Origin of the sequence: Hominiventricola filiformis (assembly GCF_020686965.1) — a bacterium.
In the GTDB taxonomy this organism is placed as follows: domain Bacteria; phylum Bacillota; class Clostridia; order Lachnospirales; family Lachnospiraceae; genus Hominiventricola; species Hominiventricola filiformis.
Window position 1 is genome coordinate 1 of record NZ_JAJEPS010000001.1, and the last position, 57,671, is coordinate 57,671.

Genomic DNA, 57,671 nt, shown 5'->3' on the forward strand with positions numbered 1-57,671 from the left:
GTGACCGTGCTGCTGTCTCCAGATGCTGTATTGCTGTCTTCTGTGACCGTGCTGCTGTCTCCAGATGCTGTATTGCTGTCTTCTGTGACCGTGCTGCTATCCTCAGATGCTGTATTGCTGTCTTCAGATGCTGTACTGCTATCCTCAGATGCTGCGCTGTCGGATCCAGTCTGATCTTCAGATGTGGTCTGCGTATCCGCTGCCCCCGCATCCGGCGTCGGTGCTGCCGGGGTGACCTCATCCGGTGCCTCCTCAGGCAGATTCTCCTGATATTGCTTCAGATCGTCAATTGAGTCAATCCATCCCTGAATTTTCTCTTCATATTGTTTGAACAGCCCATCCAGTTTTGCATTTCCCTGATCCACATAGGGCTTCAACTGTTCCATGATCTTTTCCATCTGGGCAATATCATTGGAAATCTGCTCGATTGCCGTATTCAGCTGTTTGATCTTCACATCATACTGCATGCCATCGATCGTCTTCTTCATGGATTTTACATTGTCGTGGATGGCATCTTTTCCGTCACTTGCCATATCACTGTAATCATCCATATAACCACGAAGAGAATTTCGAAGGGTTTTCAGCTGATCGGACAGAAGATCTGCATTGTCGGACAGGTTATCTCCCAGTTTTTCACCCTGATTGGACACATCATCGATGAGATCGCCCAGACGGTCCAGCTCATCAGAAAGCTCCTGGCGATAATCTCTGTCATAGGAAGATTCCTCATAAGGTTCCAGTACACCGGAAATACCGCCGACATTTTTGTGCCCATAAACCACACCCTTATTAGCGCAGTAACTAAGACTGCCAAGCTGTCTTCCTACGATACCACCGGTAGAGCTTCCCAGACGCTCGAATCCAATGGTAGCTGTATTGGTACAATAGGAGATATCTCCGGATGAATTTCCGGCAATTCCTCCGGTCTCATTGGCTCTTTCATCTGCCGTAAGACCTGTCACTGCATTGGGAATGGAAATATTGACACTGCTTCCGTCTCCCTCTGCCTGTTTCTTTATTTTCTGGTTGGTATTAATTTTACCGCTGTTGACACAGTCGCTGATGCTTCCTTCGTTTAATCCGGCAATCCCTCCGGTCTGCATTTTACCGTCAATCGCCGCCTCATTTTCAGAACGGGAAACAGATCCTGTCTCCTCATTTTTTCCCGCAATACCGCCAACGGCTGTCTCTGCGTTCAAAGTACCGCGTGTGATACAATTTTCAATAGTTCCGGCATTGCTTCCTGCCAGGATTCCGATATTTTCCTGCTCGTCTCCGCCAAGAATTTCTCCTTCTACGGTCAAGTTCTTAACCACTCCGTTTTCCGTTATGTAACGGAACAGTCCATAGTCGGACATTTCCTCACTCAGTGTCACCCCAATAATCTGATGACCATTTCCATCAAAAGTACCGTCCATTACCGGAAGAAACAGATTTTCGTAATTGGACAAATCAAGATCTGCATCCAGCCGGAACGTCTTCCCGGTAGAGAAGGATTCTGTCTTACAGTTCTCTGTCAACAGGACAAAATCATCTTCACTGGTAATAGAAACGATACCAGGATCAGATCCTTCTGCCGCATATGCGGCAACATTCGGCTGAGCAGCCAGCAGGGATACAATAAGGCAGGAATCGATGATACGCCATGGTAAATTTCTGTTTCTTCTCATTATTCTGCCCCTCCATTCGTCTGTGTTTCTCCACCGCCGATATTAATTCTTCTCTTGCGATAGGTCTTATTAATAACTCCGTCAAATACATACAGAAGCTGCGGCAGAATCAGCATAACCAGTATAATCGAAGTCAGAGTACCAGTTCCCAGTGTCGTTCCAAGAGAAGCAATAACCGGATTGGATGTAATCTGTCCGATCACAAATCCGGCAGAGGTCATGATTGTTCCGGACGTAATAATCGTCGGGAAACTTTCATTCAAGGTTTTAATAATTGCCGTTCTCTTATCTACATTTTCTTTCCGGTATGCTGTGTAACGACTGGTAATAACAATCGCGTAGTCAATGGTCGCGCCCATCTGAATGGAGCTGACAATCAGATAGCTCAAGAAAAACATACCCGTTCCGGTCACTGCCGGTATAGAGAAGTTAATCCAGATACTGGTCTGGATCGTTGCTACCAGAATCAGCGGAATACTGTAGTTGGTAAAGGTAAATAACAGGATGATTGCCACAAAGACCGCTGTCATAATACTTACCATCAGGTTATCCTGGGTAAAGGATTTGCTTAAGTCGTAATCACTGGTAGAATCACCTACCACATAGACTTCATGATAGTACTGATATGCAATATCACGGATCTGATCAATCGTATGAAATATTTCGTCTCCCTCAATGGGTCCGGTGGTCATGACCAGCATACGGGAGTATTCGTCTCCCTCCAGCTGCTCTCTGGCATCCGATACGGTCTTATGCATATCCTGGATATCCTGGGAGAAATCCGCAGAGAAATCAAAGGTCTCATTTTCTTCCTCTCCATAAATAAAATCAATCATGGAGAGCAGCGGAATTTCAAAATCATCAATGGAATTGAGGAACGCGCCGTATTTTTCCTCTTTCCATGCATAAAAACGATACAGCAGACGGATCGTATCAATGTCCATGTCCGTAATATCTGCCAGTTCCTGGGGTGTCAGAGAATCAGTTAATACATACTGTTCATCATCATCCACCGTTACGTTGGCAAGTCCCAGTGTCGAATCCACCATGGGAAGGCTTTCTACTTCTTCCATAATCCGTGCTTCACTGTCGTAGTCACCCTTTGGAACAACAACCGCCAGCGTATTATCAAGGTCAAAGACTTTGGAAATTTCCCTCTTGGCCGTCATGTATTCGTTCATCTTCGCTGATTCTACAGAGCTATTATCATAAACATAATTACAGTTAACAGAAAGGAAACATGCCACTACCATGACAACCGCAAAAACAGGCAGCGTTACATGCCGTATGGCCAGAACGATTTTTCCCCAGAATTCAATGTTTGGTACAAAGCTTTTATGTAACGTTCTGTCAATCTGTTTCTCCCACAGCATAATCAGACCCGGCATGAAACCAAATACAGAAAGCATACTCAAAAGAATTGCCTTAATCATGACACGTCCCAGATCAAGACCGATACCAAACTGCATAAACATCAGGGCCACCATACCTGCCATGGTGGTCAGGGAGCTGGAAGAGATCTCCGGAATACCTTTTTCCAGAGCACGTACCAGTGCCTCTCTGGTGTTTACCTTTCCTTTTTCTTCCATAAAACGGTGAAACAGAATAATCGCATAGTCAATGGCCATAGCCAGCTGCAGCACCGTTGCCACCGCATTCGTCACGAAAGAAATATTATAGAAAATAAAGTTTGTTCCCATATTCAGGAGTGCTGCCATACCAAATACCAGCATGAAAATGGCAATCTCCATATAAGTACCGGACGTAAACAACAAAACACCTACAATAATGATGACCGCAATCACCAAAATGACTTTCATGTCATCCTGCAGATCCGCTGCATCATCTTTATCGACTGTTGTATAGAACCAGGCATCATAATCTTTCAACGCAGTTCTTACATCTGCGATCGCTGCCTGGGCCAGACTGTCATCTTCCGGTGTCTCAAAGGAAATAGAATATAAAGCTGCCAGATCCTGATAGGAGTCTCTCATATCCTCACTGTTTGTGAACTCTTTTTCCTCGGTATCGTTATTCTCATCATCCTCGTCTTCTTCATAAAAGTCCACAGCAGATACACCCTTGATGTCTTTCAGCTGATCTGCAATCGCTTTTGCCTGATCATAGGTAACATTCTGTACCATCACCTTCGCTGTGCCAAAGGTGGTGAACTGTTCATCCATCACATCCAGACCAATACTCGTCTCGGTATCATCCGGAAGGTAATCCGTCAGTTCCTGAATGACGTTAATATGACTGGACATAATCACACTGCCAATCGCTGCAGCAATGAAAATGATCAGCAGAAACTTTCTTTTGTCTACGATAAATTCTGCCAGTTTTCTCAAGTTTCTTCCTCCTTATTTAAATGTTACACATGTAACTTCATTTTATGCTGTATCGTATCATAATATAGGAATTCGAAAATCACAAGAATTCTCATATTTAATGTGACAATTTTGTTTTTTCTGTTCTCAGTCCGTTTTCCAGTACCCTGGATTCCGTATAACGCAATGGGTTTTCAAACAGAATATGCGCCATCTCCTCCGGCGATTCCTTCAGATCCCGTTCAATCCAGCAGACCAGCAAAAGACTGAACCGCCCTGCCTCCTCATAGACCCAATACTCTGTTCGCTTGTCGCTCATATCCATCTGTACAATATGTTCTGCCAGATAATAGCAGAACTTAATGAGCCGGCGAAGTAGCAGTTCATAAAGCTGTGCTTTCAACACTGCCTTCAGGAGACGATCATTTTCCTTGGTTGTCTGGAAAATCATCAGTCCAAACTGATATCGGGTAATACTGCCTATCGCTTTTGCCCGTTCCAGCAATTCTTCAAAGACTTCATTAAAATATTGGATAAGAATATCATCCTTCGATTTATATAACCGATAATAGGACATCCTGGATACGCCCGCTTTTTTTGCAATATCTGTAATGGTAATTTCCTCATAAGGTTTCTTTTCCATCAGGATCAGAAGCGCTGTAAAAATACACTCTTTCGTCATGGTATTTTTTTTCAGTGTTTTTTCTGTTTCTCCCATGTTACATTCTCCTGTTCTGCAATCGTATGTCTTAGATTTCCAGTCATTCAAGACTAACAATAATATACCTTTATTGGGATGTCAAGAAGCCGAAAAAGTTATCATAAAACTCTTGCGCTTTCTTAACTTGTATGCTATAGTCTTCATATGAGCAAATGTTCATACGTTTAAATGAACCAAATAATCACTACCATGATTTCTGGAGGTTATAAAGTTATGAAAAAAGAATTCCTGATGTTATTAGAACACCAGCACGACGATGAGTGCGGCTGCGGATGTAGTCACGATCACGATCATGAAGAACATGTACAGGAGCATAGCCACGAAGAGCATGAGCATCATCATCACGAACATGGCGACAGCTGCGGATGCGATCATGACCACGGACATGATCACGAGCACGAGCATCACCATCACGAACACGGCGATGAGTGTGGATGCGGACATCATCACGAAGGTGGCAATGCCCATGGAAAACGTGTGTACATTCTGGAAAACCTGGGATGCGCAAACTGTGCAGCAAAGATGGAGAAGCGTATCAATGAACTGCCGGGTGTTGCAGAGGCAACCATCACCTACGCCACCAAACAGCTTCGTATTACCGCTGAGAACTACGATGCACTCCTTCCGCAGATTCAGGATATCTGTTCTTCCATTGAATCTGAAGTAAAAGTTGTTCCGAAAGAAACTTCCAACGGATTGAAGACCAAAGTCTATATCGTGGAAAATCTGGACTGTGCCAACTGTGCCGCAAAGATCGAACGTAAGATCAATGAGCTGGATGAAGTAAGTGAAGCAGTTCTTACCTATACAACGCAGCAGCTTCGTATTACCGCCGCCAACCCGGACCGCATTCTTCCGAAGATTAAAGAAGTCTGCGCCATTGTAGAGCCGGATGCAGTGATTAAAGAGATGGAACGCAAACCTTCCGTCAAAAAAGAGGAAGAGAAGAAATTCGGCATGACCGCGGAACAGCGTACCGTTGTCAGCATTGCTGTCGGTGCCATTCTCTTCATCCTGATGGAAGTTCTGGAACATGTGAACATGGATATGACAGTTCTGCTTCCGTTCTATGTCATCGCTTACGCAGTTCTTGGATGGAAAGTTGTTCTGACCGCTGTCCGCAACATGGGAAAAGGTCAGATCTTTGACGAGAACTTCCTTATGAGTATTGCAACCCTTGGTGCTTTCGCAATTAAGTCCTATCCGGAAGCGGTCGGCGTTATGCTGTTCTACCGGATCGGTGAGTTCTTCGAAGAAAAAGCCGTTGAGAGAAGCCGCGGACAGATCATGGAGGCCGTTGACCTTCGTCCGGAGACGGTAAACCTTGTAGAAAATGGCGAAACAAAAGTGATTCCTGCAGAAGATGCTGTTCCTGGCGACATCATCCTGGTTCGTCCTGGTGACCGTATCCCGCTGGATGGCATTGTCATCGACGGTGACAGCCGTATCGACACTTCACCGATCACCGGCGAGCCGGTACCGGTCCATGTAGCCACAAACGACGAAGTCACTTCCGGCTGTGTCAATACTTCCGGTCAGCTGACCGTTCGTGTCGCAAAACCCCTTGGCGAGTCCATGGTTACCAGAATTCTGGATTCCGTAGAAAATGCAGCAGCAAGCAAGCCGAAGGTAGACCGTTTTATTACCAAATTCTCCAGAGTATACACCCCGATTGTTGTATTTCTGGCACTTGGTACTGCCCTGCTTCCTCCGCTGGTTGGCGGCGGTGACTGGCATTACTGGATTTACACCGCACTGTCCTTCCTGGTTATGAGCTGCCCGTGTGCTCTGGTATTAAGTGTACCGCTGGCATTCTTCTCCGGTATCGGTGCAGGTTCCAAGAAAGGTATCCTGTTCAAAGGCGGCGTTGCTCTGGAAGCACTTGCTGATGTCAAAGCAGTCGTTATGGATAAGACTGGAACCATCACCGAAGGAAACTTCGTTCTTCAGAAAACCGTATCCGCAGGAAAACTTTCCGAGGATGAACTTCTTCAGATCACTGCAAGCTGTGAACAGAACTCTACTCACCCGATTGCAGTCAGCATTGTAACCGCAGCAAAAGAAAAAGGCCTGCAGTTAAGCAAACCTTCTACTTTAAAAGAAATCGCCGGCGAGGGAATTCTGGCCATCATCGATGGAAATGTGGTTCTCTGTGGCAACAGAAAGCTCATGGAACATCACAGTGTCAACCTTTCTGCTTACGAAAATGATGTATTCGGAACCGAGGTTCTGGTTGCAGTAGAAGGTGACTACGCCGGATACCTGACCATCTCCGATACGATCAAAGCAGATGCAAAATCCGCTATCGCAGCACTGAAGAAACAGGGTATCACCACCGCTATGCTGACCGGTGACGCTCAGAACAGTGCAGAGGCCGTTGCAAAAGAAACCGGCATCGACGAAGTACATGCAAAACTGCTTCCGCAGGATAAATTAAGCGAGCTTCAGAAGATTCGTTCCCAGCATGAGCATGTGATGTTCGTCGGCGATGGTATCAACGATGCTCCTGTACTGGCAGGCGCTGATGTCGGTGCTGCTATGGGAAGCGGCGCTGATGCAGCCATTGAAGCAGCTGACGTTGTCTACATGACTTCCAGCATGACTGCAATTCCGGATTCCATGCGTATCGCAAAATCTGCTGTCAGCATCTCCTGGCAGAACATCGTATTTGCACTTGCTATCAAGATTCTGGTCATGATTCTCGGTCTGTGCGGATTCGCTTCCATGTGGATGGCTGTGTTCGCAGACACCGGTGTGGCTATGCTGTGCGTACTGAACTCCATCCGGGTATTATATAAGAAATAAACTATAAATGAGCGTTAAAAACGGCAGATCGAACTGATCTGCCGTTTTTATGTGCTGTCTTGTTTTAAAGATTCTTCTCACCGCCTATTTTAAAGACTCCGATCATCTCTCTGGTCAGGCTGACACCGTCATCCTCTACCGGAATGTTGTCACGGTCAAACCATTCTCCCACAGCAAGTTCCTCTGTATCCAGCGTGATATCCGTATCCCCATCCACTTCACAGAAAAATCCGCAGAGCAGAGTAGAGGAGAAGGACCAGGGCTGGCTCTTGTAATAACGGATATTTTTAACTTTGAGACCAACTTCTTCCATAACTTCCCGCTGTACGGTCTCTTCCAGTGTCTCACCAATCTCCGTAAATCCTGCAACCAGTGCATAATTTGTATTTCGTCCTGGTGCAGGCGCATATTTTGTAAGAAGAAGTTTATCCCCATTAGTCACGGCAACGATAATCCCCGGACATATCTTCGGATATACCATATTACCGCAGCACTCACAGTGAACCATTCTTTCTTTATGATCCGGAACCATCGATTTACCGCAGCGGCCACAGAACTTATTGGAACGATACCAGTCAAAAAGCTGCATGCCTGTAATTCCTGCAAATCCACGATATTGAGGTCTGGCATTTCTGAAAATCACCGGTTTCTCCCAGCCATAGCCTTCCAGCTCCCCGTCAAGTCCATTTTTCAGAAGGAAGAAACGCTCGTCACTGATGGTGAAAAGATAGGTCACATCCTGCTCTTCCTGGGTAATTTCTTTTACTTTTGGGAAATACATTTTCTCATTGTCAAACCGACAGAGCACTTTGCCGTCCCGGTACACCAGCATCCAGTCCTCTGCTGTCGGACTCTGTTCTTCATAGTGATTGACATATTTTTTTGGTGCAATATCCTGAATCATTTCTTTTCTCCTTTGTTTTCTATTCATTATTATACGCATATTTTCCGGGCAGGCAACAAAAATCCGATGATTGGCTATATATTTTATTCCTCTGGCATTTATCCGTGGAATCTGATAAAATATGGTTAATGTATATCAAAAATCAATCATAATATGGGACGGTAAAAGTAATGGAAAAAAAGAAAAAAAGAAAAAAGAAAAGACATGGACGCCGCAGAATTACCCCGATGCAGTCCCTGCTTCAGGGACTTTTCCTCGGATTCTGTATCTGCCTGCTTGTCTTCAGCCTGTGGAAACTCGCTTCTATCTTTATGGGATATCATTCCGGCGAGAAAGAGTACGATGACCTGAGACAATATGTTCTTTCAGAACCCGCAGATGCAGAAAATACAACTGCTGCTAATCATACCGAAGAGGACTCAGAAAACGAAGGAGATGCCACTGCATCCACTTCACAAAGAATGGAGCGGATCGACTTTGCCTCCTTAGAAGAGATTAATGACGAGGCGGTCGGCTGGATCGAAATTCCGGGTACGGATATCAGCTATCCGATGGTTCATACCAGTGACAATACTTATTATCTGACTCATACCTTTAAACGCCAGGAGAACAAATCCGGAAGTATTTTTATCGAGACATCCAACGCTCCGAATTTCAGTGACCTTCATACCATCATCTATGGCCATAATATGAAGGACGGTTCCATGTTCGCAGGTCTCAAGAACTATGAAAAGAAGACTTATTATGAGGCTCATCCTTCCATTTATATTGACCTGGCAGATGGAACTCACTGCTATCAGATCTTCTCCTGCCATGAGGCGGATATCACTGATATCTCCTATACCATCGGCTATGCTGCGGATGATACGTATGCCTCCTTCCTTGATTCACTGACTGCCTCCTCCCTCTATGATACCGGTGTCAGTGTTGGAACTGATGATTCCATTATCACACTTTCTACCTGTACCAACAAAGGTGAGAAACGTTTTGTGGTTCACGCAAAAAAAGTATATTAAAGAAATGTAAAAGACCGCTGTCCTTTATGGACGGTGGTCTTTTTTTCTGTCCCTGATATAATCCCGCATACGTCTGCCGTCTTCCTGCAAACGCATGGTAATCTGCCTTAATTGTTCATACTGTTCTTTTGCACAGATAATCTGCTCCTCCAGCTCCCGGATCTTTTCCTCATATCCAGATGAATCTTCCTCCTTCCACAGAATCAGTTTTTCTCCTTCCCAACGGTAGATCTTCTCTTCTCCCTTCGCTCCGTACACCAGTACCTGACTGGAACCAAGCTGTACCGGCTGTAGCACCGGCCGGGAACTATACGTCTCCGGAAGTTCCCTCACTTCTCCCTCCTCTGCCTCCAGCTTCTGCATATAACCATGAAAGCGGCTGTCCGCTGGTTCCTTTCCGGTATAGAAAATCCACAGCTCCTCTTCTCTGGCAAAAAGCTTCAGTCCTCCATACAGCCGGGCATTTACCGGATCACTTAAAATTACCCTGTCACTTACTTTCTCCGTCCCCGACAGAATAATGTGATGTTCCAGTGAATGCCAGACAAACCGGATGTTTCCCCGATACTGCACTGCAGACAAATTTGACAAACAGCCAGTCCGAAGCAGAAATTCTCCGCCTCTTCTCACCGGGAGCCTGATTCCCACAATTTCATTTCCTTCCGTATACAGAATCATCTGCTGGTGATGCTCCAGTTCAAAAATATATCCCATACTCCGGTTCCCGCTCTTTTTTCTATATATATGAACCACAAAGATCAAAAATGAATCCATCACATATTCTATAAAGAGACCTTATTATAAGAAAGGAGTCCACTTCATGTCAAAATGTTGTCCCAAAGGCCAGCACTGCACCCCGGAAGAACCCTGTACCGATGTCTGCACATCTCCTCTGTGCGGAGATCCCACGCTTCTTCCTGTCTATGCACCTGTCATCTATGACGAGCTTGGCGTCAATATCTGTCAAACCCTCACGATCGACGATAACACCTTTTCCACACTGACGACTGCCGAAAAAGCATTTGTACAGATACTGGATATTGATTTCGGAACCACTGAAATAAGTCCGCTTAACGGACGGCCAAACTGCACTGAAATCACTCTGCAGAATCTCGCCATCACCATGCTGATCCGACTCTACAGCTGTTCAGACCAGCTGCTTGGCACCTTCACGGGAACTTACACCTATCTTCCACCCACAACAGATCCCGGATATGATGAAGATACCAATCCAAGTTCCGTGACCATAGAGCTTTTCACTCCTTACGGCATCTCCTACGAGATCGCCGCAGGTCCGCCGGTCACAGCCGTACCTTCCATCTCTTATCTTGGATTTACTACTGAAAACCGCACCCTCACTCAGGGGCTGAACGTCACAGCACAGCCAAAGGTTTTAAACCTCAGCATTCCTGACAGTCAGATCACGGTAGGGCTCACTCTCATTGTCAGCAACGTCGTCTACTCCCAGTATCTCATTCCTCATCAGGGCAAAGTCCATGTGCCCAAAGGAAGCCTGGAGCCGGAAGATGACAGCCTGTGCCTGAATTTCGTCAACGGTGACCTGCTGGAGCTGGATATCAAGCCGTTGGAACTTGGCAAACCGGCCTGTGAAGAACGTCTGAAAAATGACTGCGGCTGTTCCGGCAGCGGATGCTGCTGCAAGAACCGCGGACCGCAGAATACGCCCGGAAACGGAACCTGATATGCAGAGGGGAGTTTTCTCCTCTGCCCTTCCCAATTGCCTGGGACTGTGATAAAATAATCCTAGAATTACGTGACATGAAGGAAGGAAAACTGCCATGTTAAATATTTTAAAAGAACAGATTAAAGATAAAAATGTCCTGATCCTCGGCTATGGACGGGAAGGACATTCCACTCTGCACCGGGTTCTGGAAGTGGGCGGATTTTCCTCCGTCACTGTAGCTGACAAGAATCAGGTACAGCTTCCTGCTCCTGCAAAGGCCCTTTGCGGTGAGCATTATATGGACACGCTCGATGACTATGACCTGGTCTTCAAAAGTCCTGGCGTAGTACTTTCCAAAGACCCGGAACAGTATAACTGCCGCTTCACTTCCCAGATGGAGGTCTTCTTCGAAGCCTACCGGGACCGTATCATCGGCATCACCGGAACCAAAGGAAAAAGTACGACCACGACGCTTCTTTATCATATTTTGAAAAAATCCGGGCTCGATACCGTCCTGTCCGGCAATATCGGCATTCCTGCCTTTGATATTCTGGAGGAAATCCATCCTGATACCCAGTTGGTCTGTGAGTTGTCCTGCCATCAGCTGGAATACATCCATGTATCCCCCCATATCGGTGTGCTGCTAAACATTCATGAAGAACACCTGGATCATTATGGCACCATGGAAAAATATATTCATGCCAAACAACAGATTTATCTCCATCAGCTTCCGCAGGATCTCCTGTTCTGTGGAATGGATGTGACTCCCGCGGACGGTACCTGCCGTTCCCGGATTTTCACCGTATCTGATCAGAATTTTGATGCAGATGTCCTGCTCGGCGGCACCAAAATTCATTTTGACGGCCACAGCTATCAGATTCCCTCCGATCGGATTCCGCTGCTTGGGCATCATAATCACATTGATATTGCATTCGTATACGCTATCTGCCGCACGCTGGGACTCAATGATACGCAGATTGAAAATGGGCTTATCAGCTATGAACCGTTGCCGCACCGTCTGCGCCTAGTCGGTGAGAAGAACAGTATCCGCTTTTATGATGACTCTATCTCCACTATTTGTGATACGACCATTCAGGCATTAAAAAGCGTCTCTTCCGTCGGCTCCGTCCTCATCGGCGGCATGGACCGGGGCATCGATTATCAGGATCTGATCTCCTACCTGTCCATTGACCCGGTACCCCATATTATTCTTATGGCTGCCACCGGAAAAAGGATTTATGAAGAGATTCATGCTTCCTACCCGGATTTTCATCAGCCGGAACGGCTTCATCTGGTGGATACGCTGGAAGAAGCGGTTGCATTTGCAAAAGAAGTGACTCCTGCAGGTTACGCGTGCGTCCTGTCACCGGCCGCTGCCAGCTATGGTATTTTTAAGAATTTTGAAGAACGTGGAGACGTATTTACAAAACTGGCGTTAGAAAAGTAATTCATTTATTCCTCTTTCGCCCAGCCACAGGCGTATTTCACAGCTTTCTTCCAGCCGGACAATTTTTTCTTACGGTCTTCCATGCTCATCTGCGGGTAGAAGGTCTGATCAATAGCCCAGTTTTTGCGAACTTCGTCCACATCTTTCCAGTAGCGGACTGCCAGTCCTGCCAGATAAGCTGCACCCATAGCCGTAGATTCTACACAGCATGGACGGTTGACCGGCGCATCAATGAGATCCGCCTGAGTCTGCATAAGAAAATTATTGGCACTGGCGCCGCCGTCTACTTTCAGTGCAGACAGCTGGATGCCGGAATCTGCTTCCATGGCTTCCAACACATCGTGCACCTGGCAGGCAATGGATTCCAGCGTTGCCCGGATGATATGACATTTGTTTACACCACGGGTAAGTCCTACGATGGTACCGCGGGCATACTGATCCCAGTAGGGTGCTCCCAGTCCGGTAAAGGCCGGTACTACGTAGCATCCATTGGTGTCTTTGACTTTCTGTGCCATATATTCGGAATCCGCAGAAGAATCAATGATCTTCAATTCATCTCTTAACCACTGGATAGCGGCTCCTGCCACGAAGATGGAGCCCTCCAGTGCATAGTTTACTTTTCCATCAAGTCCCCAGGCAATGGTAGTGACCAGTCCATTTTCCGAAAAGACAGGCTTTTTCCCTGTATTCATAAGAAGGAAACAGCCGGTTCCATAAGTATTTTTTGCCTCACCCGCCTCAAAACATGTCTGTCCGAACAGTGCCGCCTGCTGGTCACCAGCCGCACCCGCAATGGGAATCGCTCCGCCAAGATAGCTGGGATCCGTCATTCCGCAGACACCGCTTGATGGAACAGGCAAGGGCAGCATGGAAGCCGGAATCTGAAGAAGTTCCAGAATGTCCGGATCCCACTGTAATGTCTGAATATCAAAAAGCATGGTGCGGGATGCATTGGAATAGTCCGTCACATGGACTGCTCCTTTGGTCAGTTTCCAGATGAGCCAGGTCTCAATGGTTCCAAAGAGAAGTTCTCCCCTTTCTGCCCGTGTTCTCGCACCTTCTACATGATCCAGAATCCACTTTAATTTAGTACCCGAGAAATAAGCATCCACCATAAGACCTGTCTTCTCCCGGATCATTCCCGCCAGCCCCTGTCTTTTCAGTTCATCACAATAGGCAGAAGTTCTGCGGCACTGCCAGACAATGGCATGATACACCGGTTCTCCAGTCTTCTTATCCCACACTACCACCGTTTCTCTTTGATTGGTAATTCCGATGGCCGCAATATCTGCCGCGGAAGCCCCTGCCTTCTGCATGGCTTCCACCGCAACTCCCAGCTGAGTGGACCAGATCTCATTGGCATCATGCTCCACCCAGCCTGGCTTCGGGAAATACTGGGTAAATTCCTTCTGAGCCATACTTATGATATGGCCCTGTTTGTCAAAAAGGATACAGCGGTTACTGGTGGTACCGGCATCCAATGCCATTATATACTTCGCCATGGTTTTTCTAAAACTCCTTCAAGTCCATTTTATTTTGCCAGATCCGCAATGAGATCTGCGCAGCCCTCAATTCCAAATTCTCCGCTGTCCAGGCAGAGATGATAATTCTGTGCTGCTCCCCATTCCCGGTCTGTATAATACCGATAATTTACACGACGCTTCTTATCCTTATCTGCCAGACGCTTTTCCGGTTTGTCTGCAGTCTCTCCATAGAGTTTCACGATTCGCTCTACTTTCTTTTCCGTGGATGCATGGATAAATACATTCAGACAGTCTGTCCGGTTACGTAAGATATAGTCTGCACACCGTCCGACAATCACGCAGGGCTCTTTTTCTGCCAGATCCAGAATCAGCTTTCTCTGCTGCATCCAGATCTTATCCTGCATGGAAATTCCATTGGCATCCCTTCCAAGAAAAGAATAAGAAAATACGTTGGTTCCCGGTGCATGCTCGCCGTATTCCTCAATAAACTTTTGGGAAAATCCAGTCTCCTCCGCGATCTTCTCAATCAGTTCCTTGTCATAGAAAGCGATCCCGAGTTTCTCTGCCACCATCTTACCAATGGTTCTTCCACCGCTTCCAAACTCACGGCTAATTGTGATAATACGTTTACTCATAGAAACACCTCCATTTCTTTTGTATATTATATCATATTTTTTCCAACTTTGTAAAATAAGTTTTGTGCATAATGTCTCCTTTTTATCGCTTTTCTTTTTTCTCCGGCTGTGCTAAGATAGATCGTATGTTCGAAAACTACAATGACAGACTGGAGACATTTTATGAGCAGAAAGAAACATTATTACCGCAAAAAACGAAGAAAACGGACTGTCCCGGTGCTCCTCGCACTGGTTGTGCTGATCCTTGGTATTGCCGGATATGGAAATGGGCAGGCTGATTCCATATCATCCGCACTGAACACCATCCTTACCGCCGCTTCTGACCTTGCCTCCGGTGCAGAGATACAGACTGCCTACGCACCTTCGGACGTTACAGAAGATCTGACCGTTCATTTTCTCGACATTGGTCAGGGTGACTGTACCCTTCTGACCCAGGGCGGACACGCCATGCTGATCGACGCCGGAGACAATGACCAGGGTACAAAAGTACAGTCCTATCTGGAATATCTTGGTATTTCTTCCCTTGACTATCTGGTGCTGACCCATCCTGACGCTGATCATATCGGTGGTGCAGATGTGGTAATCTATAAATTTGACTGCAATACCATTCTCATGCCGGAACGAAAAGCCGATACCAGAACTTACGACGATGTCATTCAGGCTATGAAATCCAAGGATTACACAGCTATTCACCCGGAAGTGGGTGACAATTATGCCTTTGGAGAATCTTCCTTTACGATTCTCTCTCCTGCAAGAAATTATGAAGACAGCAATGACTGTTCTATTGTCCTGCGCCTGACCCACGGCAGCAATACCTTCCTCTTTACAGGAGATGCTGAGGAAGAAGCCGAAAATGATATGCTCGCTTCCGGCATGGATCTGTCTGCGGATGTGCTGAAAGTCGGTCATCACGGAAGCCACACTTCCACCAGTGATGCATTTCTTGATGCAGTCTCTCCCACCTATGCCGTCATCAGCTGTGAAACCGGCAATTCCTACGGACATCCCCATGCAGAGACTCTGAACAAACTTCGCGCGGCAGGTGTGCAGCTTTTCCGTACCGACGACCAGGGTACCATTACCGTCACCTCCGATGGTTCCACCCTCACCTGGAATACCAGCCCCTCCGATGACTGGGTATCCGGTTCCGGAGGGACGAAGTAAACCGCCGACTAAAAATTTTTCTGTTTTTTCCACGCGGACTATTGTATTTACTCCAGAGATATGATATAGTCTTCTACGTCTTGTCGGGCCGGACACCCGACAGGCACTCTGGAGAGTCTCGATGGACGAGCGCCGAAGGTGTACAGCGGAAACGTATCTTCCGCCAATCTCTCAGGCAAAAGGACAGGGCATATTTTACATGCAGATTGTTCTACTCTTTGGAGGGCTGATAGTTTATCAGCTCTTATTTTTATGTTCAAGCATATAACGAGTAGGAGGAACTAAAAAATGGAATCACTGTTACAACTGGTGGACAACGCAAATGGATTTTTATGGAATGTGGTACTGATCGTACTATTATGTGGTACGGGTATCTTCTACACCATAAAACTCAAGTTCATTCAGGTAAGAAAATTTGGAGAGGGCTTCAAGCTTCTCTTTGGTAACCTTGGTCACAAGGGTGAGAAGAAAGCGGGCGAAATGACCCCCTTCCAGTCTGTTGCAACCGCAATTGCCGCTCAGGTAGGTACCGGTAATCTGGCCGGTGCTGCAACTGCACTTTTCGGCGGCGGCCCCGGAGCCATCTTCTGGATGTGGCTCAGCGCGTTCTTCGGAATGGCTACTATCTATGCCGAGGCTACCCTTGCACAGGAATATAAAGTTGTAAAACACGGAGAGGTAACCGGAGGTCCGGTTTACTATATCCACGCAGCATTTAAAGGAACCTTTGGTAAAGTTCTGGGAGGCCTGTTCTCTGTATTTATCATCCTGGCCCTTGGCTTTATGGGAAATATGGTGCAGTCCAATTCCATCGGCGCTGCCTTCTCTGAAGTATTCGCGTCCAGAAATATTAACGTACCGCCGGTAGCTGTGGGCGTTATCCTTGCCGTGTTTGCAGCCTTCATTTTCATCGGCGGAACCGATCGTCTGGCAGCTGTTGTTGAAAAACTGGTACCCTTCATGGCCTGCATCTATATCATCGGCAGCCTGATTGTAATCGGATGCAACTTCACCATGATCCCGGAAGCATTCCGCCAGATTCTGGTAGGCGCATTCCAGCCGTCTGCTATCATGGGTGGTGCTGCAGGTATCACTGTAAGAGAAGCGATCCGCTATGGTGTTGCAAGAGGACTCTTCTCCAATGAAGCGGGTATGGGTTCCACCCCCCATGCACATGCACGTGCAACCGCTGAGAATCCGCATCAGCAAGGTCTGACTGCTATGATCAGCGTTTTCATTGATACTTTTATTATTCTGAACCTTACCGTCTTCTCTGTTCTGACCACCGGCGCTATGAGCAGCGGAAAGAACGGCACCGCACTGACCCAGTATGCATTTTCTACCGTATTCGGAAGCTTCGGTGATATTTTCATTGCTGTCTGCCTTCTGTTTTTTGCTTTCTCCACCATTCTGGGCTGGCATTTCTTCGGTTCTATCAATGTAAAGCATCTCTTCGGTGTAAAAGCGACAAAAATCTATTCACTGATTGTTGTCATCTTCATCATCGTTGGTTCTACACTGAAAGTAGACCTGGTATGGTCCCTTGCTGATTTCTTCAACGGACTGATGGTTATCCCGAATGCACTGGCACTGCTTGCTTTGAGCGGAGTTGTTGCAAAGATCTGTAAAACCTACAGTAAATAATTGATTTTACCGACGAATTCCCATATAATAAGGACATATGGACTTAAATCTTTACGGGAGGTATTTACACAATGGAAGAAGAAAAGAAAACCATGGATGACTTTGCAGAGGAGCTGGAAGCATCCTACAAAGCTGCTGAGGAGGCTGCTCCGGAAGCAGACGACGAAGCAGATCCGGTATGGGCAGAGTTAAAACAGCAGATGGATGACAAAACCGTCCTGACTGTTAAAATCGGCGGTGTGGTAAACGGTGGTGTTATCGCATATGTAGAGGGTATCCGCGGATTTATCCCGGCATCCCGTCTTTCTCTGGAGCATGTAGACGACCTGAACGAGTGGCTGAACAAAAAAGTACGCGTTCGCGTCATCACAGTAGATCCTGAGAAAAAACGTCTGGTTCTCTCCGCAAGAGAGATTTTGAGAGCAGAAGCAAGAGCCGCAGAAGACGAGAAAAAGAAAGCTGCTTTTGAGCAGGTACATGTAGGTGACGTCATGGACGGCACCGTAGAGACTTTGAAAGATTATGGCGCATTTGTCCGCCTGTCCAACGGTCTCTCCGGTCTGGTTCACGTATCCCAGATCTCTGACAAACGCGTGGTAAGCCCTGACAAAGTACTCAAAGAAGGTCAGGAAGTAAAAGTGAAAGTTACCGCTATCAAAGACGGTAAGCTTTCCCTCAGTATGAAAGCACTTCTGGAAAGTGCCCAGGAAGAGGAAGCTAACGAGCATTATGAGATTCCGAAGTCTGAGAATATTGCTACCAGTCTTGGTTCTCTTCTGAAAAATATTAAGCTGTAAGCCATTCTACGGCATAAAACCGACAACCGGCAAACTGTGAGAGGAACCGCTCACAGGTTGTCGGTTGTCTTTTTTACGTAACGGCTAAAATTCTATTTCTAGATCATGCCGTCTTTCAGAACACCATGATCGCGTAATAATTTCCCGATAATAGTTTTATCTGCTTTCTTTAATAATGGTTTTTTCAGCATTTCCAATGGTTTGGGCAGCGGCATCTCCAATGGGGATTTGCCATCCATGAGTTTTACGGTGCTGTCCAACAGTTCCCTTACGTCATAGACACTACCCCATACCTCCGGAACACCACGATCCACACCACAGAGACCATAGACCGCCTCCATAGCTGTCCGCACAGAATATTCCGTGGTGAAAATGGTATCTCGCGGGGTTTCAGCAAACTGTCCTAAGAACGCTGCGTTGACACAGCCATCCGGAATGACATCCGGCCGGTCTCCGGCGCTTCTCGGCATAAAGAATGCCGTAATATAAGGCATCATGGTCGGTGTACAGTTCGCATGATGTTCTGCCAGTTCCGGGATTTCTTCTACCGGGATGCCCAGATGATAGAGCCATTCTTCCGTAATTTCCTTACCCGTACACTCTTTCATAGGTTTCTTCACATAATTACCCGGTACGTCTGTAAAGAGGCTGTAAACCCATACACAGATCTCATCTTTCTTCTGCCCTTTGAACTGTCCCTGCCGGTTGATCGTCCAGCTTAAGAGCCAGCTGGAATCTCTGCAGCTGACAATACCACCGGTCACGACTTTTCCTGTTCTCGGATCACGTTTGCAGATCTTTGTGATATAGGAAATGATTTTCTCATTGGAAGTGGTCACTGTGGCGGATTCCCAGTTGGTCTTTTCAATATTCGAGCAGAATTTCTCCGGATGTCCAAATGCCGGATCCTGACGGGCAATATTTTTCCAGAGAGACCAGCATCCGCTGTTTCTAACTTCCGCATCTCCTGTCGGGGCATGATTCTGATCGCCGTAAATCGTTCCTTCTGTACAGCTTCCATTGGTAATAAATACAAAATCATCTTCTGTCAAAGGGATTTCCTGTACCTCGCCATGCACCTTGCATTCAATGGCTCTGGCTGTCTTTTTCTCTCCCTCCATCTCAAAACGGACATTGGTCACTTCCGTTCCGAACTGGAACTGCACACCTGCCCCTTCCAGATATTTCTGCATAGGAAGAATGAGAGATTCATACTGATTATACCTGGTAAATTTCAATGCAGAAAAATCCGGCAGTCCACCGATATGGTGAATAAATCTCTGGAAATATCGCTTCATCTCTAAGGCACTGTGCCAGTTTTCAAATGCAAACATCGTACGCCAATAGAGCCAGAAATCCGAACGAAATACTTCGTCATCAAAGACATCCTCAATCGTCTTATCATAGAGATCTTCGTCTTTCATAAAGAACAGTTTCATGATCTCCATGCTGCCCTTCTGACTCAGACGGAATTTGCCATCGGTATGGGCATCCTCTCCACGGTTCACTGTTGCACGGCACAGAGAATAGTTAGGATCATGTTTGTTCAGCCAATAATATTCATCCAGCACCGATGCATCCGGTACTTCCAGAGACGGAATACTTCGGAACAGGTCCCACAGACATTCAAAATGATCCTCCATCTCGCGGCCGCCACGCATGACATAGCCTCTGGAGGGATCGTTAATACCATCGCATGCACCTCCTGCAACGTCCATAGCCTCCAGAATATGAATATTCTCTCCCGGCATTCTGGCATCTCTTACCAGAAAACAGGCTGCTGCTAATGAAGCCAAACCACTTCCAACCAGGTATGCAGATTTTCCTTCAATACCTTCTGGCTTCTCCGGCCGCGCAAAAGCCTCATAGTTTCCGCTGGAATAATAGATCCCCTTGCTGTTCTTCGCCTGTTTTCCGCGCTCCGTATTCCGATAATTGCTCTCTTTATGCGTCTTAGACTTCTTCTTTCTGCCTGCCACGACAGCCGCAGCTCCTGCCCCTACAGCCAGCGCAGATGCCATTCCCACTTTCCACTTTGATTTTCCCATATTTTCTTCACCTTTCTTTTCATTACCATTTAACATAGTATCAAATACTACATGTTATATGTTTCGATAATAAAACTATTATTCTGATTTGTCAATGCTTTTATTATTTCCGAAAGGTAAAAAGTTTATAAAAAAAGAGACACGAAAACCAATCGTTTCCATGTCCCTTTATCTGCGTTATTTACAAACGACTTATTTACCAAGCTGAGCTGCAACCTCTGCTGCGAAATCCTCGTTCTTTTTCTCCATACCTTCACCGGTCTCGAAACGAACAAATCCTTTAACAGTAACGTTAGCGCCGTTAGCTTTTGCAACCTGAGCTACATAAGCTGCTACGCTCTGTTTTCCATCCTCTGCTTTTACATATACCTGATCAAGCAGGCAGATCTCTTTGAGCTGTTTGTTCAGACGTCCCATGATAGCGCCGTTGATAACTTTCTCCGGCTTTCCTGCCATCTTCGGATCGTTCTCGATCTGAGATTTGATGATCTCAAGCTCATGAGCCTTGTACTCCTCATCAACTTCGCTGTCGTTGGTGTATACCGGTTTCATAGCGGTGATCTGCATAGCGATGTTCTTAGCCATCTCTTTGATCTCATCGTTTACTACGTCGGTCTCAACGTCAACGAGAACACCGATCTTTCCTTCTGCATGGATGTAAGAAGATACGAATCCGTTCTGCTCCTCAACCTGTTTGAAACGACGAATGTTCATGTTCTCACCGATCACTGCGATCTGAGCTGCAAGAGCCTCTTTTACAGTCTTGGTGGTATCCTGTGCCCACGGCTCTGCCAGGAATGCGTCGATATCTGCTGCAGTAGTGTTCAGTGCCTGAGCAGCAACATCTGCAACGTAGTTGCGGAATTTCTCGTTCTTAGCAACGAAGTCAGTCTCTGCATTTACTTCGACAGCAACTGCTTTCTTTCCGTCCTCAGACAGAGCGGTAGCTACGATACCCTCTGCTGCAATACGGCTTGCTTTCTTCTGTGCGGTAGCAAGACCTTTCTCACGCAGGAAATCCACTGCTGCTTCCATGTTACCCTCGGTAGCTGCAAGTGCTTTCTTACAATCCATCATTCCTGCACCGGTCATCTCTCTTAACTCTTTTACCATAGATGCTGTAATAGCCATGATCTGATTCCTCCTGTGGGATGTGTGTTTACAGCACGTCCGGAACAATACTGTCCCGGACGGCCTTTACCTGTAAATTACTCTTCTACCGGCTGCTCCTCATATGCTTCCTCAGCATACTCCTCAGCTTCGCCCTGATTTGCCTCGATAACAGCCTCTGCCATCTTGGAAACGATCAGTTTTACGGCACGGATAGCGTCATCGTTACCCGGGATTACGTAGTCAAGCTCTTCCGGATCGCAGTTGGTATCGCAGATACCGATCAGCGGGATTCCCAGAGTATGAGCTTCCTGTACACAGATCTTCTCTTTCTTCGGATCTACTACAAAGATAGCATCCGGAAGGGTCTTCATCTCTTTGATACCGCCAAGGTTCTTCTGAAGTTTATCCATCTCTTTTCTCAGAGCGATGACTTCTTTCTTCGGCAGTACGTCAAAGGTTCCGTCTTCCTGCATGGTCTCGATTGCTTTCAGTCTTGCAATACGTCCCTGGATAGTCTTGAAGTTGGTCAGCATACCACCGAGCCATCTCTCGTTTACATAGTACATTCCGCAACGCTCTGCCTCTACTGCGATAGCATCCTGAGCCTGTTTCTTAGTACCAACGAAAAGGATCTTTCCACCCTCAGCTGCGATATCTGCAACTGCTTTGTAAGCCTCATCAACTTTTCCTACAGATTTCTGCAGGTCGATGATGTAGATACCGTTTCTCTCGGTGTAGATGTACTCTGCCATTTTCGGGTTCCATCTTCTGGTCTGATGACCGAAGTGTACGCCGGCTTCCAGTAACTGTTTCATTGAAATTACGCTCATTGTTCTTCCTCCGTTTTGGTTTTTTTCTTCCGCGTGACCTTCTACTCCCAGAAGGACCTGTATACAGGCACCGCTTCCGGAATCCGTCCGCGTGATTTTTGCGTAACGGGTCGTCAGTTATCTGACACACCCGGCTCATTGGACATACTTTGCCCGCAAAAAGCCTTATCTAATATAGCATAGAAAAAGCTGAGAAGTCAAGGAAAATTTTACACTTTTTGATTATTTTAGTCTTTCGACTCCACCAATATCATGATTCCTTTTTCTATGCGAATCACCGCTTCTTCTTCCGCAATCTCGTTGGAAACACCTCTGCTGCCGGTACCAAGAACGGTAAAACTAAATTTTTCCAGCGGGTATTTAAAACCAATCAGATCCACACCTTCCACATCCGTTGTGAACGGGATCAGGGACACATATTTGCCCCACTGTTCTGTCATCTTCAGATGCAGTTCCCCTGATACCAGCCGGATCCGGTTATGAGCATCCACGATTCGGCAGTCGATGCCTTTTACAAAAGGCAGATACAGGGTCTGAATATTTCCCAGCACATGGTCAAGCCTGGTTCCGGTACCGCCGATCAGGGTGATTTTCCTACTGCCCAGCTCCATGGCAAGTTCGATGGCAATCTGGGTGTCGGTAGCATCTTTCACCGGATTAAACTGCCGGATCTCAATCTGGGTGTTGGTCTGATACCAGGTCAGAATCTCCGGATCCAGGGTATCAAAATCTCCCACAATACGGGTAGGGACAATATTCTGCTCTTTACAGAATTTCAGTGCTCCGTCCACGCCGATAATTTGATCATATTTCTCTTTTTTTAATAAATCGAGGGCAAAATCGGTATCGATTGTGCCCCCGCTGATAATCAGTGTATGCAATGTATTATTCTCCCATAATGCGCAGGAAATCTTTGACATTCTGCTCAATGTCACCTTTAAAGATGGCACTTCCGGCTACGATGACGTTCGCGCCTGCATCCAGAACCATCTGGAGGTTATCCTTCTTGATACCGCCGTCTACCTCAATATCTGTATCCAGCCCTTTCTCATTCAGCATCTGACGAAGCTCTTTGATCTTCTCGGTGGATTCCGGAATATAAGCCTGTCCGCCAAAGCCCGGTTCTACCGTCATGAGAAGGATCATATCTGCCATATCCAGTACGTCGGTTAAAACACTGTTAGGGGTCTTTGGTTTGATGGTTACACCTGCTTTCACCTCTTTGCTTTTAATGAGCTCCAGCGTTTTCTTCACATCCTTGCATGCCTCATAATGTACGGTAATGATATCGGCACCGCATTTTACAAAATCATCAATATAACGATCCGGATCTTCGATCATCAGATGTACATCCAGCACCAGATCTGTTACTTTTCTGACGGATTCCAGTACCGGCATTCCGAAAGAAATACTTGGTACAAACATACCGTCCATGACATCATAGTGCAGATACTGGGTACCTGCTGCTGCCGCATGCTGAATATCCTCTCCCAGATGCGCGAAATCTGCTGATAAAATGGATGGTGATAAATATCTTTTCATAATCTAATTGTATCTCCTCTTCTCTTTTTCCTGAAGCTCTCCAAAGAGCAGACGGTAACTTTCATACCGTTCCCTGTTAATCTTCCCCTGCTCCACTGCTTCCTTTACCGCACAGCCCGGCTCCTGTCCGTGGACGCAGCCCTGAAACCGGCAGCTGCCCTCATAGGGCGTAAATTCAGGAAAATAATACCGTAATTCTTCTTTTTCCATCCCCATCAGTTCCAGTGAACTGAAGCCCGGAGTATCAAAAATATAGCTGTCTTCTTCCACGCGGAACAGTTCACTGTGCCGTGTGGTATGTTTTCCTCTGTCAATCTTCTGGCTGATCTGTCCCGTCTCCATCTCTGCGTCCGGCACCAGCAGATTGATAAGTGTTGATTTTCCAACACCTGATGGGCCTGCCACTGTCGTGGTCTTTCCCCGAAGCAGGTCCCGGATTCCCTCTACTCCCTTCTCATATCTGGCACTGATGAACAACAGCCTGCTGCCGCATCCACCATAAATCTCTTTTAATCGCTGAAGTTCTTCTTCGGACGCTTCATCGATTTTGTTAAAGCAGATAATGGAAGGAATCTCTTTTTGTTCCATGGAGATCAGAAAACGATCCAGAAGAGACAGGTTTGGCTTTGGTTTTGCCGCTGCAAAAATGACCATGGCCTGATCTACATTTGCCACTGCAGGACGGATCAGCTCACTGGTTCTTGGAAGAATTTCTTCCATATTGCCCTTGTGTTCCGCCTCATCGATCACCTGGATTTCCACCCGGTCACCAACCAATGGCTTTACCTTTCGGTTCCGGAATACGCCTTTTGCCTTACATTCGTATACTCCGCAGCCTTCCACATACACATAGTAGAAGCCTGCAATTCCTTTTATAATTCTTCCTGTCATAGTTTAATTCGCCGGCATTCCTTCAGTTCCGTCTGTTCCCGTACCAGATGCAGAACCAGTGCTCACATAGATCGTTACTGTTCCATCCGGATCTACGGCTCCGCTTGGGCTGTACCGGGTGACAAATCCGCTTCCCACAGAATTGCTGGATTCCGTTGCCTCACTGATGGTTCCGGTAAATCCTGCGTCTTCCAGCTTTTCTGCCGCTGCTTCATAGGTCATACCTACGCTGACCGAAGGAATCGTCACTTTTTCTTTTCCCTGGCTGACGGTCATGGTTACGGTGCTTCCCGGCTTTGCAGGGGTTCCTCTGTCCGGCGTCGTACTGATGACCAGGCCCGAACGGACATCGGAAGAATAGGCTTCCTTCACTGACACTTGAAATCCTGCGGCCGCAAGCTCCTGTTCTGCACGGCTCTGCTCATGACCGATGACATCGGTCACTTTCACACTGCTCGGTCCACTGCTGAGTACCAGATTCACCTTTGTGCCCTTTGCGGTCTTCGTATTGGCTGCCACCGTCTGACTGATCACGAGACCGGAAGTCACCGTATCACTGGAGGCCTCCGTCACGGTTCCTACAGTCAGTCCTGCCGCCTCGATGGCAGCTCTTGCCGTAGCCTCATCCTTACCTACCACATTCGGAACCGTTACCTCTGTATCTGTCGTGGAAGATGTGCTGTCTGCAGCTGTCGAGGATGTACTGCTTCCGCTGGTTCCTGAAGAACCGCTTCCTGCAATCGTCACCTCCACAGAGCTTCCGACTTCCACTTTCGTTCCTTCTGCAATATTCTGCTCCATAATCTGACCGGCTGAATATTTGGAAGAACTCTCGCTTCCTTTCAGCGTAATATCAATTCCCAGATCCTTCAGCTCGATCTTGGCCTCCGTCATGGTCTTTCCGAGAAGATTCGGCATGACCACCGTATTAGCTGATGAACTGTTTCCGTCTTCTGATTCCGTATCCTCATCCGCCGTCTGTTCTGTCTGTTGGCTGTCAGAAGATGAGGTATCGTTTTTTTCTTTGCCCAGTCCCAGTGCTTTGGATACCAGAAGGAGCACAATCAGTACAATGATGACTGCCAGGACAACACCCGCAACCGTCATGGCCTTCTCGACAGCCGGACTCAGTTCTTCGTCATCGTCCTCATCCTCGTCGTCCTCATCATCCTCATATTCGTCATCTTCTTCATCTTCGTCCTCATCACGGGAGACAGGGACCTCCACCTTTCTGGAGTTTCTGATCTTTGAAGACGTTCCTTTATTCATTACAACCGTTCTGGCCTGTTCATCCACATCTATCATCTGGACGAAGTCTCCATCCGGATCCATCAGAGACTGCTTTAAGTCCGCCAGCAGATCCCCGATATCCTGATATCTGCGATCCGGACTTTTCTCTGTGCATTTCTTAATAATCTGTTCCAGACTGTAGGGAATATTCTTGCAGTATACGCTGGGAGGAACCATCTCTTCCTGCAAGTGCTTTACTGCAACCGTCACCGCAGTCTCCCCGTCAAACGGAACCCGTCCGGTCACCATCTCATACAGCACAATTCCCAGAGAATAGATATCACTTCGGTGATCCACATAACCGCCGCGCGCCTGTTCCGGAGATGCATAGTGTACCGATCCCATAGCATTTGCCGTGGTTGTCTGGGAGGTCGTGGCTTTGGCAATGCCAAAATCCGTTACCTTCACCTTTCCCTCTCTGGAAATGATAATATTCTGCGGCTTAATATCTCTGTGTACAATATGATTGTTGTGCGCCACCTCCAGTCCTGCACAAACCTGAATGGCAATGCTGGTCGCTTCCTTGATGGTCAGGCTCCCCTTACGTTCAATGTAATTTTTCAGAGTGATGCCTTCTACCAGCTCCATGACAATGTAATAAATTCCATTTTCATCACCCACATCATAGACATTAACGATATTCGGATGGGCAAGACGTGCCGCCGCCTGTGCCTCTTCCTTGAATTTTTTTACGAATGCATCATTTTCGCGAAATTCTTCTTTTAAAACTTTCACAGCCACATAACGGTTCAGCTTATGGTCTTTTCCCTTGAAAACTTCTGCCATGCCACCGACGCCTATTTTTTCCAGGATTTCATAGCGGTCACCCACAATCGTCCCTACTTTAATCATAATTTTACCTCACTGCTATCCTATTTCTACAAGCACTACCGCAATATTGTCCAGTCCGCCATTCCCATTTGCTGTCAGTATCAGCTCTGCACCGATCTCCGAGAGATCCTTCTCCTGACTGATAATCCGGCAAAGTTCCGTATCCTCCACCATATTACTCAGTCCGTCCGAACAGAGCAGATATCTGTCTCCCGGTTCCACATGGAATGGAAACAGATCAAGCTGTGCCTCGTCCTGAATGCCAAGCGCCCGTGTGATAATGTTCTTATCCGGGTGCCGTCTGGCCTCTACGGGACTTAGCTCGCCTTTGCGTACCAATTCTGCCACCAGAGAATGATCTTCTGATATCTGTACGATCTCTCCTCCGGAAATCTCATACAGACGGCTGTCTCCGATGTTTACTGCAAGTGCTTCATTTCCGTATACAGTGAGGACCACCAGTGTGGTTCCCATACCCTGATATTCTTCCCGCTCTGCAGCTTTTTCGAACAGGCGGTAATTGGCATACCGCACTGCTTTCTGTAGGATCAGTGCCGGGCGCGTTTCTGTACTTTTCTCAATCGATTCCACAATTGTCTGTACCGCATAGGATGACGCCAGATCACCTGCCTTATGTCCTCCCATACCGTCCGCAACGATATAAAGATTGGGGAGGTTGCCTACAGGAAGGTCAGACGCATATACATAATCCTGATTCACTTTTCGCTTCCTGCCGATATCCGTCATTGCAACCGATGTCTGCACTCCTCACTCACCTCGCTTTTCCGTATCCATATAACTTTTCCGCAACTGCCCGCAGGCTCCGTCTATGTCACGGCCCATTTCTCTTCTAATAGTAACATTAATCCCTGATTTTTCAAGCTTATTTTTGAAGCGCTGGATAGCTCCGGTATCCGACTGCACATAGTCTCTTTCTTTGATCGGATTTACCGGAATCAGGTTAATGTGACAATTAATATCTTTCACCAGCTCTGTCAGCTCCCGCGCATCTTCCTCACTGTCATTGACACCGCCTACCAGACTGTATTCGAATGTAATCCGGCGTCCAGTCTGAGAAAAATAATACCTGCAGGCATCCAGAACTTCTGACAGTTCATATTTGTTTGCCACAGGCATCAGCGTCTTTCTCTTCTCCTGACTGGAAGCATGCAGAGAAAGCGCCAGAGTGATCTGCAGCTTTTCATCTGCCAGCCGTCTCATATTTGGCACAATACCGCAAGTAGAGACCGTCAAGTTTCTCTGGCTGATGTGAAGTCCTCCCTCGCATGTGAGCAGATGGATAAACCGAAGCAGTGCATCATAATTATCCAGCGGCTCTCCGGTTCCCATGACAACCACATTATGCACACGCTCCTTTGACCATTTCTGAATCTGATAGATCTGATCCAGCATTTCCGAGGGTTTCAATCCTCTCTCCAGACCGTCCAGAGTGGACGCGCAGAACCGGCAGCCCATGCGACAGCCTACCTGAGAAGATATGCAGACAGAATTGCCGTGATGATACTTCATCAATACACTTTCAATGACATTTCCATCGGACAGTCGGAACAGAAATTTACTGGTTTCATCTATTTTCGACGTCTGCACCCGCACCAGTGTAAGGTGCGGCAATTCATAATTTTCCTTTAATTTTTCTCTCAATCCCTTTGACAGGTTAGTCATCTCATCGAAATCATCCACAAGACGTTCATGCAGCCAGCTGTAGATCTGCGCCGCCCGAAACTTCTTCTCACCGATGGATTCCATCTCCTGTGTCAGTTCGCTCAGTGTCAGAGATTTGATATCAGTCATTTCTCTTCCTCTCCAGTTTTGCGATAAAGAAGCCGTCCCAGGTATCCACACCCGGCAGCATCTGTATCTGTTCTTTTAAGATAAACGGACAGTTCTCAAGAAACCATTCCACATTTTTTTCATTTTCTTCCTTATGTACCGTGCAGGTACTGTAGACGAGTGTTCCGCCCGGTTTTACATACTGCCAGACCGTAGAAAGAATCTTGCGCTGGAGTTCCACAAGCTCTGCCTGCTGCTCCTGCGTCATACGGTATTTCAGATCTGTCTTCTTGCTGAGTACACCAAGTCCTGAGCAGGGAATATCCGCCAGCACTACATCTGCCTTTTCCACAGATGCCTCATCCAGAACTGTGGCATCCATCTGTACGGCACGAATATTCTGTGCGGCTGTACGCTCAATATTCTCTTCGATCAGTCCCACCTTATATTCGGTCAGATCTCTGGCTTCCACCATGCCGGTACCATGCATAAGATCAGCCAGATGAAGGCTCTTGCCGCCAGGCGCTGCGCAGACGTCAATGCAGTAATCCCCTTCCCGGGGATCAGCCATGAGTGCTGCTTTCATGGAGCTTACATCCTGTACCTGGAAAAGTCCTTCCCTGAAAGACGGAAGAGCCCGCAGATAATCATATCCACTGATGGCAAGCGCGCAATCTGCTTCTTCCACAGTCTGCACCTGCGCACCTTCCTCTTCCAGACGTGCAGCCAACTCATCCCGGCTGATTTTTGACAGGTTGACACGGATAGTTGTCGGTTTGTCACGATACTGATCCGCCAGCATCTGAGTTGCTTTTTCCTCCCCATATTCAGAAATCCACTGATCCACTATCCACTTTGGAGTGGAATACTGAATGGACAGGTCTTCAAATTTCATATCCGGAAGTTCCCGCGCAATATTTCGAAGAACTCCATTTACAAACCCTTTCAGGCTGTAAAATCCTTTTTTCTGCGCCATTTTCACTGCCTCATTGCAGACAGCGGAGTCTGGAATCTGATCCATATATTTCAACTGATACACGGACAGTCTCAGAAGATTTCGGATCACCGGTTTCATTTTCTTTACCGGAACTTTGGAGCAGCGGTTGATGATCGCATCCAGTTCCAGCATCCGCTCCAGCGTTCCTTCACAGAGACGGGTCAGAAATGCCCGCTCTTTTTTATCGAGGTACTGGTATTTCTCCAACATGCCTCTCATAACCACATGACTGTAACCGCCTTTTTCCACTGTCTCCAGCAGAAAATCAAGCGCCAACGCCCGGGTATTTACCTTTGCTCCCTGATCAGTCACGTCTTCTGTTACCTCCAAAAAGAAGAATAAGACGCAGCATGGACAGAATGGAGGCTGCAGCTGCCGCCACATAGGTCATGGCTGCCGCAGACAATACCTTTCTGGTGCCCTTTAATTCTTCCTGATCCAGCATACCTGTTTCTTCCAGAATCCGCACGGCTCTCGCAGATGCATTGAACTCTACCGGAAGGGTGATCAGCTGGAATAAAACACCGAAGAAAAAGCACAGTAATCCGATCTGAATCAGCAGATAAGATCTGGCAAATAAAAGACCTACCAAAAGAATCGGCCATGCGATCTGAGTTCCGATATTGGCCACAGGTACAAATGCACTGCGGAAACGAAGTGGTACATAGTCCACATCGTCCTGAATAGCATGCCCGCACTCATGGGCTGCCACACCAACTGCTGCTACGGAACGAGAACCATAGACACTGTCAGAAAGACGAAGTACTTTCGCCTTCGGATCATAGTGATCTGTCAGATTTCCGCTGATATGCTCCACACGGACACCATAAATGCCCGCATTTTTTAAAATCTGCTGAGCTGCCTCCGCGCCGGTAAGTCCCGAACGGCTGTATACTTTTGCATATCTGCTGTAGGTGCTTTTTACCTTCGCGGATGCCCACAGGGACAATAACGCACCGATTAATACCAGAATGTACGTGGGATCATAATAATAACCATAACCTAACATGCTTTACTCCTGTTCTGCCTTCAACACTGTGCCCGGTTCAATTTTATAGCCGCGTAAGAATGCACCTGCATCCATCCGCGCTTTTCCTGCCAGCTGAATCTCTGTCAGTGCCAGTCTTCCCTCTCCGGTCTGCACAATCATAGCTTTCTTTGTTACTTCCAGTATTTCACCACAGGTTCCTTTTGATGCTCCCTCTTCCTCCGGCAGCACATCACACTGCCAGATCTTCATGGTCTTTCCGTTCAATGTGGTATATGCACTGGGCCACGGGTTCAGACCTCTGACCAGACGCTCGATGGACACTGCATCTTTTGTCCAGTCAATATTTCCCATGCTTTTCTTCAGCATAGACGCATAGGCAGTCGGGGATTCTCCCTGTTTTTCCGCTGCAATCTCACCCAGTTCCAGTTTTGCAAGTGTTTCCACACAGAGCTTTGCTCCTGCAATGCTCAGCTTATCAAAAAGACTTCCCCCAGTCTCTTTTTCATCCAACGGAACGATAACCTTGGACAACATATCACCGGTATCCAGTCCCTCATCCATCTGCATGATGGTAACTCCGGATTCTTTCTCTCCGTCAATGACCGCCCACTGGATCGGTGCCGCTCCCCGGTATTTAGGCAACAGGGATGCATGTACATTGACACATCCAAATTTTTTCATATGAAGGATTCTGGAAGGAATCAGCTGACCAAATGCTGCTACTACAATTACATCTGCCGGTGTCTGTTCCAGCATATCTGCTGCTTCCCTTACCTTTGCCGGCTGGAATACCGGCAGTCCCAGATGCTCTGCCGCTGCTTTTACAGGGGTTGGCTGCAGGGCATGCCCGCGCCCCTTCGGCTTGTCCGGCTGACTCACTACCAGTGTAATCTCATGCCCGGCTTCATGAAGTGCTTCCAGCGTTCCCACTGCAAAATCCGGTGTTCCCATAAAAATAACTTTCATGAACCTTATTCCTCCTCATCGTCTGTATAAGTGACGTCGTGAAGGTCTCCTTCTACCAGATCTACATAGAGTTTTCCGTCCAGATGATCACACTCATGACAGATTGCTCTTGCCAGCAGTTCGGTACCTTCCAGTTCGTACCACTCACCGTCTTCGCCCATAAAACGTACGGTCACTTCATTCGGTCTGGTCACCGTGCCGGCTTTTCCAGGTACGCTTAAACATCCCTCATCTCCAGTCTGAGAGCCTTCCGTCTTTATGATCTCCGGATTGATCAGGACGATCGGTCCCTCTCCCACATCGATCACAACGATCCGTTTCAGGATTCCCACCTGCGGAGCTGCCAGTCCCACACCGTTGGACTCATACATAGTCTCCAGCATATCATCTACCAGTTCCACAATCTTCGGCGTGATTTCTTTTACTTCTTTACTTGTTTTACGGAGAATCGGGTCTCCTTCAAATCTCAGATTACGAATTGCCATATCTTTCCCCTCCTTAATATGCCTGAAATGGGTTCATGTCAAACTGTACACGGATTTTTTCCCATCCGGCATCCATTTCCAGATAATGTTCTGTTTTGTTTTTTATAAGAAGCAGTTTTTCTTCCTGCCTGCTTTTCAAATAAATTACTTTGCGGTACCGGTCATTAAGCCTTGTAAGCGCCGCATCCGCAGGACCAATCATTAAAACTTCCTGCTGCTGCATTTCCCGAATAAATATTCCCAGAGCCTTTGTCTTCTCCTCCAGCAGTTCCTGATCTCCCGCTGACAGGTAAATCCCCATCATGGTCTCTACCGGCGGATATCCCATAAGATTCCGATAGGCAATCTCCTGCCGATAAAAGGCTTCATAATCCTGCTTCACCGCCGCCTGAATGCTGTAATGCTCCGGCATATAGGTCTGGATCACGGCTTCTCCGGCCTGCTCACCCCGGCCTGCCCGGCCTGCTGCCTGTGTCAGCAGCTGGAATGTTCTCTCTGCCGCCCGGTAATCCGATGCATACAGAGAAATATCTGCTGCCAGCACCCCGACCAGTGTCACATTAGGAAAATCATGCCCCTTCACGATCATCTGGGTTCCTACCAGCACATCTGCCTCTCCTTTTCCGAAAGCGGAAAGGATCTTCTCATAGCTTTCCCTTGTTCTCGTCGTATCATAATCCATTCGAAGAACCCGGGCCTTTGGAAAATATTTTTTTACTTCTCTCTCGATCTGCTGGGTTCCCGCCCGGAATCCGGAAATATACGGTGAACCGCAGGTCGGGCATGCTTTCGGCATCCGGATCTGATATCCGCAGTAATGACATTTAAGGCTTCCGTCTCCGTGAAGGGACAGGGTCACATCACAGTGAGGACACCGAATCGCTTTTCCGCAGGACCTGCAGGATACAAATCCCGACAGTCCGCGGCGATTCAGAAACAGCATCATCTGCTGCCCTTTTTTCATTCGGTCATCCATGGCTGAATACAGTCTCCTGCTGAAGATGCTCCTGTTTCCCGCTTTCAGTTCTTCCCTCAGATCCACTACAGATACCTCCGGAAGGACTGCCCTGCCGATCCGCCGATCCAGCCGGTACCAGCCGTATTGTCCGTTTCTCGCATGAAATGCTGTCTCTACAGACGGTGTCGCACTTCCCAGGATCACAGAAGCCCCGCACAGGGAGGCCCGGTAAACAGCCGCCTCTCTGGCGTCATATCTCGGAACTGTCTCACTTTTATAAGCGCCTTCATGTTCCTCATCGATAATAATAAGCCCAATTTGTGAAAATGGTGTAAACAATGCAGATCTCGGCCCGATCATTACATCAATGCTGCCTTCCCTGGCACGAACGAACTGATCATACCGTTCGCCGTCCGACAGCCGGGAATGCATGACTGACACCCGATCGCCAAACCGCTCATAGAACCGTCTGACCGTCTGAAAGGTAAGGGCTATCTCCGGAATCAGTACAATAGCCTGTTTGCCTTCTTCTGTGATCCGGGCAATCAGTTCCATATAGACTTCCGTCTTACCGCTTCCGGTCACTCCCTGCAGAAGATAGGTCTTCCGGATTCCTTTCTCGTATTCACTAAAGATTCCATCCACTGCCGCCTGCTGCTCCTCCGTAAGCAGCACTGTTCTTTCTTTCTGCTCAAAATGTCCTTCAAATGGATTCCGATACTGGATCCTGGACTCCTGCACAAGGATACCATCTTCCTCGAATTTTCGAATCACCGGTGCGGTCACTTTATAGCGATCGGCAGCTTCTTTTTTATCCAGTACGCCGCCATGGTCAAGAAGAGCTGCCAGCAGCCTTGCCTTCGCCCGAAAATTTTTATGAAGCGCATCTTTCAAAAGTGCTTCGCCCTGCTCTTTGGACACGATAAGCCGAAGCCTGACCTCTTTTTTCTCTGCAATCTCCTGCTTCACCGGAAGTACAGTCTTCAGTGCCTGGTTCATGGTCGAACCATAACGTTCCTTCATCCATGCCGCCATGGCAATGAGCTGGGATTCCGCTCGCACGCCGCCTTCCATGATTCTGTCAAGTTCCTTGATCTTTTCCGGCGGATAATCCGGTGTATCCGTAAAACCCACCACATAGCCTTTCATGGGCCGGTTGCCGTTTCCAAATGGAAACTGAACCTGCATTCCTGTTTTCAGATGTTCTTTCAGATGTTCCGGTATCCGGTACTGAAACACCCGGTCCAGTTTCTCGTGGGAAATATCCACGATCACATTGGCGTATTCCATCTATTTCTCTGACAGCTCCTTCAGTACTTCCTGGATCAGTACTCTCTCATCCATGGGATATTTTACCCCTTTGATCTCCTGGTAATCCTCATGACCCTTACCGGCCAGCACGATGACATCACCCTTCTCACCATGCTCAATCACATAGCGGATGGCTTCTTTCCGGTCACAGATCTCAATATATTTTCCATCGGTCTTTTCCATACCAATCTTAATGTCGTTGATAATATCCTGTGGCTCCTCAAAACGGGGATTATCAGAAGTAATCACGGTCAAATCCGCCAATTTTCCGGACACCTCACCCATTTCATAACGACGAAGCTTGGAACGGTTACCGCCGCATCCGAAGACACACACCAGCCGTTTCGGATGATATTCGCGCAAGGTGGAAAGAAGACTTTCCAGTGCCATGGCATTATGTGCATAGTCGATCATCAGAATGAAATCATCCGATACTTTTACAAGCTCAATCCTTCCCTTGGTCTTTACCACTCTAAGTGCTGCTTTCAGATCATCCTCGGAAACTTTGAAATGCTCACATACCGCAATGGCCACCAGAGAATTGTACACGCTGAAACGACCCGGAATATCGATCTCCACATCCATGTCGAGTTTGCCGGACACATGGTATTTTACTCCCAGATATCCTGGTCTGCCGATGAGTTCCATGTTGGAAGCACGATAATCTGCTGCTTCGGAAAATCCAATGGTTTCCAGTTCACAGGTATGACCGTCCAGTACCATGTGAAAATGTTCATCATCAATATTTGCAATGCCAAGTCTGCACTGACGGAACAACATCCCTTTGCATGCCGCATATTCTTCAAAACTTGCATGCTCATTTGGTCCAATATGATCCGGTGCCAGATTAGTGAAAATACCGATTTCAAAGGGGATGCCTGCTGTCCGGTGCATCATAAGTCCCTGAGAGGATACTTCCATGACGCAGAGCTCGCAGCCTGCCTCCACCATCCGTGCGAAATACTCCTGAATGAAGTAAGACTCCGGTGTGGTATTGCATGCCGGAATATGCTCCTCACCGATGATAATCTCGATGGTGCCCATAAGTCCCACCTTGTAGCCTGCATGCTCGAGAATTCCTTTTACCATAAAAGTCGTGGTCGTCTTTCCCTTGGTTCCGGTAATGCCGATGACCTTCATCTTCTCTGCCGGGTAGTCAAACCATGCAGCTGACAAAAGAGCCAGTGCATACCGGCTGTCGTCCACCAATACCAGCGTCACGCCCTCCGGCACTTTCACCGGCCGTTCTGCAACGATCACGCGGGCTCCTGCTGCCGCGATTTCTTCTGTATGCTCATGACTGTCGTAAGCTGCTCCTTTGATGCAGACAAACATGCATCCTTCTGTCACTTTTCTGGAATCGTATACCAGTGCGCTTATCTCTCCATCCAGAGAACCATCTATTACTCTGTAATCTAATCTTTCCAGTAAACCGGTTATTGTCTTCATGAAGAACCTCCTTCTTCCTGCTTTTTCGCAGGGGACTTTTTCGCAAAAAATCCCAGTTTCATAGTAGTATAACACATTTGCTCTACCCTTGCAATTTTGAAAAAATGAAAAAAACTGCCCGGAAAAAATTTCCGGGCAGCCATCTTTGTTGTCTTTATAAAGATGTAAATCCAATGATCAGATATACGATAATCGCCAGCGCACCGCAGCACAGCGCATACGGAAGCTGTGTCTGTACGTGGTCGATATGGTCAGATGCAGAACCGGTAGATGAAAGTACGGTCGTATCTGACAGCGGTGAACAGTGATCGCCGAATACACCGCCGCCTGCTACTGCTCCAAAGCATGCATAGACGAGCGTGCCCAGCTCACCACCTGTAAAGGTAAATGCAAGCGGAAGGGCAATCGGCATACAGATTGCAAATGTTCCCCATGAGGACCCGGTTGCAAATGCCATGATCGCGGAAATCACAAAGATGATCGCCGGAAGCAGAGCCGGTGTCAGGAATCCTTCGCTCATGGAAATGATATAATCAGCAGTTCCCATGGTCTTGCTCAGTGAGTTGATGGAATAAGCCAGTGCCAGCAGCATAACAGCCGGAACCGCACCTTTCACACCCTGTGTCAGCGTATCCATAACCTCCTGGAACGGAATTCCCTGAATCAACATGCTGATGCTCATGAAAATGATTACAAACAGGAATGCTTCCATGGTCTTCGCAGAGCCAAGGGTTACATAGGTTCCAAGTGCGATGGTAATGATCATCAGTACCGGCAGAAGGAAGTTCAGGAAAATACGCGGTTTGATGCCTTCATATGGCTGCATCTCCGTCAGCTCTTTTCCGATCAGCGGAACTGCACCGTCACGAAGTACTTTGCCTTCGTTCATGGCACGCTGTTCAGCCTTTTTCATCGGTCCGAAATCCTTGACGATTCCGGAAGCAATGAGACCTACCATCAGTACTGCCAGAATGGCATATACATTATAAGGAATTGCATGCAGGAACAAAGCTGCACCTTCCTCCTCAGTGGCAATACATCCGATTCCCACTGCCAGACCGCTAAGATAAGCAGCCCATCCGGTAATCGGCACCAGAACGCTGACCGGAGCAGACGTAGAATCCGCAATGTATGCCAGCTTCTCTCTGGAAATCTTTGCCTTATCCGTGATACTTCTCATAGTGGTTCCTACAAACAGCGGGCTGAAAGAATCACTGAAGTATACAAAGATTCCAAGTACCCAGGCCATCAGCTGTGCGCCGCGGCGGCTTAAATTCTTGTCGTGAATCATCTGTGAGAAGCTCTGAATAGCTCCTGTCTTCTGGAAATATGCCACGATAATTGCGATAAATGTATTCAGCAGCATAACCCAGGAAAAACTGGTAGTACCAAGGCTTTCCTTTAATAAGGTCGGGAAGCCCAAAGGCCCCTGGCCGGCAAGCAATGTACCCACGATGCAGGCAGTTACCAGGGAAACAATCGTATTTCTCGTTGCGAAGGAGAGCACGATAGCAATAACGGCAGGAATAATGGAAATAATTCCCATACTGATAAGTTCTGATTCCATTCAGAATGTCCTCCTTTGTTGTAAATAACACTTTTCCTCATATGTGTCTGTGTTTGTGTTTGCGTTTCTATTTCAGATGAATCATATTTGCAGATCTGGTTACAGTCGCAGGCGGTGCCTGATCCAGCTGACGGTCCGCAATGTCAAGAATCTCCTCCGGACGAATCCATGGACGATTCTGCAGCGCACTGGTCTCCTCATGAGTCAGATAACCATTGTAAGTAGTAAGACTTCTTCTTAAAAATCCGTCTCTTACACATGCCTCTGCCACACCGTTCTTTGCAATGCTGCGGAAATGCGGCAATACAGAAGCTGCGTATGCGATAGAAGTAGAGTTCGCAATTGCTCCCGGAATATTGCTGACGCAGAAATGAACGATTCCTTCCTCAATATAACGCGGATCCTCATGAGTTGTCTCATGGAAGGATTCGATAGCACCCTGCTCATCATTACTGATATCCACGATTACAGAACCCTTCTCCATCAGTTTCAGCATAGAACGGTCGATAAGATAATCTTTACATCCTTTCGGCCATTTTACGCAGTTCAGTACCATGTCAGTCTCCGGAAGTAATTTTGCAATATTCTCCTTGGTGGAAATCATAGTATTTACTTGTTCATTGTACTGTCTGCTTAAGGTACGCAGCGTTCCGATATTAATATCCATAACGGTACACCATGCGCCGAGTGCATGCAGTACGGAAAGAGCAGCCTGTCCTACTACACCGCCGCCGAGGATCAGCACTTTCATGCCCGGTGCTCCGCCGAGACCGCTGACAAATTTTCCTTTTCCTCCATTGATGGTCAGCATAGATTCAAGACCAAACAAAGCGCCCTGCTTTCCTGCTGCCTCACAGTTTGGAGAACCGTAACGATGAGAATCCTCTGCGGTAAATGCAGTTACCTTCTTATCAAGCAGTACCTGTACCTCTTCCGGATGTGCTGCCGGATGGATGCAGGTGAAGACAATCAGGCCTTCTCTGAGCATGCCATACTCGGACGGCTCAAACTCTTTTACTTTTGCCACAAATTCGCAGGTGCCGTAGATCTCTTCTGCTGTATCCACGAGAGTTGCTCCTGCTGCCGCGTAAGCCTCATCTTCAAAACCGGCTCTTGCACCGGCTCCCTTCTGAACTTTTACCACATTGCCGTCTCCGATCAGGGTTGCAACCTCTCCCGGAGTAGCAATCACGCGGTTTTCACCTTCTTTGATATCTTTTAAAATACCGATAATCATATGTATGCCTCCATAATAATTGTGATTTGTGCTTCTTCACTTTACCACGGGAAATTATACAGCATAAATATACGTGTTGCAAGGAAAATATGCATTTTATAGTTTTTTTTGTTCTTCGCACCGGCAGTCTTGCATTTTTTTAGAGATACAATTATAATCTTATTAATCATACAGAGTCAGATAAATACGGCTCTGCAATCATTTACTAAACAGAAACGAGGACCCATCTATGAGCAAAAAGAAAGTTGTCGTTGCCTTAGGGCACAAAGCGTTGGGAGCTACGCTTCCCCAACAGCAGACCGCTGTAAAAAATACCGCAAAGGCAATTGCTGATCTTGTGGAGGCTGACTGCCAGGTTGTCATCTCCCACAGCAACGCACCCCAGGTGGGCATGATCCATACCGCCATGAACGAGTTTGGAAAACAGCATCCAGATTACACCTTCGCACCTATGTCTGTCTGCTCTGCCATGAGCCAGGGATACATTGGCTATGACCTGCAGAATGCCATTCGTGAGGAACTGTTAAACCGCGGTATCGGACGCCCGGTTACCACCATTCTGACTCAGGTTGTGGTAAATCCTTACGATGACTCCTTCTACAAACCGGTTAAAGTCATTGGACGTGTTATGACCCGTGAAGAGGCAGATGCCGAAGAAGAAAAAGGAAATTATGTAACGAAAGTCGAAGGCGGATACAGACGAATCGTCTCCGCTCCGAAGCCGGAAGACATTGTTGAGATCGATGCCATCCGCACCCTTTCCGATGCAGGACAGGTTGTCATTGCCTGCGGCGGCGGCGGAATCCCGGTACTGAAACAGGCAAACCGCCTCAAAGGTGCCAGTGCCGTGATCGAAAAAGACCTTGCAAGCGGCAAGCTGGCAGAACTTCTGGATGCAGATATGCTGCTCCTGCTCACCGGCGAGAAGAAGCTTTACCTGAACTACGGCAAAGATAACTGCGAACCTCTTGACACGATCAGTGTGGAGAAAGCCCGCAGCTACATTGCAGAAGGACAGTTTGCCGAGAAATCCATCCTTCCGAAAGTCGTTGCTGCTGTTTCCTTTGTATCCGGAAAACCGGGTCGCGTTACGGTAATTGCTGATCTTGATGATGCAAAAGAAGCACTGGAAGAGAAAGCCGGAACCATTATTAAATAATCGTTCTTTTTACAAAAAACTGCTGCTGAACAGATCTCTCATCTATCCAGCAGCAGTTTTTTATTTTCTATGAATTTTTATCACGCAGTTCCATCTGCGCCTTTGCTTTTCGCGCCACTTTATCAGCTGTCTTCATGGTACTTCCCCGCACAATCATTCCATTTCCAAAACGCTTGCGGATATCATCCACCACTCCGTCCACTTTTTTCTGTTTCTCATGGTTCTCTGTATTTTCAAAAAGAGACATCTGTCGGAAATCATCTGAAGTCAGATCTGTCAGTGCCACGCCAATCAGGCGCAGCGGCTGGCACTGCCAGCATTCATACAGCAAATTTTTTACCTGTACGAAAATTTCCTCCGTTACATCCGTAGGATTTCCCAGTTTTTTCTGATGAGACCTGGTTCTGAAATCCAGCATCCGATAAGTGACCGATACACAGCTGCATTTCTTACCGTCTTTCCGCATTCTGGCTGCTACCACATCGCACTGTGCCAGTAGCAGGGAAAATGCCTGCTCATAGGTCACAATATCTTCTTCCGTCGTTGTCTCCGCACTGTATCCTTTTGCTTCTTCCCGTTCTCCCCGCACCGGAGAATCATCTCTGCCGTTGGCGTACTCATATAACTGATGTCCCGTCTTTTCTCCCAGCAGCCGCTGAATCTCCGTTTCCGGATAACGTGCCATCTCTCCTATGGTCTTAATCCCCGCCTTTATCAGCTTCTGTTCCGATGCTTTTCCGAGAAACAGAAGATCCCTCACCGGAAGCGGCCACATTTTGGTTGGAATTTCCGCTGGAAACAGCGTATGGACTTTATCTGGTTTCTCAAAATCTGATGCCATCTTTGCCAAAAGCTTGTTGGTTCCAATTCCGATATTGACGGTAAAGCCCAGTTCCTCCCGGATTCGGTCCTTGATTTCACAGGCCAGCTTCACAGGATCCGGATAAATTTTCTGTGTGCCACTCATATCAAGAAAAACTTCATCGATGGAGAAAGACTCCATAACCGGCGCATAGGATGCGCATATTTTTTTAAATGCCCGGGAACAAGTTTCAAACAACGCAAAATCCCCCGGGACACATACCAGTTCCGGACATTTTCGAAGTGCCATAGATACGGGTTCCCCTGTGGTAACTCCGTATTTTTTCGCAGGAATGGATTTTGCCACCACAATTCCCCTGCGGGATTTCGGATCTCCGCCAATGCAGGAAGGAATCTCCCGAAGATCCGGCAGGCCCTCCTTCACACGTCTTGCCGCCTCCCAGGACAGAAAAGCACTATTTACATCTACGTGAAAAATCAGTCGTTCCATTGCTTTATGATTTTAAAATCAGTTCCACCGGGCAATGGTCACTGCCCAGTTGCTCGGAAAGAATTTTGCTGTCTTCGATTCTTTCTTCCATTCCCTCAGATACTAAAAAATAGTCAATCCGCCAGCCTGCGTTCCGCTCTCTTGCCTTAAAGCGGTAAGACCACCAGCTGTAGGCATCTTTCAGATCCGGATAGAGATAGCGGAAAGAATCCACAAAACCGGATGCCAGAAGCTCCCTCATTTTATCCCGTTCCTGATCGGAAAATCCTGCATTTCCACGATTACTCTTGGGGTTTTTCAGATCGATCTCTTCCTTTGCCACGTTCATGTCACCGGTAATGATGACCGGCTTCTTTTCTTTCAGGCCACCCACGTAGGCGCGGAAATCATCTTCCCATTCCATCCGGTAGTCAATTCTCTTTAATCCGTCCTGGGCATTGGGAACATAGACACACACCAGATAATAATCCGGATACTCTACTGTAATGGCACGTCCTTCCGTGTTATGCCTGTCTTCAAATCCAAGGTCATAGGAGACACTTACCGGCTTTTCTTTTGTAAGCACTGCTGTTCCGGAATATCCTTTTTTCACTGCACTGTTCCAGTAGATCTCATAGCCCGGAAACTCAAACTCTGCCTGATGCGGCTGCATCTTGGTTTCCTGCAGGCACAGCACATCCGGCTGTTCCCTCTCTAAAAACTCCCGAAAACCTTTTTCCATACAGGCACGCAGGCCATTTACATTCCAGGAATATAATTTTGTCATCGCTGTTCTCCCCCTGTCCACTTTTCTCTGCTGATTTCCATCTCATGAAAGTTCCAGTCCTCTCCCATCAGATGATACACTTCATATTTTCCGGTTGCAGTAAGTCCCAGTCTCTCATAGCACCGCCTTGCCGCCGGATTATTTTCAAAGACACCCAGTGATACCCGATCCACTTTCAGAATTCCAAATGCATAGTCAAGTGCCTGTGCCAGCATCCGGTAACCATACCCTTTTCCACGGACTGCAGAATCCACGATAATACAGCCAAATTTCAGGTCTTTCATCTCCTCATCGAGGAACTGCATGATGAGATGCCCCTTTACTTCTGTTCCATCCAGCATCGTCATCTGAAAATAGCGGGGATTCTGTTCAAACTGGTTGTAAAAAGCATTCATATCCTCTGCTGTAATCGGATAGTGATCATATCTTCCAGCACACCATTTCCAGAATCCGGCTTCATTGGTAAGCCATCCCACAATCGTGGCCGCATCACATTTCTTATATGGACGTAATCGTACCATGGATATTCTTCCTCTCCTGATATAAAAAACGCAGGGAACTTCCTTTTGTAGAAGCCGCCCTGCGTCTTTATCAATCTTATTTTTACAGCAAGCAAAACGATAAGCCGGGTTATGTCGTTGGACAATCATCTATCTAGACGTACCGTTACCGGCACGTTCAAGCAACCTACCTGAAGCTGGCGGGCCACCATATGCTTCTGCTTGGTCTTGCTTCGGATGGGGTTTACATGTGCCCCGCCTGTTACCAGTCGGGCGGTAGTCTCTTACACTGCCTTTCCACCCTTACCAGCTCCTTTCGGTGCTGGCGGTATATCTCTGTTGCACTGGCCTTGGAGTCACCTCCACCGGACGTTATCCGGCATCCTGCCCTGTGAAGCCCGGACTTTCCTCACCTGATAAAATCAGCCGCGATTGTCTGTCTTACTTGCCGTATGTTCTATTGTAGCGTAATTTTAAACGATTGTCTATGGGGAATTGTAATTTTGTCAACACTCCAAAGTCCCAGTGGCAGATGAACGGGAAATTCCGCAATCTTACTATGGCCGGTTTTGAAGTGCCAGTTGTTATGTGCTGTCCCAGAGATTGGGCAGATAGATCATAACTATTTCCTGATACCCAATAACAGGCTCTTTTTCCGTAAAATCTTCCAGATTTCAAATGCTGTAATCCCATATTGGGCAGATAGAAAGTATCTCCTCTTTTCTGCCAAAATCTGCTTTATTTTGTGGGCATTTTCAATATCAATATTTCCATCTGCCCAAATTTCATTTTTTATTCTTCACAGATCATGATTTTTTTCTATTTTTACTGATATTTGGCTATAATTTATCTTTAATCAGCCATATGCCCAAACTACTCAATACACAGACAATTAGTCAAATAAAAGTGATTTTTCTTTCACAGGCCGTCACTTTCCTCAGCTGGGTGTCTGCTGTTTTTTCTCAGGCCACAGGATTGCCAGCGCCATTCCGCAGGCACCCCAGCCGAGAACCCACAGCCATTTGTAAAATCCATAAATATGAAATCCGATCCCCCAAATGCGAGAAGTAAAGCTGAACATCAAAGATTCATCTTCGCTGAGATTTTTTGCTGCCTCTTTATATAGCCACCGTGCATATTCATACCGTATGCAGTCTACGGTAACAGCAGCTATCCAAAGGATGATTGCCGCAGTCAGAATCCAGAACACAACCTTTGTCCATTGTTGATCCGCGATTGTTTTTCCACATGCACGCCAGGCTAATGCCATAAGCTGAGTGCCAATTATAATAAACGCCAATGGACATGCTGCCAGAATCAACCAGTACACCCAAACTGGAACCATAAATGTATCCTTTGCTATTTCATTTCCATATTTAATGAGATAGGAAGATACCATCATGATCAGTCCTGCAATTACAAGCCATGCAATTCTTTTTAAAATCTCTTTTCTCCAGATCTGATCCACTGACTGGTTTTTCTTCTCACCGTAGATCAGTGTATTGGGATCTGTTTCCAGTGCCTCTGCCAGCATCTGAAGCATCTCAATATCCGGATTGGAATGTCCTGTCTCATAATTAGAAATCGTATTTCGCGTCACACTTAATTTCTGCGCCAGCTGCTCCTGAGTATACCCTTTTTCTGCCCGCGCTTTTTTGATATTTTTCCCGATCCGACTCATATGCCACTCCCCTTCCCTCTTCTGGTAGCTTTATCATACCTTGTTGGCGGAAAGTTGTCACGCCAAGAATCTTTACCTAAGCAAATTCTTGAATATTTTCTTTTTAAATGCATCCTCGTTCTGTTTCATTTTCTCTACAAAATCAGTATAATCTTTTACATTCTCTGGGATCTGCAAACCACATTTTACTATAAAAATATCATCTCTCGGAGTAACATTTTTTTCGTAAGTCATTCCACGATTCATTCTTAGTTGTATTGCATCCATATCATCAACTTCTGGATACAAATAATACCCTTGTTTTGCATCGAATCTAAACATATATGCCAAAACCTGTAAATAGTCCTTATTTTTAATATTATTTGTAGGTTTATATTTTGCGTCTGCAATAATCCGATATTCATTGTTTTTCCCAATAAAGTCTGGATAAATCAATCCATTCTTATGTTCAAATAAATATTGTGCTCCATCTCTGACTTTATTTTGGGGATGATAAAATTCATCATGAAGAAGCATATTCATATATTCTTCCCAAAGCCATGCAGCATCAAACAAGATTCCATAAACATTACTTGTCCCATTTCCATACTGATGTTTCTCATTCCGTAAGATTAAAATACACAATTGCTGTAGTGCACGATATTCATGATAATAAGCATGTCTTATTGTCCGCTTACGGTTTTCATTAATAATCTTCCCCCTATCACCAACTCTATAATTTGGAGTAGCTTTAACCACTTGTTGCACTTCTTCTTTTACAGAATTTAAAATCGTTCTACCAAATGATTTACTTTTTATGAATTCAACTGTATGACGTATCAGTTCTACTAAATAATTGTCATATGTATATTCTCGCTGAGAGTATGCAACATTACCAACAAAAGGCGTATTCTCTCTAATATGCCTATCAACATTAATTATACCTCTTGCATTGTTGTCATTATACTGCTTACAAATATACGACCTAAAAATCCCCTTTCTCATAGCCTCCTGCAAATATCTTGGAAACAAAATCAAAAGCAGATTAAATAATTTATCATTTTGATTCGCATTTGTTTCAAGATTAATATAGTTTGGAAAATTTAATACTTTTTCCAATAAATATTGACAAAAATAATCATTTTCACCTTTACTAAATCTTGACTCTATTACAATTTGTTGTTTACCAACTCCCAGAAACCCAATTACATTTCCTGAAATGTACATGTCATTAAAACTTTGCAATATCATCTGATCTTTTGTTAAATCTTCCGAGTTTTTGATAAGCTCCGGAAAGACAAATATTCCTTTTCTTTCCATTTGCTCCAATGTTTTATCTACAATGCAATTAACCACCGCCTGCACTTCACCAAATTCACTTTTAGATCTATACTGATTATCTTTCATTTTGAGTTGTTTCATCTGAATCACCCTCATCTGAAATTTTATATCCATATGCTCTTGCAAATTTCTTCATGTAATCATCTTCTTCATTCAGTCCGCGTACATAGTCCTGTAACAATGGCTGCAAATAATCTGTCCATAACTCATCAAATCCCAATACTTTAAGTTTTAAAAAGTAAGATGCTCCCACTTGATAATTCTCATTCAAGTCTGGGACCTTAATAATTTCTTCATTAAGGCTGTCCATTCTTTTAATTGCATCTGCCATAAGTTCTTCATTTTCCAAAGATTCCAACATATCCTGTGTATCTACTGCTCTAATTTCTACAAATCGAAATCTTCTTCTCATTGCAAAATCAAAACTATCAACTGATCGATCAATATCATTCATTGTACCTATAATATATACATTTTCCGGTATATAAAATTTTTCATTTGGATCACTATGCAGATTGGAATACTGCGTCATAACCTCCCCGATTTTTCCTCTATATCCTGGATCAATAGCAAAAAACAGTTCACCCAATATTTTTGATATTTCTCCTCGATTAATTTCATCAATAATGAAAACATATTTTTTCTGCGCTTCTGGAGAAACTGCCATTGCATGCTTTTCAGTCTTCCGTAATTTAATTGCTTTATAAATTGCAAAATCATATGAATACGCCTGAGTAGCAAATTGTTTTCCGAAAAAATTTGTAATGTCATTGACCTTTTCAAAAACCACATCCGATTCCAACATCTTCTGCAATTCTTCAATATTCAAATTCAGTTTATCAATCGTTGCATTTCCCGGAATTGATATGCTAACATGTTTATCATCAACATTGACAATGATAAATTCATTCCCTGTAACCGTCTTAAATGTATCTACTCCTAAATTTATGCTCTCGAAAAAGTCTGTCATCGCAGCTTTTGCAGAAACTTCCTGTTCTACTAATTCTTTTGACTTTTTTGAATCTTCTAAATTCTTTCTTGCTCTATCTGCAAATCTTTTAAATACTCCATCCTGTAATTCAAATCCCATGGAACCGTCATTATTCATTTTAGGACGAAGACCTTCTACAAAATCAGAATAGTCATAGCTTGGATGAAACTGAACAAATTCAACTTGCCTTTTTTGTTCCTCTGAAAGATCTGTATATTTATTCGTATATCCATTACTGATAATATCTGCTGCAATTTCTTTAGCAAGATATGATTTTCCAGTTCCTGGCGCTCCTCTAAAAATAATATTTTTTGATTCCAACAAAATTTTGGAATATGGATTTTTACACCCTTCTGCAGATTTCTTTTCTTCTTCAACAACCATAGCTTCATTTATAGCCTGATTTTTTTCTTGTTCTGTTTTATCACGATATATAAGGACAAATTTATCATTTTCATTTCCGAATCGTTTCAAACATTCCTGTGCAAAAAGAAGTGTAGAAAATATGTTCCAACAATACATGACGAACTGCGGACCACTTTCTCTTTTATATGTTAAATGTTCCATTGAATTTCTATACTTTAAAAATTCTTCTACTGTCAAAAATATTCCACATATGGTTTCATTTTCAGGTGTATATTTACATATAGGGAACTTTTCTCTATCCCATTCAGAAAGATCCATAATTTGTTTTTCAAATATCTGAAATGCTAGCCTGGGAAGTGTTTGATTCGTATTTCTTCTTTCACCCTTATTATAGTTTCTATGTATGATCTCTCCATCCGCTTTAACAAAATATGCCTCAATGGGTTTGTAATTATCGCCCAAGTACAAATCATTTATGGTAAACCTTCCATCCGTAGACACTATTTCCTTTGCTGTAATTGTAAGTTCATATTTTTCCTGTTTTAATTCGATATTATAACCTCTAGTCTCAAAATAATTCTTTGCTTCTACTGCATTAAAATTATTTGTTATAATGCCACTTCCATTTGCTAAATGATTTGCAACCGCAATTACATATTTAGGTGGATACTTCTTTCCATCTTCCATCACAAGCAGATACTGTGTACTTTTATTTTTATCAGGAACACCATGTTCATCAATATATTTGATTGCATCTGCAATGTTCTGATCATTTATTTTCGGTATTGCCATATTAGGATCCTCCTCATATTTTCGCTATTTTACTCCCACATTATTGTAACATCATTCTATATTTTATTCCATGTAATCAAAAAAGCTGTTGGATTTTTCCAACAGCTCTTCTCAATTTGGGTTGTCTACCATTCTTTTATCAGAATTTCACTTTCTCCACCGTCGTATTCAGCACATACTGTTCCTTAATCCCTTTGAACGCTACCATGTGGGCAGTTTTCAGATGTTCCTGCTGTTTGGTTTCCGACTCCCATCTTTCCACCAAAAGAATCCTATCCGCATCTGCGCTGTCAAAATAATACTGATAACTGATGCATCCATCTTCTTTCCTAATTTTCCCCAGAATTCCGGCTTCCGTCACTGTATTTACAAGGTTTTCCCGTTCTCCCGGTTTCACTTCATACGTTACCAACAGCAGAATTTTTTCTTCCATTCTAATTTTCTTCTTTCGGTTCTTTTACCAATTTTTCTGCCGCCAGTGCCAGCACTGCGAACATAACGATTGCAGCAGTCACATCCACTGCGGAATGCTGTTTGGTAAACATGGTGGACAGTACAATCAATAATGCCAGCACCCGGCCAACCCATATTCCCCACGCGGGAACCAGCTTTTTCTGCATTTCCAGTGTGTACTGCAGCACCAATGTCACATAGACATGCATGCTTGGAAATACACTTTTCGGCGTATCCGCGGTCTGTACAAACTTCAGCAGATTTCCACTCAAGGTATGAAGATCATAGACAATGCTCTCGCGAAAATCAAGTCCTGTAGGCCACACATAGGAGATAAACAGGAAAATATTCATCCCCGTGGTCAGAACCAGAACCGCTTTTTTAAATTGTCTATCATCCAGATTTTTAATTGCCAATGCTGCACACACCACGATGTACGGAAACCAGCTCACATATGGATAAATAAAGATTGCCATATTAGGAATTCTGTCATCCAGCGCACAATGGATCAGATGCACATCCTTCGGCGGTACGATCTCCAGAAATCCAAATAATCCCATGTAAATAACAAACCAAACCGCAATCGGAATGAGATGTCGTTTTTTGATTAGTTCTTTCATTATTATGTAATCACTTTCTATAATCATACAGGGAGAGCGGATGCTCCTACGAGCCCAATCCGCTCTCCCCCTGTATTTTATACCGGGAAGAAACTTCCCCCGATAAATTCTCGTAATATGGAATTTCCCGGAATCAGGTTACTGTCAATTCCCTGGAAATAGTTGAGGAATTTGAGCAGCCGTTTTGCTTCCAGATATTCCGGGTCTTCCGGTCGGATGCCGAAAAGCAGCGGTTCTGCATACTGTTTTAATACTGCCAGTTCATAGATCAGTGCGGAATTGAATACTACATCCGCAGATTCCTGATAGGGGAAGATGTTCTCATCTTCGCCGCGGCGGACGGAAGGCCACATGGAAATAGTCTTCTGCGCACTTGCCCCGCGGGTTCTGGCGTCCCGCACCATACGACGGATCAGACGGCCGTCCGTGGTCGGAATCCGGTTGTGTTCATCAATATTCATCTGTGTCAAAGCGCTCACGTAGATCTTGAACTTATTTTCTGCCGGAAGGGAATAGGAAAGGGCATCATTAAGACAGTGAATACCTTCGATGACCAGCACATCTTCCGGACCAAGCTTCAGGCTGTTCCCCTTATATTCCTTCATACCGGTAACAAAATTAAATGTCGGCATGAACACTTTCTCTCCCCGAAGGAGGGCGCTCATCTGCTGATTGAACAGTTCAATGTCCATGGCTTCCAGACATTCGAAATTATATTGTCCGTTCTCATCCTTCGGCGTATCCACCCGCTCCACAAAATAATTATCCACCGCGATCGGATGCGGTTTTAATCCATGGGCCATAAGCTGAATGGAAAGTCTGTGGGAAAATGTGGTCTTACCGGAGGAAGAAGGTCCGGCAATCATAATCAGCTTTTTATCCGGTCTGGACGCGATCTCCGCCGCAATATCTCCCAGACCTTTTTCCATAATTGCTTCCTGCGCCAGAATGATATTTCCTACATTTCCTTCCGAAATCTGTTCATTCAGCGCACCTACGGTTCCCACATTCAAAATTTCTCCCCATTTTGTTGAGTTCTTTAATGTCTGGAATACTTTCGGCTGCTCACGGAAAGGTCCAAATGTCTCCGGCGTCTTTCGCGGAGGAAACTCCAGCACAAATCCCTCATCATAGGGTATCAGTTTGAAATATTTCAAATACCCGGTACTGGGTACCATATATCCATAATAATAGTCTTCAAAGCCATCCAGAAGATAGACATTGACACTGGAGCTTCTGCGAAAACGGAACAGTCTTGCTTTATCAGTCATTCCATGTCTGGTGAAATGTTCAATGGCTTCTTCCACCGGAATGCTGCGTTTCTCAATGGGCAGATTCTGACTCACCAGCTCTTTCATCCGGTTCTCGATCCTTGCTAAAGTCTCCTCATTGACCGGCATCTTTCTGCTGCTTACATAATAGCCTTCACCGGCAGAAAACTCCACTTTCATGCCGCGGACAGCATCCATGCCTTCCACATCATAAATTGCTTTCAAAAGCAGCAGCGTTGCGCTTCTTCTGTATGTATTATATCCATCGATCTGTCCTGTTGTCAGAAATGTAACAGCTGCTCCGTCCTTTACTTTCCGGAACAGCTCCCGCATTTTATTATTTTCCAGTACCAGTACAATATCATGATCATATTTCTTCTGAAAATTTTTCGCCAACTCCAGGTAGGTGGTTCCATCCTTTATATTTAAAGTCTGTCCTTCTACGGTAATCTGTCTCATATACGGCACACCCCTCTCCGTCTTATATGACTTACTTCATGTCTTCAGATCACTGCAAACGGATACTTCACCGGCACACAGTCCATATGCACACCCGTCAGCACTTTCTCAAGGTAAGCTTTCACATCTTCCATAAATACGTGTTCCATTCCATAATGGCCCGCATCAATAATGCAGAGTCCCTGATCCACCGCATCAATTCCTGTGTGATGGTCAATATCTCCTGTAATATACACATCACAGCCAAACTGCAGTGCATTGTGCATGGTACTCTTTCCTGCACCTGGGCAGAGCGCCGCCAGATGCACCTTCTGATCCAGATTTCCAAAAATCTTCACATTGGGAATATCATAGGCACGTTTCACCAGTTCTGCGCATTCCCGCAAAGTCATTTCTTCCGGAAGGACGCCGACCCGGCCAATGCCTTCGCCATCCTTTACTTCTTCCAGAACCGTGCATTCCTGCAGGTTCAATAACCGGGCAGTCAGGTCTGCCATACCTCTCGTATCATAATTTGTATGCATGGCATAGTAGGAAATATCACTTCTGATCAGACTTAAAAGCCGTCTTCCCACCATATCTTCATCCGTTACCCTTTTAATCGCCCCGAAAATCATGGGATGATGGGTAATGAGCATATCATAAGCACCTTCTGCCGCCTGCTCTACCACTTCATCCGTGGCATCCAGTGCCAGCAGAATTTTCTTTACCTCTTTATCCCGGCGTCCTGCCAGCAGTCCCACATTATCCCAGTCACAGGCATATTCTTTTCCATATTCCTGCTCCAGAAGCGTTATAATCTCACTGCATTTCATATTCTTTCATCTCCTGTCCACATCCGGCTGGAATTCTGTTTAACATATCCACCATCCGGCTTCTTTTATCCAGAAGTTCCACATAGCGATCGGATTTTTCCTGACCGTTATCCACAAGAGTTTTTAAAATCACGTCTGTTTTCCCCTGCTCTGCACGAAGATATGCACTCCATACACCGATGGAACGCTGCAAAGCGGGATTTCCATATTCCAGTTCCCCTTTTGCCGGAAGCTTCATGGAACCATGCTCAACACGCATCATAGGATAATATTTTCCCTCATCCAGTACAATATCTTCATCCGTGATTTTATAGCCATGTTCACAGAGCCATTCCCTCACCAGCCAGATCTCGGACTGGGGCTGAAGAATCAGCTCTTTTACCGATGTAAGGCAATGAGCGCCGCCTTCCAGGATATGCACCGTCAGCGCTCCTCCCATTCCGGCAATGAGTACTGTATCTGCCTCTCCTTCTTTCAGAGCTGTCATTCCGTCAGAAAGTCGTGTGGTAATCCTGTCTTCCAGATGCTGTTCCCTGATATGTAACGCAGCGCGCTCCAGCGGTCCTTTATTAATATCCATGGCAATGGCACGCGAAACTTTCCCTGTCTGTACCAGAGCAATCGGAATATATCCATGATCCGTTCCCACATCTGCCAGTGAGCTGCCCTCCGTAACCATAGAGGCCAGCCTGTCCATTCTCTTTGATAACTGCATAGATCACTCTTACTCCAGGAAATCCTTCAGCTTGCGGCTGCGGCTCGGATGACGAAGCTTTCTTAATGCTTTTGCCTCGATCTGGCGGATACGCTCACGGGTAACATTGAATTCCTTACCAACCTCTTCCAGTGTACGCGCACGGCCGTCGTCCAGTCCAAAACGAAGACGGAGCACTTTCTGCTCTCTCTCTGTCAAAGTACCAAGTACCTCTACCAGCTGCTCTTTTAACAGGGTAAATGCGGCTGCCTCTGCAGGTACCGGCACGTTATCATCCTGAATGAAGTCTCCTAAGTGGCTGTCTTCCTCCTCACCAATCGGGGTTTCCAGAGATACCGGCTCCTGGGAAATCTTCAGAATCTCACGCACACGCTCTACCGGCATGTTCATCTCTGCTGCGATCTCCTCCGGCTGCGGCTCTCTTCCAAGCTCCTGCAAAAGCTGACGGGATACACGGATCAGCTTGTTGATGGTCTCTACCATATGCACCGGAATACGAATAGTTCTCGCCTGATCTGCAATGGCTCTGGTGATAGCCTGACGGATCCACCAGGTTGCATAGGTACTGAACTTATAGCCCTTGCGGTAATCGAATTTTTCAACTGCTTTAATAAGACCTAAGTTGCCTTCCTGAATCAGATCCAGGAACAGCATACCGCGGCCTACATAACGTTTTGCTATACTGACTACCAGACGAAGGTTAGCCTCTGCCAGACGTTTCTTGGCATCTTCATCCCCTTCTTCCATTCTCTTTGCCAGTTCAATCTCTTCCTCTGCGCTTAACAGAGGAACTTTACCGATCTCTTTTAAGTACATACGAACCGGATCCTCGATGCTGACACCATCCGGAACAGACAGATCAATCTGCTCCATATCTACTTCATCCTCATCACTTAAGATGATGTTACTATCATCATCATCGTCAGTAATCCGAAGCACATCTACATTGTTATGCTCAAGAAATTCCAGAATCTTATCAAACTGCTCTGCATCCAGCTCCATGTCGCTGAAAAAGTCGCTGATTTCCTGATACTCCAGCACATTTTTCTTCTTTTTTGCCAGTGCCAGTAGCTCTTTCATCTTCTCACTGAATTTTGCTACATTTTCGTCCATATTGGTTCTTCCTTCCATAATTGTTCATATTTTATCCTTAATCCAAAGAAATATGCAATTTCTCTATATCCCGGCGTCTGCGAATCAATTTCTGCAGAGCATCCATATCACCGGGATCCAGATGTTCTGTCTGCCAGGCAATACTGTTCTGCTTGACTCTCCGGATCGTCTCCTGCAGCGCTTTTTCTTCCGCTTCTCTTCCCGAAAGATCCGGGATCGTGTCATTACACATGGCGGCAACTTTCTGCTGCTCTTCCTCTTCCGTAAAATACTGGAACAGAGACGGCGGATTTAAGCGTCCTTCCTTCAGCTGTTCTGTCAGAAGCTCTGCTACCTTTCTGCACAGCGGGTCGGTAAATTCCTCCGGTTCCACGTATTTTGCAATACTGCGGAATATCTTTTCTCCCGAACACATCCAGGTAATCAGAAGTTTCTGGGATTTCAGGCCGCCCTCTTCCGGCCGCTTTCTTCCCGGCGGAGGTGCCGGTGATGCAACTTTTGTCATTCCTCCCAGCTGCTCTCCGGTCTGGCTGACCATCCGCTGCAGCTGTTCATATGTCAGATGATAACGGGAAGCCACGGCTTCCGTATAATTATTCCGTTCAATTCCTGGTTCAAACTCCAGCAGCTTCTTCGCCACTTCCCGGAAAAATGCAGTCTTGCTTTCAGGCTCCCGGAAATCATATTTTCTCTGCAGCACCCGAAGTTCGAAGAAAAAGCTGCTCTCAGCCTCATCAATTCGCTTCTGGAACGCTTCTGATCCCAGTGCCTTGATAAATTCATCCGGATCTTTATAAGGTTCCATATTGATGACCTTCGCTCGGATTCCCGCATCTTTCAGGATCGGAATAGCCCTCAGAGCTGCCTTAATGCCTGCCTCATCGCTGTCATAGGTCAGAAGCACTTCATCGGTATACCGTTTCAGGATCGTTGACTGCTGCTGCGTAAATGCAGTCCCAAGCGATGCCACTGCCTGATTAAAACCAGCCTGGTGCATGGCGATCACGTCCATATAACCCTCACACAGAATGATGTTAGGCTTCCGGCTTGTCCTTGCCAGATGAAGCCCGTAGAGATTCCGGCTCTTGTCAAATACTCTTGTCTCCGGAGAGTTCAGATATTTAGGTTTTCCATCCCCCATGACGCGCCCGCCGAATCCGATAACTTTTCCACGGCTGTCCATAATCGGAAACATGACACGATTCCAGAATTTATCGTACATACCATGTTTTTCATCCACCTGCATAAGACCGGATTCTTTCAGCAGAGCATCGGAATAACCTTTGTTCTTCAGATATCTGTAAAGCTCATGTCCCGTCTTCCCGGAATATCCGAGACCAAACTTCTGAAGCGTCTCCATGGATAACTGTCTTCCCAGCAGATAGTCAAGTCCCAGCTTTCCTTCCGGTTTCCGCAGCAGGTAATAATAGTAGCTGGCTGCTACCTTATTAACCTCCAGAATCCGGCTTTTTAAGTCCTCCTGTTCCCGCTCTTCCCTGGATACATTTCTCTCCGGCAGTTCAATTCCTGCCCGGTCCGCCAGCACCTTCAGTGCTTCCGGAAAGGTCAGGTTCTCATAATCCATTACAAATTTGAATACATCTCCGCCTGCTCCACAGCTGAAGCAGCGGTACATCTGTCTTGGCTGGTTCACCGACATGGATGGACTGTGATCATTATGGAAAGGACACACACCTACATAATTACTTCCCTTCCTCTGCAGTCTCACATAACTGTTGATCACATCCACAATATCGCTTCTGGATCGTATTTCCTCCACCAGCTCCTGTGAATAAAAACTCATCTTTAATACCTCCAGGCAACCGGAACGAAAAATTCCTGGAATTTTGCAATTGCATACTGATCTGTCATTCCTGATATGTAATCACAGACGCTTCGTTCCTGCGTCTCGCCGGACTGCCACATCCGTTCAATATACTCTGTGGACAACAACTCCGGATGTTCCATATAGTATTGAAACAGTTCTCTCAGAATATTCTCTGCCTTCTGTTCCTCTCCTTTGGCTCTGGGATTCGTGTATACATTTTCAAACATATACTTCCGCATCCCTCGAAAGGCAAATTCCACATCTTCCGACATCTGAATATCCGGTTTATCCTTGCTCTGATTTACAATATCATGAATCAGTGTATTCAGTCTCTCTCTGGTCGAATGCCCCAGAATATCCGTGTAGGTATCCGGAAGATCTTCTTCCCTGATAATTCCCGCGCGGATACTGTCATCCACATCATGATTGATATAGGCAATCTTGTCCGCATAGCGAACCACTTTTCCCTCCAATGTGGAAGGGTTCCCGGATAGCTGATGATTCAGGATACCGTCCCTGACTTCCCATGTCAGATTCAGTCCCCTGCCTCCTTTTTCCAGCTTCTCCACAATTCGAACACTCTGTTTCTGATGGGCAAAACCTTCACTGAAAATCTTATTCAGTGCCCGCTCCCCGGCATGACCGAAAGGCGTATGTCCCAGATCATGTCCAAGTGCGATGGCCTCTGTCAAATCTTCATTCAACCTCAGCGCACGGGAAATCGTCCGTGCCGTCTGTGACACTTCCAGTGTATGCGTCAGACGCGTACGATAATGATCCCCCTGAGGTGTAAGGAATACCTGCGTCTTATGCTTCAGTCTCCGGAACGATTTACAGTGCAGGATGCGGTCGCGATCCCTCTGGTACACCGGCCTGATATCACACTCGGGTTCTTCCCTGTCACGGCCTCTGGAATCACAGCTGCAGGATGCATACGGACTTAAGTATGTTTTTTCCCATAGCTCCGTACTTTCACGAATAGTCATACTGATCCCTCCTTCGACAAAAGCGGTTAAAAAGTATCCTCTATATATAAATTACTGCGTTGAGCCCAAAAATCCTTCTTTTTTTTAAACTTTTTTTATTTTTTCCAAATTTTAATAAAAACCGGCCACAATCGGTCCCACAATCACGGTCAGGATACCGGTTACGGCGATGGCAAGGCTGCTCATGGCTGCCTGAATCTCTCCCAGCTCCAATGCCTTGCTGGTACCGATGGCATGGGAAGCTGTTCCCAGCGCCAGCCCCTGTGCGACCGGATCTTCAATATGGAAAATCTTAAATACGGTCGTTGCAATCACAGCGCCCAAAATTCCCGTGATAAATACTGCCATAACTGTTACTGCGGCAATGCCACCCAGCTCTTCGCTCATTCCCAGGGCAATTGCAGTGGTAATGGACTTCGGAACCAGAGATGCATAGATACTGGTATCCAATGCAAACAGCCTGGACATGGCAAAAATCATAATGGCACATGCCACGGTTCCGGAAATGATACTGATCAGGATTGCTCCTGCATATTCTTTCAGAAGTTTCATCTGCCGATACAGCGGGACTGCCAGACAGACGGTGGATGGTGTCAGAAAATAATTAATGTATTTTACGCCAGTTTCATAAGACGCATACTGAGTTCCCGTCAGTTTTAAAAATACAATGATAAAAATAATGGTTAAAAGAAGCGGATTGCACAGGGTGCTTTTCGCTTTTTTTGCAATCTGTGATGAAATCCAGTAACCAAAAAGGGTAATAAAAAATCCAAAATAAGCAGAACTCTGCACTACACTATTCATTGATCTCTTCCTCCAGTCTCTCTTCTTCCAGTCTTCTCTTTTTAATCACCAGGAACTGTGCGATCAGTCCAGTCAGTATCATGACAAAAACCATGCTGACTATGGAAATTATGACAATTCCAAGAAGAGAATCTTTCATCAATCCGAAGGATTCCATCAGTGCTACTCCGGGGCCTACGAATACCAGCGGCATGGCTGCCAGCATAAAATCTGCGGTCTCCTGAATCTGATTCAATCTGATCACTTTCGTGCAGAGACAGATCAGCAAGATTACCATTCCATAGACGCTGGCCGGTACCGGGAGCGGCAGCAATGTGTTCAAAAGTTCTCCGGCAAAGGAGATTCCGCCAATAATCATCACCTGATATGCATATTTCATAATCTGTCTGCCGGACCTTTCACTTTTGTCCGGCAATTCCTCCTGTCTTTTATGCTCTATTTTATCTTTGGATAATTTTTTCTGCCTACCATATATTTTCTCATGTAGGCAAATGTCTTTTCCTCTCCCTTTTTGTCCAGCATTTTTAAGATATACTCCAGAAGCGCCCTGGTTTCCGGATGAATCATATAGCCATCTTTTCCCATCTCATAATATTTGAGTGGTGAATGCTGTGTGTATGCTGTCCCCTCATAGACTTTCGATGCTGCAATTCTGTCCATAATCATCTCATTGACATACTTTAACGGCATCTTCATTCCGGTCATCCCCTTGACCGGTCCTGTACTGTAATCAATCCAGTACTCATAATGATGCTTGTTTCTTCCTTTGTGGTGAAGCCACGCTGCGGAATAGCCCTTATCTTCTCTCTCCGCATTGTTCGGACTTCGATATCCCTGATAATACTTCACGCCCTGCCAGAATTCTGACGGGGAATATTTGGAAAGATCATGGGTGAGTCCCTGCCAGTACATGCCCACCTTAAAACAATGTCTGGCAACCATAATCTTATGTTCCGTAATCGTGTGGAAATGTCTCCATATATTAATCAGCTGCATCTTTTCTACCTGCCATAATCATAATTGTCCGCGGGGCCACTTTTACAGTCTTTTCCCCTGCCAGCTCCGGCTTCCTGCCTTCCGGGAAAAAGCACTGTCCCTCGCATCCGGTATCTGCAATGACTTTCC

At 46.1% G+C, this 57,671-nt stretch carries 50 protein-coding genes, 1 other RNA gene and 1 riboswitch (1 of these 52 running past the window's edge); of the genes, 8 read left to right on the plus strand and 43 right to left on the minus strand.

The features are described 5' to 3' along the window. The 3 genes from LKD36_RS00005 to LKD36_RS00015 all read right to left on the minus strand — a co-directional run. On the minus strand, positions 1 to 1,670 hold a 1,670-nt coding region (locus LKD36_RS00005), incomplete at its 3' end, for a GLUG motif-containing protein (RefSeq protein WP_308458184.1). Next, positions 1,670 to 4,018 carry an efflux RND transporter permease subunit gene (locus tag LKD36_RS00010; RefSeq protein ID WP_308458185.1) on the minus strand — a complete coding sequence of 783 codons (2,349 nt, stop codon included), beginning with the start codon at positions 4,016 to 4,018 and terminating at the stop codon, positions 1,670 to 1,672. The genes LKD36_RS00010 and LKD36_RS00005, both read right to left, overlap by 1 nt. 97 nt (positions 4,019 to 4,115) lie before the next feature. Next, complete coding sequence (locus LKD36_RS00015) at positions 4,116 to 4,715, minus strand: TetR/AcrR family transcriptional regulator (protein WP_308458186.1); 600 nt, start codon at positions 4,713 to 4,715, stop codon at positions 4,116 to 4,118. Positions 4,716 to 4,931: 216 nt separating this feature from the next. On the opposite strand from LKD36_RS00015, the gene LKD36_RS00020 reads away from it, so the two are divergent. Next, positions 4,932 to 7,523: a heavy metal translocating P-type ATPase gene (locus tag LKD36_RS00020; RefSeq protein WP_308458187.1), complete on the plus strand. Its 2,592-nt coding sequence runs from the start codon at positions 4,932 to 4,934 to the stop codon at positions 7,521 to 7,523. A 64-nt stretch (positions 7,524 to 7,587) separates the two neighbouring features. On the opposite strand, the gene nudC is transcribed toward LKD36_RS00020, so the two are convergent. Further along, positions 7,588 to 8,427: an NAD(+) diphosphatase gene (gene nudC / locus LKD36_RS00025; protein ID WP_308458188.1), complete on the minus strand. Its 840-nt coding sequence runs from the start codon at positions 8,425 to 8,427 to the stop codon at positions 7,588 to 7,590. A 170-nt stretch (positions 8,428 to 8,597) separates the two neighbouring features. Between nudC and srtB the strand changes: the two genes are divergently transcribed. Further along, complete coding sequence (gene srtB / locus LKD36_RS00030) at positions 8,598 to 9,443, plus strand: class B sortase (protein WP_308458189.1); 846 nt, start codon at positions 8,598 to 8,600, stop codon at positions 9,441 to 9,443. Positions 9,444 to 9,467: 24 nt separating this feature from the next. Here the strand turns inward: srtB and LKD36_RS00035 are convergent, their stop codons facing one another. Beyond that, positions 9,468 to 10,157, minus strand: a complete 690-nt coding sequence (locus tag LKD36_RS00035) for a hypothetical protein (protein ID WP_308458190.1) — start codon at positions 10,155 to 10,157, stop codon at positions 9,468 to 9,470. Positions 10,158 to 10,263: 106 nt separating this feature from the next. On the opposite strand from LKD36_RS00035, the gene LKD36_RS00040 reads away from it, so the two are divergent. Together LKD36_RS00040 and murD are read left to right on the plus strand one after the other, a co-directional pair. After that, complete coding sequence (locus LKD36_RS00040) at positions 10,264 to 11,145, plus strand: hypothetical protein (RefSeq protein ID WP_308458191.1); 882 nt, start codon at positions 10,264 to 10,266, stop codon at positions 11,143 to 11,145. Positions 11,146 to 11,242: 97 nt separating this feature from the next. Next, the gene (murD, locus tag LKD36_RS00045; RefSeq protein ID WP_308458192.1) at positions 11,243 to 12,574 is read left to right on the plus strand and encodes a UDP-N-acetylmuramoyl-L-alanine--D-glutamate ligase; all 1,332 of its coding nucleotides are present in this window, start codon (positions 11,243 to 11,245) and stop codon (positions 12,572 to 12,574) included. A gap of 5 nt (positions 12,575 to 12,579) precedes the next feature. Here the strand turns inward: murD and glpK are convergent, their stop codons facing one another. Both glpK and LKD36_RS00055 read right to left on the minus strand, forming a co-directional pair. Further along, a complete protein-coding gene (glpK, locus tag LKD36_RS00050; RefSeq protein ID WP_308458193.1) occupies positions 12,580 to 14,076 on the minus strand; it encodes a glycerol kinase GlpK in 1,497 nt (498 codons plus the stop codon). Positions 14,077 to 14,105: 29 nt separating this feature from the next. Beyond that, positions 14,106 to 14,693, minus strand: a complete 588-nt coding sequence (locus LKD36_RS00055) for a cytidylate kinase-like family protein (protein ID WP_118769190.1) — start codon at positions 14,691 to 14,693, stop codon at positions 14,106 to 14,108. Positions 14,694 to 14,855: 162 nt separating this feature from the next. On the opposite strand from LKD36_RS00055, the gene LKD36_RS00060 reads away from it, so the two are divergent. The 3 genes from LKD36_RS00060 to LKD36_RS00070 all read left to right on the plus strand — a co-directional run bounded on the left by LKD36_RS00060 (position 14,856) and on the right by LKD36_RS00070 (position 18,298). Further along, positions 14,856 to 15,857, plus strand: a complete 1,002-nt coding sequence (locus tag LKD36_RS00060) for a ComEC/Rec2 family competence protein (protein WP_308458194.1) — start codon at positions 14,856 to 14,858, stop codon at positions 15,855 to 15,857. Positions 15,858 to 15,955: 98 nt separating this feature from the next. Beyond that, positions 15,956 to 16,054, plus strand: a riboswitch (glycine riboswitch). A gap of 91 nt (positions 16,055 to 16,145) precedes the next feature. Next, positions 16,146 to 17,501: an alanine/glycine:cation symporter family protein gene (locus tag LKD36_RS00065; RefSeq protein WP_308458195.1), complete on the plus strand. Its 1,356-nt coding sequence runs from the start codon at positions 16,146 to 16,148 to the stop codon at positions 17,499 to 17,501. A 71-nt stretch (positions 17,502 to 17,572) separates the two neighbouring features. Next, complete coding sequence (locus LKD36_RS00070; RefSeq protein ID WP_308458196.1) at positions 17,573 to 18,298, plus strand: S1 RNA-binding domain-containing protein; 726 nt, start codon at positions 17,573 to 17,575, stop codon at positions 18,296 to 18,298. Between the two features lie 98 nt (positions 18,299 to 18,396). Here the strand turns inward: LKD36_RS00070 and LKD36_RS00075 are convergent, their stop codons facing one another. The 17 genes from LKD36_RS00075 to LKD36_RS00155 form a co-directional block, all read right to left on the minus strand. Continuing rightward, positions 18,397 to 20,346 (minus strand): oleate hydratase, encoded by a 1,950-nt coding sequence (locus LKD36_RS00075; RefSeq protein ID WP_308458197.1) that lies wholly within the window; start codon positions 20,344 to 20,346, stop codon positions 18,397 to 18,399. A 192-nt stretch (positions 20,347 to 20,538) separates the two neighbouring features. Further along, positions 20,539 to 21,480: a translation elongation factor Ts gene (gene tsf / locus LKD36_RS00080; RefSeq protein ID WP_334301335.1), complete on the minus strand. Its 942-nt coding sequence runs from the start codon at positions 21,478 to 21,480 to the stop codon at positions 20,539 to 20,541. 74 nt (positions 21,481 to 21,554) lie between these two features. Then, on the minus strand, positions 21,555 to 22,289 hold the full coding sequence (rpsB, locus tag LKD36_RS00085) for a 30S ribosomal protein S2 (protein ID WP_308458199.1): 735 nt from the start codon (positions 22,287 to 22,289) through the stop codon (positions 21,555 to 21,557). Between the two features lie 227 nt (positions 22,290 to 22,516). Continuing rightward, positions 22,517 to 23,170 (minus strand): thiamine diphosphokinase, encoded by a 654-nt coding sequence (locus LKD36_RS00090; RefSeq protein ID WP_308458200.1) that lies wholly within the window; start codon positions 23,168 to 23,170, stop codon positions 22,517 to 22,519. Between the two features lie 4 nt (positions 23,171 to 23,174). Beyond that, on the minus strand, positions 23,175 to 23,831 hold the full coding sequence (rpe, locus tag LKD36_RS00095) for a ribulose-phosphate 3-epimerase (protein WP_308458201.1): 657 nt from the start codon (positions 23,829 to 23,831) through the stop codon (positions 23,175 to 23,177). 3 nt (positions 23,832 to 23,834) lie between these two features. Further along, positions 23,835 to 24,722, minus strand: coding sequence for a ribosome small subunit-dependent GTPase A (gene rsgA, locus LKD36_RS00100; RefSeq protein ID WP_308458202.1), 888 nt, complete (start codon positions 24,720 to 24,722; stop codon positions 23,835 to 23,837). A gap of 3 nt (positions 24,723 to 24,725) precedes the next feature. Then, positions 24,726 to 26,864, minus strand: a complete 2,139-nt coding sequence (pknB, locus tag LKD36_RS00105; RefSeq protein WP_308458203.1) for a Stk1 family PASTA domain-containing Ser/Thr kinase — start codon at positions 26,862 to 26,864, stop codon at positions 24,726 to 24,728. Positions 26,865 to 26,879: 15 nt separating this feature from the next. Next, the gene (locus tag LKD36_RS00110) at positions 26,880 to 27,608 is read right to left on the minus strand and encodes a Stp1/IreP family PP2C-type Ser/Thr phosphatase (protein ID WP_308458204.1); all 729 of its coding nucleotides are present in this window, start codon (positions 27,606 to 27,608) and stop codon (positions 26,880 to 26,882) included. 3 nt (positions 27,609 to 27,611) lie between these two features. Next, on the minus strand, positions 27,612 to 28,655 hold the full coding sequence (rlmN, locus tag LKD36_RS00115) for a 23S rRNA (adenine(2503)-C(2))-methyltransferase RlmN (protein ID WP_308458205.1): 1,044 nt from the start codon (positions 28,653 to 28,655) through the stop codon (positions 27,612 to 27,614). Next, positions 28,648 to 29,943, minus strand: a complete 1,296-nt coding sequence (rsmB, locus tag LKD36_RS00120; RefSeq protein WP_178753831.1) for a 16S rRNA (cytosine(967)-C(5))-methyltransferase RsmB — start codon at positions 29,941 to 29,943, stop codon at positions 28,648 to 28,650. The genes rlmN and rsmB overlap by 8 nt, the downstream gene beginning before the upstream one ends. Further along, a complete protein-coding gene (locus LKD36_RS00125; RefSeq protein ID WP_118769620.1) occupies positions 29,936 to 30,640 on the minus strand; it encodes a zinc metallopeptidase in 705 nt (234 codons plus the stop codon). The genes rsmB and LKD36_RS00125 overlap by 8 nt, the downstream gene beginning before the upstream one ends. A 3-nt stretch (positions 30,641 to 30,643) precedes the next feature. After that, a complete protein-coding gene (gene fmt, locus LKD36_RS00130) occupies positions 30,644 to 31,588 on the minus strand; it encodes a methionyl-tRNA formyltransferase (protein WP_308458206.1) in 945 nt (314 codons plus the stop codon). A 5-nt stretch (positions 31,589 to 31,593) separates the two neighbouring features. Continuing rightward, a complete protein-coding gene (def, locus tag LKD36_RS00135) occupies positions 31,594 to 32,073 on the minus strand; it encodes a peptide deformylase (RefSeq protein WP_118769175.1) in 480 nt (159 codons plus the stop codon). A gap of 13 nt (positions 32,074 to 32,086) precedes the next feature. Next, positions 32,087 to 34,321: a replication restart helicase PriA gene (priA, locus tag LKD36_RS00140; protein ID WP_308458207.1), complete on the minus strand. Its 2,235-nt coding sequence runs from the start codon at positions 34,319 to 34,321 to the stop codon at positions 32,087 to 32,089. Next, on the minus strand, positions 34,322 to 35,791 hold the full coding sequence (locus LKD36_RS00145) for a UDP-N-acetylmuramoyl-L-alanyl-D-glutamate--2,6-diaminopimelate ligase (protein WP_308458208.1): 1,470 nt from the start codon (positions 35,789 to 35,791) through the stop codon (positions 34,322 to 34,324). It lies immediately after the preceding gene. A 154-nt stretch (positions 35,792 to 35,945) separates the two neighbouring features. Further along, positions 35,946 to 37,358 (minus strand): Na+/H+ antiporter NhaC family protein, encoded by a 1,413-nt coding sequence (locus tag LKD36_RS00150; RefSeq protein WP_308458209.1) that lies wholly within the window; start codon positions 37,356 to 37,358, stop codon positions 35,946 to 35,948. Between the two features lie 67 nt (positions 37,359 to 37,425). Next, positions 37,426 to 38,595 carry an alanine dehydrogenase gene (locus LKD36_RS00155; protein WP_308458210.1) on the minus strand — a complete coding sequence of 390 codons (1,170 nt, stop codon included), beginning with the start codon at positions 38,593 to 38,595 and terminating at the stop codon, positions 37,426 to 37,428. A 229-nt stretch (positions 38,596 to 38,824) separates the two neighbouring features. Between LKD36_RS00155 and arcC the strand changes: the two genes are divergently transcribed. Next, positions 38,825 to 39,754, plus strand: a complete 930-nt coding sequence (gene arcC, locus LKD36_RS00160) for a carbamate kinase (RefSeq protein ID WP_308458211.1) — start codon at positions 38,825 to 38,827, stop codon at positions 39,752 to 39,754. A gap of 67 nt (positions 39,755 to 39,821) precedes the next feature. Here the strand turns inward: arcC and LKD36_RS00165 are convergent, their stop codons facing one another. From LKD36_RS00165 to LKD36_RS00255, 19 genes are all read right to left on the minus strand, one after another. Beyond that, complete coding sequence (locus tag LKD36_RS00165) at positions 39,822 to 41,066, minus strand: DNA polymerase Y family protein (RefSeq protein ID WP_308458212.1); 1,245 nt, start codon at positions 41,064 to 41,066, stop codon at positions 39,822 to 39,824. A 4-nt stretch (positions 41,067 to 41,070) separates the two neighbouring features. Next, positions 41,071 to 41,832 (minus strand): exodeoxyribonuclease III, encoded by a 762-nt coding sequence (locus LKD36_RS00170; protein WP_118769168.1) that lies wholly within the window; start codon positions 41,830 to 41,832, stop codon positions 41,071 to 41,073. After that, complete coding sequence (locus LKD36_RS00175) at positions 41,829 to 42,353, minus strand: GNAT family N-acetyltransferase (protein ID WP_308458213.1); 525 nt, start codon at positions 42,351 to 42,353, stop codon at positions 41,829 to 41,831. The genes LKD36_RS00170 and LKD36_RS00175 overlap by 4 nt, the downstream gene beginning before the upstream one ends. Before the next feature lie 84 nt (positions 42,354 to 42,437). After that, positions 42,438 to 42,780: RNase P RNA component class A (gene rnpB / locus LKD36_RS00180), an RNA gene on the minus strand. 489 nt (positions 42,781 to 43,269) lie between these two features. Beyond that, on the minus strand, positions 43,270 to 44,013 hold the full coding sequence (locus tag LKD36_RS00185) for a helix-turn-helix domain-containing protein (RefSeq protein WP_308458214.1): 744 nt from the start codon (positions 44,011 to 44,013) through the stop codon (positions 43,270 to 43,272). A gap of 72 nt (positions 44,014 to 44,085) precedes the next feature. Then, complete coding sequence (locus tag LKD36_RS00190) at positions 44,086 to 45,414, minus strand: 5-methylcytosine restriction system specificity protein McrC (RefSeq protein ID WP_308458215.1); 1,329 nt, start codon at positions 45,412 to 45,414, stop codon at positions 44,086 to 44,088. Beyond that, positions 45,389 to 47,482, minus strand: coding sequence for an McrB family protein (locus LKD36_RS00195; RefSeq protein ID WP_118769164.1), 2,094 nt, complete (start codon positions 47,480 to 47,482; stop codon positions 45,389 to 45,391). Before LKD36_RS00195 ends, LKD36_RS00190 begins: the two co-directional genes overlap by 26 nt. 139 nt (positions 47,483 to 47,621) lie before the next feature. Further along, positions 47,622 to 47,915, minus strand: coding sequence for a putative quinol monooxygenase (locus LKD36_RS00200; RefSeq protein ID WP_118769163.1), 294 nt, complete (start codon positions 47,913 to 47,915; stop codon positions 47,622 to 47,624). Between the two features lies 1 nt (position 47,916). Then, positions 47,917 to 48,555 carry a phosphatase PAP2 family protein gene (locus LKD36_RS00205; RefSeq protein WP_308458216.1) on the minus strand — a complete coding sequence of 213 codons (639 nt, stop codon included), beginning with the start codon at positions 48,553 to 48,555 and terminating at the stop codon, positions 47,917 to 47,919. A 77-nt stretch (positions 48,556 to 48,632) separates the two neighbouring features. Then, positions 48,633 to 50,285 (minus strand): nucleoside kinase, encoded by a 1,653-nt coding sequence (locus LKD36_RS00210; RefSeq protein ID WP_308458218.1) that lies wholly within the window; start codon positions 50,283 to 50,285, stop codon positions 48,633 to 48,635. A gap of 44 nt (positions 50,286 to 50,329) precedes the next feature. Continuing rightward, positions 50,330 to 51,100 (minus strand): Nif3-like dinuclear metal center hexameric protein, encoded by a 771-nt coding sequence (locus tag LKD36_RS00215; protein ID WP_308458219.1) that lies wholly within the window; start codon positions 51,098 to 51,100, stop codon positions 50,330 to 50,332. Further along, the gene (locus tag LKD36_RS00220; protein ID WP_308458220.1) at positions 51,087 to 51,815 is read right to left on the minus strand and encodes a class I SAM-dependent methyltransferase; all 729 of its coding nucleotides are present in this window, start codon (positions 51,813 to 51,815) and stop codon (positions 51,087 to 51,089) included. Before LKD36_RS00220 ends, LKD36_RS00215 begins: the two co-directional genes overlap by 14 nt. Positions 51,816 to 51,824: 9 nt before the next feature. Beyond that, entirely contained in the window at positions 51,825 to 52,928 is a 1,104-nt protein-coding gene (rpoD, locus tag LKD36_RS00225) for an RNA polymerase sigma factor RpoD (RefSeq protein WP_118769158.1), read from the minus strand. A 37-nt stretch (positions 52,929 to 52,965) separates the two neighbouring features. Further along, the gene (gene dnaG / locus LKD36_RS00230; protein WP_118769157.1) at positions 52,966 to 54,732 is read right to left on the minus strand and encodes a DNA primase; all 1,767 of its coding nucleotides are present in this window, start codon (positions 54,730 to 54,732) and stop codon (positions 52,966 to 52,968) included. A gap of 2 nt (positions 54,733 to 54,734) precedes the next feature. Beyond that, positions 54,735 to 55,742: a deoxyguanosinetriphosphate triphosphohydrolase gene (locus LKD36_RS00235; protein WP_118769156.1), complete on the minus strand. Its 1,008-nt coding sequence runs from the start codon at positions 55,740 to 55,742 to the stop codon at positions 54,735 to 54,737. A 111-nt stretch (positions 55,743 to 55,853) separates the two neighbouring features. Next, a complete protein-coding gene (locus tag LKD36_RS00240) occupies positions 55,854 to 56,546 on the minus strand; it encodes an LrgB family protein (protein WP_308458221.1) in 693 nt (230 codons plus the stop codon). Beyond that, positions 56,539 to 56,925, minus strand: coding sequence for a CidA/LrgA family protein (locus LKD36_RS00245; RefSeq protein ID WP_118769619.1), 387 nt, complete (start codon positions 56,923 to 56,925; stop codon positions 56,539 to 56,541). The genes LKD36_RS00240 and LKD36_RS00245 overlap by 8 nt, the downstream gene beginning before the upstream one ends. A 56-nt stretch (positions 56,926 to 56,981) precedes the next feature. After that, positions 56,982 to 57,542: a DUF5662 family protein gene (locus LKD36_RS00250; RefSeq protein WP_118769154.1), complete on the minus strand. Its 561-nt coding sequence runs from the start codon at positions 57,540 to 57,542 to the stop codon at positions 56,982 to 56,984. After that, on the minus strand, positions 57,529 to 57,671 hold the final stretch of the coding sequence (locus tag LKD36_RS00255) for an alpha-amylase family glycosyl hydrolase (protein ID WP_308458222.1). 1,702 nt of this gene lie beyond the right edge of the window; 143 of the gene's 1,845 nt are visible here — the last part of the coding sequence; its start codon lies off the right edge, out of view; the stop codon is at positions 57,529 to 57,531. The genes LKD36_RS00250 and LKD36_RS00255 overlap by 14 nt, the downstream gene beginning before the upstream one ends.

What these genes read in the sequence shown, in the direction of transcription:
- LKD36_RS00015 (WP_308458186.1), bottom strand. Translation starts at nt 4,715, where the DNA reads ATGGGAGAAACAGAAAAAACACTGAAAAAAAATACCATGACGAAAGAG.
- LKD36_RS00020 (WP_308458187.1), top strand. Translation starts at nt 4,932, where the DNA reads ATGAAAAAAGAATTCCTGATGTTATTAGAACACCAGCACGACGATGAG.
- nudC (WP_308458188.1), bottom strand. Translation starts at nt 8,427, where the DNA reads ATGATTCAGGATATTGCACCAAAAAAATATGTCAATCACTATGAAGAA.
- srtB (WP_308458189.1), top strand. Translation starts at nt 8,598, where the DNA reads ATGGAAAAAAAGAAAAAAAGAAAAAAGAAAAGACATGGACGCCGCAGA.
- LKD36_RS00035 (WP_308458190.1), bottom strand. Translation starts at nt 10,157, where the DNA reads ATGGGATATATTTTTGAACTGGAGCATCACCAGCAGATGATTCTGTAT.
- LKD36_RS00040 (WP_308458191.1), top strand. Translation starts at nt 10,264, where the DNA reads ATGTCAAAATGTTGTCCCAAAGGCCAGCACTGCACCCCGGAAGAACCC.
- murD (WP_308458192.1), top strand. Translation starts at nt 11,243, where the DNA reads ATGTTAAATATTTTAAAAGAACAGATTAAAGATAAAAATGTCCTGATC.
- glpK (WP_308458193.1), bottom strand. Translation starts at nt 14,076, where the DNA reads ATGGCGAAGTATATAATGGCATTGGATGCCGGTACCACCAGTAACCGC.
- LKD36_RS00055 (WP_118769190.1), bottom strand. Translation starts at nt 14,693, where the DNA reads ATGAGTAAACGTATTATCACAATTAGCCGTGAGTTTGGAAGCGGTGGA.
- LKD36_RS00060 (WP_308458194.1), top strand. Translation starts at nt 14,856, where the DNA reads ATGAGCAGAAAGAAACATTATTACCGCAAAAAACGAAGAAAACGGACT.
- LKD36_RS00065 (WP_308458195.1), top strand. Translation starts at nt 16,146, where the DNA reads ATGGAATCACTGTTACAACTGGTGGACAACGCAAATGGATTTTTATGG.
- LKD36_RS00070 (WP_308458196.1), top strand. Translation starts at nt 17,573, where the DNA reads ATGGAAGAAGAAAAGAAAACCATGGATGACTTTGCAGAGGAGCTGGAA.
- LKD36_RS00075 (WP_308458197.1), bottom strand. Translation starts at nt 20,346, where the DNA reads ATGGGAAAATCAAAGTGGAAAGTGGGAATGGCATCTGCGCTGGCTGTA.
- rpsB (WP_308458199.1), bottom strand. Translation starts at nt 22,289, where the DNA reads ATGAGCGTAATTTCAATGAAACAGTTACTGGAAGCCGGCGTACACTTC.
- rpe (WP_308458201.1), bottom strand. Translation starts at nt 23,831, where the DNA reads ATGAAAAGATATTTATCACCATCCATTTTATCAGCAGATTTCGCGCAT.
- rsgA (WP_308458202.1), bottom strand. Translation starts at nt 24,722, where the DNA reads ATGACAGGAAGAATTATAAAAGGAATTGCAGGCTTCTACTATGTGTAT.
- pknB (WP_308458203.1), bottom strand. Translation starts at nt 26,864, where the DNA reads ATGATTAAAGTAGGGACGATTGTGGGTGACCGCTATGAAATCCTGGAA.
- rlmN (WP_308458205.1), bottom strand. Translation starts at nt 28,655, where the DNA reads ATGACTGATATCAAATCTCTGACACTGAGCGAACTGACACAGGAGATG.
- LKD36_RS00125 (WP_118769620.1), bottom strand. Translation starts at nt 30,640, where the DNA reads ATGTTAGGTTATGGTTATTATTATGATCCCACGTACATTCTGGTATTA.
- fmt (WP_308458206.1), bottom strand. Translation starts at nt 31,588, where the DNA reads ATGAAAGTTATTTTTATGGGAACACCGGATTTTGCAGTGGGAACGCTG.
- def (WP_118769175.1), bottom strand. Translation starts at nt 32,073, where the DNA reads ATGGCAATTCGTAATCTGAGATTTGAAGGAGACCCGATTCTCCGTAAA.
- priA (WP_308458207.1), bottom strand. Translation starts at nt 34,321, where the DNA reads ATGGAATACGCCAATGTGATCGTGGATATTTCCCACGAGAAACTGGAC.
- LKD36_RS00145 (WP_308458208.1), bottom strand. Translation starts at nt 35,791, where the DNA reads ATGAAGACAATAACCGGTTTACTGGAAAGATTAGATTACAGAGTAATA.
- LKD36_RS00150 (WP_308458209.1), bottom strand. Translation starts at nt 37,358, where the DNA reads ATGGAATCAGAACTTATCAGTATGGGAATTATTTCCATTATTCCTGCC.
- LKD36_RS00155 (WP_308458210.1), bottom strand. Translation starts at nt 38,595, where the DNA reads ATGATTATCGGTATTTTAAAAGATATCAAAGAAGGTGAAAACCGCGTG.
- arcC (WP_308458211.1), top strand. Translation starts at nt 38,825, where the DNA reads ATGAGCAAAAAGAAAGTTGTCGTTGCCTTAGGGCACAAAGCGTTGGGA.
- LKD36_RS00165 (WP_308458212.1), bottom strand. Translation starts at nt 41,066, where the DNA reads ATGGAACGACTGATTTTTCACGTAGATGTAAATAGTGCTTTTCTGTCC.
- LKD36_RS00170 (WP_118769168.1), bottom strand. Translation starts at nt 41,832, where the DNA reads ATGACAAAATTATATTCCTGGAATGTAAATGGCCTGCGTGCCTGTATG.
- LKD36_RS00175 (WP_308458213.1), bottom strand. Translation starts at nt 42,353, where the DNA reads ATGGTACGATTACGTCCATATAAGAAATGTGATGCGGCCACGATTGTG.
- LKD36_RS00185 (WP_308458214.1), bottom strand. Translation starts at nt 44,013, where the DNA reads ATGAGTCGGATCGGGAAAAATATCAAAAAAGCGCGGGCAGAAAAAGGG.
- LKD36_RS00190 (WP_308458215.1), bottom strand. Translation starts at nt 45,414, where the DNA reads ATGAAACAACTCAAAATGAAAGATAATCAGTATAGATCTAAAAGTGAA.
- LKD36_RS00195 (WP_118769164.1), bottom strand. Translation starts at nt 47,482, where the DNA reads ATGGCAATACCGAAAATAAATGATCAGAACATTGCAGATGCAATCAAA.
- LKD36_RS00200 (WP_118769163.1), bottom strand. Translation starts at nt 47,915, where the DNA reads ATGGAAGAAAAAATTCTGCTGTTGGTAACGTATGAAGTGAAACCGGGA.
- LKD36_RS00205 (WP_308458216.1), bottom strand. Translation starts at nt 48,555, where the DNA reads ATGAAAGAACTAATCAAAAAACGACATCTCATTCCGATTGCGGTTTGG.
- LKD36_RS00210 (WP_308458218.1), bottom strand. Translation starts at nt 50,285, where the DNA reads ATGAGACAGATTACCGTAGAAGGACAGACTTTAAATATAAAGGATGGA.
- LKD36_RS00215 (WP_308458219.1), bottom strand. Translation starts at nt 51,100, where the DNA reads ATGAAATGCAGTGAGATTATAACGCTTCTGGAGCAGGAATATGGAAAA.
- LKD36_RS00220 (WP_308458220.1), bottom strand. Translation starts at nt 51,815, where the DNA reads ATGCAGTTATCAAAGAGAATGGACAGGCTGGCCTCTATGGTTACGGAG.
- rpoD (WP_118769158.1), bottom strand. Translation starts at nt 52,928, where the DNA reads ATGGACGAAAATGTAGCAAAATTCAGTGAGAAGATGAAAGAGCTACTG.
- dnaG (WP_118769157.1), bottom strand. Translation starts at nt 54,732, where the DNA reads ATGAGTTTTTATTCACAGGAGCTGGTGGAGGAAATACGATCCAGAAGC.
- LKD36_RS00235 (WP_118769156.1), bottom strand. Translation starts at nt 55,742, where the DNA reads ATGACTATTCGTGAAAGTACGGAGCTATGGGAAAAAACATACTTAAGT.
- LKD36_RS00240 (WP_308458221.1), bottom strand. Translation starts at nt 56,546, where the DNA reads ATGAATAGTGTAGTGCAGAGTTCTGCTTATTTTGGATTTTTTATTACC.
- LKD36_RS00245 (WP_118769619.1), bottom strand. Translation starts at nt 56,925, where the DNA reads ATGAAATATGCATATCAGGTGATGATTATTGGCGGAATCTCCTTTGCC.
- LKD36_RS00250 (WP_118769154.1), bottom strand. Translation starts at nt 57,542, where the DNA reads ATGCAGCTGATTAATATATGGAGACATTTCCACACGATTACGGAACAT.